The following is a 57,671-nucleotide window of genomic DNA, read 5'->3' as shown; positions in this document are numbered from 1 at the left end:
GGAGATCACCCGCTTCCCCTTCGACCGGCAGCGGCTGAAGATCATGATCGAGGATGGAAAATACGACGCCACCGCCATCCGTTTCCTCGCCGATACGAAGAACAGCCGCATCGACCCCGCCGTCTCCGTCCCCGGATGGACCATCGAGAACTTCGAGCTGGCGGCGCGGGATGCGGTCCATCCGACCAGCTTCGGCGATCCCACCCTGTCGGGAAAGGACAGCGTCTATTCCTGGGTTGTCGCGACGATCACGGTGAAGCGGCAGGGCCTGCGCCTGCTGTGCAGCCTGTTCGTCGGATTCGGCGTCGCCTTCCTGCTGGCGCTGCTGACCTTCTTCCTGGATTTCGAGGCGATGGCGGGTTCCCGAATCGGTCTGGTCGCGGCGGCGGTCTTCGCCGCCGTCGGCAACAAATACGCGCTCGACAACGCCTTGCCGCCGGCCCCCGGCTTCACCCTGTCCGACGTGATCGTCAGCACGACCTTCGCCGCCATCCTGCTGGCGGCGCTGACGGTGGTGCTGATGCAGGTGACGCACAAGCGCCAGCCCCGGCTCGCCCGCTGGATCGACGGGCTGCTTTGCCTGACCACATTCCTCGGCTATATCGGGGTCAATGGCTACGCCATCGCCTCGGCCGCCGCCTGATGGCCCGACGGAGGCGACCATGATCCCTGTGCCGATGACCGACGACTTCGCCGGCTGCCGCGCCATCCTTCATCCCGACCGCCTCGCCGCGAATCTCGCGGCGGCCAGGACCATGCTGGCCCCCACCACCCGCATCCTCGGCGTCGTCAAGGCCAATGCCTACGGCCATGGCGCCGTGGCGGTGTCGCGGGCGCTCGAACGCGCGGGAATCGACGGCTTCGCCGTCGACAGCCCGGACGAGGGGACGGCTCTGCGCGACGCCGGCATCGCCGCGCCGATCCTGGTGATGAACCCGCTCTGCCCCGGCGACGCGCCCGCCCTGGTCGCCGCCGGCCTGACCGCCGCCGTCAGCGACGGCGAGGCGGCCCAGGCGCTGGACGACGCCGCGCGCCGGGCCGGCGGCGTGGCCGGACTCCATGTCCGGGTCCGAGCCGATGCGGATGGAATGGGTGGCGACGGGCTGGGCACCGGGGGGGACGGGGTGGCCCCCCTGCTGCGCGCCCTGCACCGCTTCGCCAATCTGCGGGTGGAGGGGCTGTTCACCCACATGATCGGCCCCTATCGCGACGATCCGGTCCAGATCGGACGGGAGATCGCCGGATTCCGCGGCCTGCTCGGCCGGCTGCCGGCCGATGTGCCGAGACCGCCGCTGATCCATGCCGCGACCAGTCCCGGCCTGTTCAACGCCCCCGGCGCCCGCTTCGACATGGTCCGGCTGGGCGCCGTGCTCTACGGCATCCGCATGGTCGAGGCCGGCGGCGCCCCCTTCCCCTTCCGCCCGGTGATGGAGCTGGTGTCGCGCATCGCCCATCTCGGCCGGCTGGAACCGGGCGACGACATCGGCTATGGCCCGGCGGCCCGGCGGCGGACGGGCGGACGGGCGGCGATGATTCCGATGGGCTACGCCGATCTTCCCTTTCTGCTAAACTTCCGCGACACGGCCGTGCTGATCCGCGGCCGGCGGGCGCCGCTGATCGGCGAGGCCTTCATGGGAAAGGTCCTGGCCGACGTGACGGACATCCCCGAGGCCGAGCTCGGCGACGAGGTGGTCTTCGTCGGCGCCCAGGGCATGGAGTCGATCACGGTGGAGGACATCGGCAAGGCCAACGGCATCCGTCCGTCGGCCATCCTGATGCTGGGGCCGCGCGTCGCGCGCCGGTCCGTCGGAGAGGTGGAGGAGGTAGGATGAGCGGACCCGGCCCGATCGTGAACCGGCGCCAGTTGATCGCCGGCACCGCCGCGGCGGTGCTGGCCGGCGGTCTACCCGCGGCCGCGCGGGCCGCCCGCGCGACCGACAACGCCCTGCTGCCCAAGCTGACCGACGCGCGCCACTGGCGGATCGGCTATGCCGAGACGATGCCCTACGGCAATTACGCCGGCACGCTCGCCAGCATCGTGAAGGGCCTGGACGCCCTGTCCTGGCTGAGCGGAGCGGCGAGGATGCCCTACGACGCCGGCCAGTCCGACAGCGAGGGGCTGTGGCGCTGGCTGTCGTCGCGCGACCTCGGCCCGCGCATCCGCTTCGTCGCCGACGGCTGGTATGGCGGGCTGGACCAGGCGCCGGCCGAACCGATCCTGCGACGGCTGGAAAGCGGCGGCGACCTCGACCTGATGATCGTCATGGGCACCATCGCCGGGCGCAAGCTGGCGGTGGACCGCCACGCCGTCCCGACGCTGGTCTTCTCCACCACCAACGCGGTGGCCGCCGGCATCGTCACCGCCGCCGACCTGTCGGGCCGCGACCATGTCTGGGCCCATGTCGATCCCCAGCGCTATCACCGCCAGATCCGCATCTTCCACGAGACCTTCGGCTTCCGCCGGCTCGGCATCGCCTATGAGAACAGCACGGCCGGACGCGCCATCGCCTCCATCGCCGACATCGAGGCGGTGGCCGGGCAGTTGGGGTACGAGCTGGTCGCCCGCCATGTCCGGGCCCCCGCCGGCCCCGACGACCAGGAGCGCTACTACGCCGATCTCGCCGCCGCCTGGGGCGATCTGGCCCAGCGGGTGGATGCCATGTACATCACCTTCGGCCGCTGGACCCTGGAGCGCTTTCCGGCGCTGGTCCGCGTCTTCCAGGAGCGCGGCATCCCCACCTTCTCGCAACTCGGGCCGGAGGAGGTGGCGCAGGGCGCGCTGATGAGCGTCGCCCGTAGCGATTTCGACGGCATCGGCCAGTTCGGCGCCTCGGTGATCGCGCGGCTGGCGAATGGCGAGCGGCTGCGGGACCTGCGCCAGATCTATTTCGACACGCCGACCATCGCCTGGAACCTCGCGGTCGCCGACCGCATGGGCTACCGCCCGGCGATGTCGGCGCTGCTGGCCGCCGACAACATCTACACCAGCCTCGGCGCGACACCATGACCAGCCTGACATCAGCCGAGAGGATTCGTCCCGTGCAACGCAAGACCGGCCGTTTCCTGGCGACCTTCCTTCCATCCGTTCTGCTGATCGTGGCGGCGCTGGTCTTCAGCGCCGGGGTCAATCTCGGCACCTTCCGGCGGGATTGCAGCGACGCGCTGTTCTCCACCTTCGGGGTGGCCGGGCGCAAGGTGGTGTCCAGCATCGAATACGCGGTCAAATACGGCAAGACCATCGAGAATTTCTTTGGCATGGAGCGGGCGCTCAGCCAGCTGAAGACCTATCTGCCGCAGGCGGACGGGGTCGCGGTGGCGCTGCCCGACGGGCAGGTCGCCTATGCCATCGGCACCTACGGCTTCAAGGACCGCATCGGCGACCGGCTGACCGGCTATGAGCAGCGCCGGACAGCCGGCGAGTTCCAGCGCACCAGCTCCTTCAACTATCACGACACGGACAGCCGGTCGCACAAGCTGTTCCTGCCGATCCGCGATCCCGCCGACGGGCGCTGGATCGGCACGCTGGTGATCGCCGCCGGCGACGCGGTGATCGACGACTATGTCCGCGCCTTCGAACGCCAGACCTTGATCTTCGTCGGCGCGCTGGGCGCGGTCGCGATCCTCCTGCTCGGCGGTCTGGCCCTGCTGCCGGACCTGCTGTCCAGCCGCAAGGGCGACAAGCGGCGGGATTCCAAACAGCAGGGAGCCAAACAGCAGGGATCCGGGCGGGCCGCGCTGGCCGTCGCCGCCCTCGTGCAGATCGCCGTCGGCGTGACCGGCTACGGCGCCTTCAGCGACGCCTATCTGCGCACGGTGGAGAACACCACCGGCATCGTCGAGAACATCGTGGCGACGGACATCGCCTCGGTCATCGGGCGGGGAGCGACCTACCGGTCCTTCTCCGGCATCGACGATTATTTCCACGAGATCATCACCATCGTTCCCCACTTCAAGGGCATGTCCCTGGCCGTGCCGGAGGGAACCGACCTGCCGGGAACGCTGGGCTCCGGCGCCGCGCCGGCCAAGGGCGATCTGGTGACGGCACGGGCGCTGGCGACCGACGCCAACCTCGTCACGCCGTCGCTCCGCATCGTCATCGACAGCGACTATATCCGGCGCAACACGCTGGAGGTCGTCGCCAACAACGTGACGATCCTGATCATCTCGCTGATGTTCATCTACGAACTCCATGTCTTCGTCAGCCGGCGGATGCGCGGACCGGCGGAGGTGAAGGCCGGGACGGACGAAACGGCAGCGGCGGCAGCGGCAGCGGCGGCGACCGGCCGGTCCCTGGCCGGTCTGCGCTTCCTGACCTTCCTGCTCTATTTCGGCATGTTCCTGTCGGCGTCCTTCGTGCCCGTGATCATGCAGACCTTCGACCGCGGCCTGTTCGGGCTGGCCCCGCCCCAGGCCGCCGCCCTGCCGGTGTCGGCGGAGATGCTGTGCGGCGCCCTGGCGATCCTGCTGGCGGGACGGATCAGCGCCCGCCTGCCCTGGCGGACGATGACCGCCGCCGGTCTGGCGCTCGCCGCCCTGGGCGCCCTGACGTCCGGCGCCGCCACCGATCCGCTGCTGTTCATCGTGGCGCGCGGGCTGGTCGGGGCCGGAACGATGACGGCGCTGATGGGGCTTTACCGCCTGATCGACCGCATCCGCGGCGTCGACCCGGCCACCGGCGCCTATTCCGACCTGTTTTCCGGCATGTATGTCGGCGTCAATTGCGGCGCGGTGGTCGGCAGCCTGCTGGCCGACGAGATCGGCCCCCATGCCGTCTTCCTGATCGCCGCCGTCGTGCTGCTGCTGGGCATCGCCCAGCTGCTGCTGTGGACGCCCGAGCCGGCGGGAGAAGCCGTCACCGCCGCCAACGCCACTGCCACCGCCAAGGCCGCCACGGCCCCCGGCATCACGCCTCCCGGCCGGCGGCGGGTGTGGAGCGACGCCTCCTTCGTCGCCTTCCTGCTGCTGGTGTCGGTCCCGACCTCCGCCTGCAGCATGTTCCTGATCTATTATTTCCCGCTGTTCGCCAGCGGGCTGGGCCAGCCGGCCTCCACCGTCGGGCAGGCCTTCCTGCTCTATGGCCTGTGCATCGTCTATCTCGGCCCGCTGCTGTCGCGCCTGATGCGGTCGAGCCGTGTCGCGCCCGGCCTGCCGGTGCTGGTCTCCGGCCTGATCATGGCGGCGGGGCTGACCACCTTCGCCCTGACCGGCAGCCTGATGGGGGCCTTCCTGGCGATCCTGCTGCTCGGTCTCAGCGACAGTTTCGGCCTGACGGCGCAGCAGCGCTATCTGGAACGGCTGCCGGTGGTGGACGCCCATGGGCTGGCGGTGCCGCAATCCTATCACCTGAACGCGCGCAAGATCGGCCAGGTGCTCGGCCCGATGCTGTTCAGCGCCGCCGCGGTCGCCGGCGGGGTTGGCGCCACCCTGATCGGGCTGGGGCTGGCGGCGGCGCTGCTGCTGCATCTGGCCCTGTCCATCCTGGCCCTGCGCCGTCGTCCGACCATGGCCGAACCGGCATGAGCGGAGCGGTGAGGGAGCTCTCGGTCCAGCCGCTGGAGCCGGGGCCGCTGGAGCCCACAGTGGAGTTGTCAGGTCCGGAAATGCCGGTCCTGCGCTTCGCGGTTCTCGATGCCGGCTGGGCGCCGGCCATCGCGGCACTTCAGGACGCGGCGATCGGCGACCGCATGTATCCGGTCAGCGACGGGCAGATCGCCGAGATGCTCGGCCCGCGCGGCCTGACGGTGGGGGCGCTGGCCGGCGACCGGCTGGCCGGCTTTTTCTCCCTGCTGTTTCCCGGACGCGGGCCGGACTCGATGGGCATCGGCTTCGGCCTCGAGGGCGAGGAGCTGGATGCGGTGGCGCATTGGACGGCGGTGATCGTCGATCCCGCCTTCCGCGGGCACCGGCTGCAACGGCGGCTGGTCCAGGCGGTCAACTGGCGGCTGTTTCCCCAGGCGCCCCACGACTACGCCTTCGTCACCGTGCGGGCCGACAACCCGCCCAGCCTGCGCAGCATGCTGGCCTGCGGCTTCGCCATGGTCTGGGCCGCCCCCAAATTCGACGGCCACATCCGCCACACCCTGTTCCGCATCACCCCCGGCGACGGGGCGGTCCCCGACGGCGGGGAGATGGTGGAGCTGATGGATCTGCCACGTCAGATGGCGCTGATGGCGCGGGGCTGGATCGGCTGGCCGCAGGGCGCGGACCCCGGCCGCGTCCGCTTCGCCCCGCCGGTTCCCGGCGGTCTGGTGGCGCGCATCCGGGCCCGGCGCCGCTGACCGGAGAGAGCGCCCGTCCCCTCACGCATTGACGTCGTTGAAGCCGAAGGCGTCGCGCAGGCGGGCGAGCATGCCGCTGCCCTGGCCGCGCTGCCGGTCCTCCTCGTCCGGGCCCACGCCGTCCGGCATGTCCGGGGAACGGGCCGAGACCATGCGGCCGAGCAGCTCGCGCAGCGACGGCCGCCCCTCCAGCGCCTGGGCCAGCAGCGTCTCGTCGATCTCGTAGAGCAGCGCCGGCCCCAGGGTCCGCGCCGAACTGGTGCGCGCCGCCCCGTCCAGCAGGGCGCCCTCGCCGAACAGCGCGCCCGGCCCCAGCCGCGACAGCTCGATCTCGGTTCCGTCGCCGCCGGTGATGCCGAGCGCCACGATGCCCTCGGCGATCAGGAACAGCGAGCGGCCGGCGTCGCCCTGGCGGTACAGCGGCGTGGCGGCGGCGACCCGCTGCGGCCGGGCGCCGGCGGCCAGCCGCTCGCGCGCTGCCGCGTCCAGCGGCTGGAACAGCGCGGTCCCGGCGATCAGCGCGGCGGCGTCGGGCTGGGCGTCCACCGGGTCGGTCCCCCCCTCCACCAGCCGGATGTTGGCGTGGCGCTGCGCCAGCGTCACCCCGGCATGGCGGAGGACCGCATGGATGCTCATCAGCACGGCATGCTCCTGCGATTGCAGGAGCGAGCGGTCGGTCAGGTCGAAGGACACCAGGAACCGCATCCCGAACTCGTCGATGCCGTTGAACTTCACCCACACCAGCCCGAGCGTCTTGCGCCCGTCCACGCTCTTCACCAGCCGCAGCGCGTCGCTCAGCAGGTTGACGATCCGGTCCGGATCGTGGCCCAGCGTCACATGCAGCAGCATCTGGGCGATGAAGCGGTTGTTGGGGTGCGAGCAATTCTCGATCCGCGTGCCAGCCGCCACCGCGTTGGGGATGCTGACCACCGTGTTGTTGAAGGTCTGGATCTTGGTCGAGCGCCAGGAGATGTCGATCACCTGGCCGATCGGGGCGTCGCCCACCTTGATCCAGTCGCCCCGGCGGAACGGCCGCTCCAGGTTCAGCACCATGCCGGAGAAGATGTTGGACAGGTTGCTCTGCAACGACAGGCCGATGATCATCGCCAGCACGCCCGAGGTGGCCAGCAGGCTGGTCAGATCCTTCTGGAAGACCTGGGCGATGACGCCGAACACCGCCATGATCAGGATCAGCAGCGTGACCGTGCTCTTGACCACCTGGGGGATCGCCCGCTCGCTGGTCTCCTCCAGCGGATCCCAGACGAAGCGGTGCAGGGCGAGATTGATGAACAGGGCGGGAACCAGCCACCACGCCACGTCGAAGACGGTGACGACGGTGGCCATCGCCCGTTCTGCGTCGAACCGCGCGAAGCCGTCGATCAGCGCCATTTCGCCGGCGATCATGCCGACCCCGGTCGCCGCCGCCTCCACCAGCAGGAACAGGCGGGGGGACCGGCGGCCCGACTGCCACGCCTCCGCCCCTCGCAGGGCCAGCAGCAACAGGCAGGCGACCCACAGCCCGACCAGGGCCGGCATCCCGCCGATCTGACGGCGCAAGCCGCGGTCCTGCGGCTCGATCGACAGCTCGAAGCGGACGGACGGCGCGTCGCGCCCGGCCCGCCGCTCCTCCGGCCGGCTCTGCGCGCCGGGAACCACCGCGGGGATGTCTGCGGTCAGCACCGCATCCGTCACCGCCCAGTTCGACCCGGCGACCTTGCGCCCGCCGAGAACACGGGCGAGGTCGCGATGCGCGGCGCCATCCCCCTCGTCGGCGGCGAAGATCATCCGGTCCTGGCTCAGGTTGCGGCTGCGGAAGCGCAGGCCGACGCGATGCCCGCCCAGCGGCGGGCGGGCGTCCTGCCAGACATCCATCAGGAAGCGGCCGGTGACGTGGTAGAGCCGGTATTCCTCGTCGCCGCTGCGCGACTGCTCCAGCGGCGGCCCCAGCACCACCGGCTCGGTGGTGTCGAGGAACTGGATGTCGGTGACGGCGGCCGGGGGCGGACTGTCCGGGACGTTGCGATAGCGGAACCACAGGTCGAACTCGATCCGGGCCGAGCGGTTGACCGGATCGATGTCGGAGATGCGGCTGACCGACATGCCGACATGGACCACCGACAGCGGCCGCATCGACCCCTCCTTGCCGTCGGCGTCAACCGTGTAGCGCAGCTGGGTCAGGGCGGTGGTCGGGCCGTCGTCCGGCCCGGCGCTGTTGAACTGGCCGACGCCGAGCGCCCGTTCCGGCGTGCCGTCCTCGCCGAAATGCAGCGGCCCGGTGACGCCGGGCACCGCATGCAGGACCGACCGGATGGAGGCGAGCTGGTCGCGCACCATGCGCCGCGCCGACGCCCGCGTGCTCCAACTGGCCGCCAGCCCGGCCCGCTGCACGGCGGCGACCAGCAGCTGCCCGGCGTCGTAGGCGTAGAGCGCCGACCAGTTGCCGAGCGGCCCGAAGCGCGCCTCGTAGGCGGCGAGCAGGCGGTTCGCCTGCTGGTTGGCGATGTCCGGCAGGAAGGAGCTGATGACGTAGAGCTTCCCGGTATAGAGGCCGGGATGCGACGATTCGCGCGGCAGCCGCGACAGGCGCTTGCCGAAGGCCGGCGTCCCCAGCCAGCTCGGGCCGATGATGCGGTTGGTGATGCCGGCGTCGCGCAGCGCCTGGACCAGCATCACCGCCGGCTCCTCCGTCGCCAGCAGGGCGATGACCGTCTCGGGGGGCAGGCCGTTGAGGGCGATGACGAACTCCGCCATGTCGCGGGCGAAGCCGGTGCCGACCGGGTTGATCGCCGCCTCCAGCTTCAGCCCCAGTCCGCGCTGCGGCATGGCGTCGCGCAGGGGGGCCGCCAACCGCTCGACGACCGGCTGCGGGGTGCGCAGCAGCGCCACCGAATCGGACAGAAGTCCCAGCCGGATGTAATCCGCCATGAAGGCGGCCTCGCGCTCGTCCGAATGGGCGGTGCGGAAATACCAGGCGTTGTTGCGCGTCAGTCCGGTTTCGGTCGCCAGCGGCGACAGGGCGGGGATGCCGGCCGCCGCATAGATCGGTGCCGCCGCCAGCGAGGTGGCGGAGCTGTCATGGCCGATCACCGCCAGGATGCTGTCATCCTCCACGATCTCCGCCGCCGCCTTGCGGGCGCCGGGGGAAACGCCGTGATCGTCGAACGGCACGAACTGCAATTGCAGCCCGTCGATCCCGCCGGCGGCATTGACGCTGTCGGCCAGAAGCCCCAGCGCCCGCAGGATGTCCTGGCCGCCTTCCGACAGGTTCCCGGCATAGGCGACGCGGACGGTGCCGGCATTCTCCCGGATCGCCGACCGGGATGTCAGCGACGGCAGCGTCAATCCTCCGGCCAGCAATGCCGCCAACAGCAAAAGAACGGCGATCAGGCGCATCGGTAGGACAACCCCAGGACTCCAAATCGGCGGACGGACGGCGGGCATTCTCCATCCAGTAGGCCCGACGCCCCTGCGCCGATCAAGTCCCACGCGCGATCGGGAGCGGCAAATCCCCGCACGCCCGGTGATCGCTTACGCAAATGATGACGGCCTCACCGCCCGCCTACCCGAGTCGCGAAACAAAAGAGCGGGCGGCGAATCCGAAGATTCCAGCGCTTCGGCGATTCATTGTTTGTGGAGATAATGTCGGAAAAACCAACCACAACCAGAACGATGATGGTCTCGCTAGGGATGCCCCCGATGGATAGAGCGCGACTATTGTGGAAAGAATCCATCGGTTAGACTATGTTGACGGCTCTTTCCGGAGGAAGCGCGCAAAAATTGCCGACCGATGAACGGTCTGCTGAAGAGCGGCGGTGCGACGGGTCCGGAACGGGGGATGGCGGGATGACAGCGTGAGGACAGGCGGACGCCTTTTTCGTTCGTAAGCGTCGATATGCACTTGGCAACGCAATGGGTTGGGATTGAAATGACCGATACAGTCGAGGATTGCCGCCGGAAGTTCGCCGATCTGGTCAAGCTCAATGGTATTTCAAGCAAATATATCGAGCGCGATACCGAACGGAGAATCCTGGAGGATGGGGTCGTCCGTTGCGGCCTGACCCTGGAGGAGGCGCGCGGCGTCATGCGCTGCGTCGCCGACGATTACGATCTGGTCTTCGAAAGCGAAACCGACCGCCGGATCGAACAGGTGCTGGACAAATATGCCGGCAAGAAGGGCAAGGTCAGCAAGAAGCAGTTCAACCAGACCGCGTCGATCCTGCGCGACTTCTCCAACGACTCCATCAGCGAGGAAGAGGCGCGTCGCCACATCAAGCGCATCATGGTCGACAATGGCTGGCAACCGCGGCGGGCCGGTCTGATTCCGACCAAGCGCTGGTACCGCAAGATCGAAACCTGATCGCCACGCGGCTTTGAGCCTTCCGGCGGGGAGCGGCGCCCATGGACATCCTCGACCTGTTCGCGTCGGGAACCGTCATCCTCATCGGGACTCTTCTGATCGCGGCCCCGCTGATCATCTACCGGGGGCTGTTCGACACCGCCCGGCATTGGCACGCCTATGGCCCCGGCCGGGCCGGCGTCGCCGAGCTGTGCGGCTTCCTGATCGGCCTCTGCTTCATCCTGACCACGCCGCTGCCGGGGGGCGGGTTGAACGCCGATCTGCTGTTCGGTGTCGGCGGCCCCTGGGACCTCGACCCGCCGGCCTTCGAGGCGCTGGTCCTCGATATCCTCGACAAGGCGCCCGACCGGCTGGCCGCTTGGCTGGCCGAGCGGGACGACCGGCTCAACCTGACCCTGATCGTCGGCTTTGCCCTGGCCCTGCTGGGCGCGCGGGGGGCCTGGGGCTTCTACCGCGCCCATTGGCGCATGGCGATGCTGACGCTGGCGATGGATCTGACGCTGGCGGCGCTGGCGTCGGTGGCGACGCTCTACGCCATGCTTCTCGGCCTGTGGCTGCTCAACCGCCTGAATTTCTGGGCCCTGGCGGTGGCGGTGCTGGTCATGCAGGAATACCGCTACAATACGCTGGGCCTGTTCCAGAAGCAGCGTCACTTCCGCGCGCCGAAATCCATGCTGCCGCTGGGCGCCCCGGTGAGCGGCAACGGAAATGGCGGCAAGCGGATCAGGGCGGGGGGGTCAACACGTGCGACTGGCCGGAAATTCGGCGTTTGAAATGCGACCAGCATACACCGGCAGCCATCACCAGCCCCGCCAGAACCAGCGACAGGTAGCTGCTCCACAAGGGCGCGTCGCCGGGGAGCAGGCCCAGATGGCGCAGCGAGAGATAGCCGCTGTAGAGGATCGTCAAGGCGGTCAGCACCCCCGACAGGCGCAACGCCACCCAGGCGATGCGCAGATAGGCGGCGTAGAGGGCGAGCAGCAGCACGCCGACCGCGATCTTCACCGACAGCCGGCTGCCGTCCTCCATGCCGAGCCAGGCGACATAGGAATAGCCGGTGGGGTTCCAGGTGGCGAACAGCAGCAGGAAGCAGGTCAGGGTGCGGATCAGATAGCCGAAACTCTTCATGATGTCGTCCGGCCCGTCAGGCGATCAGGTTCTGCGAATCGACCTGACCGCTCAGGCGATAGCGGACAAGCGACCAGGATTGGCCGGCGCCCAGCACCATGGCGATGCTGCTCAGCAGGCCAAGGGAGCGGGTGGTGGGATCCGACAGGTCGATCACGCCGAAATCCCACAGGACCCAGCCGAAGGACGACACCACCGCGAGCACCAGAAGAATGCCGATCAGCTTCATCGACCGCCAGGTGGCCTGCGCATGGATGAAGAACAGGAAGGCCAGCACCGAGGCGCCGAACAGCTTGACCGTCCAGTGCCCCTGATCGCTGACGAGCCAGTCGTAATAGGAATAGCCGGACGGGTTGTAGATGCAGAAGACCAGCAGGACCGCGAAGATGATCCGGACGATGAAACCCGCTGTCGTCATCATGGCGGCGACTCTGCACAAATTTCCGGTTTTTCCCGTCGGCAGACCGTACGCCGCCCCCCTTCCCCGGTCAATGTCGGGAAAATCCCCGGTTCGCCGGCTCCGCCCGCGACAAGGCGGAACGCCGGCGAAAACCGCTTCGCGATGGATCGGCTGAGATGACCCCCGTGAACGTCCTGTTCGGCCGGCCCGCCGCCGTGGTCGCCAGCCTGGCGCTTGGCGCCCTCTTCCTGTCGGCGGGCTGGACGACGCTGCCGACCCGCCATGCCGCCGCCACCGTCAGCTACCAGCTGGCCGCCCCGACGGACGGGCCGCCGTCCGCCGATCCGGTGACCGTTCCGGTCTTCCTGATGCAGCAGGACCACGCGACCATGCGCAGCGGCACCGGCCTGCTGCGGCCGGACGGGCGGGTGGACATCACCCTGTTCGATCCGTCCGACCCGCGGCTGATCCATGGCAGCGAGGCGCTGATGTTCAACACCGAGTTCCGCGTCCTCTGGCTGCTCGCCACCGACGAGGAGCGGGCGCGGCTGTGGCGGGGGATCGAGACGGTGGGCCGCGGCCTGCGCGCCGCCATCGACGCCATCCTCGAATCGCCGGAATTCACCGGGGAGTACCGCGACGCCCTCCAGGAGATCGGCCGGCTGGCGATCGAGGAGGCGTGGCAGGCCCCCTCGACCCGCGCCACCTACGAGGAGTTCCTGCGCAGCGCCGAGCCGATGCTGCACGACATCGTCGGCCGCGAGCTGAAGGCCATCGCGATGAAGCAACTGGAACCGCTGGTGTGGAACCTGATCGGCGCCAATGTCGGGGCGGCGCTCGATCCCTTCCACAACCAATCCTGGGATCTCGCCCCCATCGATCAGGCGGTCGAGGCCATCCTGCGCGACACGCGCGAGGCGGGGCTGGTCAACCGGGCGGCCCGGCAGCTCGCCGACAGCTGGCAGGCGAAGGCCTTCCTGAAGACCTTCGCCGGCAATGTGGTCGACGCGCTGGCCCACCAGCAGCGCCTGCGCGACGTCGCCGGCCGCATGGTGAACGACCCGCGGCTGGGCGCCTATCTGAAGCCGGTCTCCGGCCCGGCCGGCGATCTGGCCCGTCTCGCCCCCGACCTGCTGTTCGGCGTCCAGGCCGGCGCCGATCTCAACGCGCTGGCCGCCCACACCTTCCAGGGTTTCCTGACCGGGCGCGGCGGCCCGCTGATCGTGCTGATGAGCGCCCGCCAGCGCGAGGACATCCTGACGCTGGACCGCTATTCGCCCCGCATCCTCCTGCATGCCGTGCCGCAATGACCCAGACCTCCCATGCCCTCGTCATCGAGGGGCTGACCATCGACCGGCCGAACGGCCAGCCGCTGCTGCGCGACGCCAGCTTCACCATCGATCCGGCGGAGGTGGTGCTGCTGGTCGGGCCCAGCGGCTCCGGCAAATCGACCGTCGTCAAGCTGCTCGGCGGCCTGCTGGAAAGCGGTTCCGGCGAATGGCGGGTGACGGGGCGGCTGCATTGCGGCGGACAGCCGATGGATCTGGCGACGGAACGCAGCCCGGTCGGCGGCATCGTCTTCCAGGACCACGCCCTGTTCAACGATCTGAGCGCCGTCGAGAATCTGCGGATCGCCGCCGACCATGCGGCGACGACGCCGGACGCCGCCCTCGTCGCCGGCGCCACGGCGTTGCTGGACGGCATCGACCCGGCCCAGACCGTCAGCTCCTGCAGCGGCGGCCAGCGCCAGCGTCTGGCCATCGCCCGGACCCTGCTGGCCGACCGCCCGGTCCTGCTGTTCGACGAGCCCAATTCGGGGCTGGACGTCGCGATGGCGCGGCGGCTGGGCGTGCTGATCCGCGACCTGTGCCGGTCGATGAACAAGCCGGCGCTGGTGGTCGCCCATCACGTCAAGGATCTGCTGCCGGTGGCCGACCGCGTGCTGCTGTTCGACACGCGCAACCATCGGCTGGTCGAGGTGCCGCGCGATGCCGAGGCGATCGAGGCGGCGCTGCTGCGGCTGGACGACAGCGTCGATGCCCCCGCCCGGCCGGGGAACCGGCGCCGGGACTGGCAGGCGGAGGTCGGCCACCGCTCCCGCTTCCATTGGTTCCTGCGCTACCTCGCCGAATATTTCTGGGAGCTCTGCATCTCGCCGCTGATGCTGATCTATATGGGATCGGGCGCCCTGATCATGGGCTTCGTCTCGATGTGGTTCGGCTTCCACTACAATTCCTTCGGCGGCTACCTGAAATCGCTGCTGCATGACGAGACGCTGGTCGGGCTGGGGCTGGTCCAGGCCACCGTCGCGGTGCCGTTGATCAGCAGCATCCTGTTCGTGGCGCGCAACAACGCCATCATCGCCGCCGACATGGGCAACCGCGTGCTGTCGTCGCAGTTCAGCGCCATGCAGAATCTGCGCATCACCGCGCGCGGCTACATCTTCTCCGCCATCCTGATCAACATGGTGGTGGGCTCGCTGATTCTGCTGGTCATCTCGCTCGGCATGGCGAGCTGGGCGTCGATGCAGACCTGGCACGTCCAGTTCCCGATGCAGAATTTCGAACTGTGGCGCGGCCATTTCTTCCGCAAGCTGCTGCCCGACGGCATCCATCCCTCGACCGGCATGTTGTGGGTTCTGCTGAAGGTGGCCCTCAGTTCGCTGCTCGCCGGCTGCGCGGCTATTGTTATCGGCTGCGGAAAGAAAGAATCGGTGCTCGAAATAAATGCCGCGATCGCCCGTTCGATCATTGTCGGCGTGACTCTGACCCTTCTGGTCCACGCGATCATTTCGATTCTGACACTTTGATGAGCCGGCTATTCGGATATTTCCCGATAGCGCGGGAACTCTTTTGAGGTAACATTGAGGGGAGTGGGTACCGTGCAACGGGGAAGCGGATCATGATCACGGATGCGGACGTCGAAAAGCGAGCCGCCGCACAGGACTCGAAGGCATCGGACTTGAAGACAGCGGACTTGAAGACAGCGGATTCCGGGACGCCGGAGGGCGAGCCGGACGGCTGGGTTCACTCCGCCCAGGCGATTCCCCCGTCGCAGATCCCGATCCTGCCGCCGCTGCCGGCCCCGTCTTCCGACCGGCGGGCCTCGTCGCTGCCACTGATCCTGTCCTCGGTGGCGCTTGCCGCCACGCTGACCGCGCCCTACTGGTCGCCGCCGCTCTACCGGCTTTTCCGGCTTCAGCCGGCCGGGTTGGAATGGCAGGCCCGCCAGGAGGTCGAGACCGGCCGTCTCGCCCGCTCCGTCGCCGAGCTGGACCGCAAGGTCAGCGAGCTGACGGCGACGCTGGCCAAATCGACCGAACAGGGCGCCTCCGCCAACGCGGTGATCGCCAACACCGACGCCCGGATCCGGGTGGTGGCGCTGCTCCAACTGCGCGCGACCCTGCGCCGGCCGGTTCCCTTCGACGCGGAGCTGAAGGCGGTCCGCGCGCTCGGCGGCAAGCTGGACGAGTTGGAGCCGCTGCTGACCGCGGTGGAGGCTTACGCCGCCAACGGCATCCCGGTGGAAAGCCAGCTCCGCCAGGATTTCGCGGCGGTCACCGACGCCGCCGGCCGTGCCGATCCCCGGCCGCTGCCGGTCAAATGGCTGTCGAACGTCACCGGCTGGAGCCCGGTCGCGGTCGAACCGGAGGCGGTCCGGCCGGCGATGATCGCCGAACAGGCGCAGGCGCTTCTGGCCGAGGGCAATCTGCCGGGCGCCATGGCGCAGTTGAACGCGCTCGACCTCGCCTCCACCGGCCCGGCCCGTGGCTGGATGGAGGATGCGCGGGCGCGGATCGCCGCCAACCAGGCGATCGACCGCATCGCCGAGATGGTGGTGACCAGTGTCGGCCGGATCGCCCCCAAATCCTGAGAGCGAATCCTGAGGCTGTCCTGCCGCCAGGATACGGCGCCGGCGCGGTGGCCGATGGGAAGAGAAAATTGGCAAGGTGTGGCTGGATGAGTTCCAACTCCCGAAGGGTCCGCCTGCTCGGCTCCGTGATCGCCGCATCGCTCTGGACGGTTTCGGCCGCCGCCGCCAATCCTCCGGCACTGGCGGTGGCCGCACCGCCGCCGCCGGCAGCGGCGGCTGCGCCCGCAACTGCGCCCCCAACTGCGCCCCCTGCCGCCGCCCCGGCCGCGGCAACGGAGGGCGGATGGCTCGACAGCTACAGCCGCGCCGTCTTCAGCTTCAACCGCCATCTCTATGACGGGCTCGACGCGGTTGGCGACTGGATGCGCGGCGGGGCGCCGGCGGCACCGCCGGATCCCAAGGCCGGCAGCGTCCAGAACGTGATCTCCAATCTGGTGAACGAGCCGCTGACCGTGGTCACCAGCACGGCGATCGGCGAATTCGGCAATGCCTGGCGCTCGGTCGAGCGCTTCGGCATCAACAGCACGGTCGGCGTTCTCGGCTATTACGACACCGCCAGCCAATGGGGCTTCACCCCGACCCACACCGACCTCGGCCTCAGCCTGTGCCGCTCCGGCGTGGGGGAGATGGGCTATGTCGTGCTGCCCTTCATCGGGCCGCGCACCGGCCGTGACGCCATCGCCGACATCGTCCTGATGAACGCCGTGCTGTGGACCTTCGCCGGGGTGGCGGCCGGCACCGGCGCCAGCCTCCAGACCATCGTCATCGCCGAGACGGTGGAGGTGGCCGCCGACATCACCGCGACCCGGCAGTTCGACATCGAAGCGAAGAACATCCGTCTGGCCGATTACGACGCCACCCGTGCCGCCTATCTGAAGCAGCGGCGGGAGCGCTGCGCCCAACCGATCCAAATCGCTCCCGCCAAGGGGCCGGTTCCGGTTCCCGCCCCGCCGCCACCGCCCCGGCGCGTCCGCTCGTCGCCCGAGATCGCCTTCCCCGAGGACAGCCGCCCGGGACCGCGCAAGGGTCAGTCCCTGTTCCAGGACTTCGCCGTCGCGACGCGATAGCCGGACGGTGGCGCATCCCGGCCGGCACGCGCGAGCTTTCCAGGATCCTGGACCTCCGTCGGCGTCATTCCCGCGAAGGCGGGAAACCAGCCATTTCAGCCGCTTTGCGCGAAAGTTTCCCGGATCCCCGCCTGCGCGGGGATGACGGTCGATCAGGGCCATGCTTGGCTTCGACAGCAAGCGAACCCGCCGACGAGCGCCCCCTCCCCGCACCCCGGACGCCTGCAATAATTGCAGCCCGCTCGCCGGAGAAATAACCGCAGATTGCGTGTGGCATAGGGGTTGTCCGAATTGACCCAACCTCTCCTTTATAAATAAAATTACGAACAATTGATCTTAACATTTGAGAAAGGAAGATCCATACCGGGTTTTCGGCCGGAACCCGCTCGCCTTGTCTCTGACACCTTCCATGATCTTCTGAAATATACGCGTCTTTTTCTCGTTTGAAAATTTCCCGTAGGCCGAACAATTCCCCCGGGGGAGGAAACACAGTGACACAATCAAGAATGACGGGGCCGGTGCTGACGGGCCGGCGGCTGGCCGGCACGCTGCTGGCCGGACTGCTGATCCTTATCCTCGCCCAGACCGCCACGCCGTCATGGGCGGCGGCCGACGCGCCTCCCGCCGCTCCCGCCCCCGCCGCCGCCACTCCAATGGCCGGGGAAGCCGCCGCACCGCCGGCGGCGGCGGAAAAGCCGGCCGGGCCGACCGAGGTCAAGGTCGGCATGTATGTGACCCAGCTTCTCGATTTCGACATGTCGAAGCGGTCCTTCTACGCCTCCTTCTGGATGTGGTATCTCCAGGACAATCCCGACTACGACCCGCATGCGACGGTCGAGGTGGTGAACGCCAAGTCGGACAGCGTGAAGTTCGCGGCGCTCGACACCAGCAAGGGCATCCGCTGGCAGCAGGAAAAGCACAACACGGTGCTGGCGGAGGATTGGGAGATCGCCCACTTCCCCTTCGACCGTCAAAAGCTGGTGATCGCCATCGAGGACGGCCAATCCGACACCGGCCGCATCCGCTTCGTCGCCGACAGCAAGAACAGCCGCATCGATCCCGCCGCCACCGTTCCCGGCTGGACCATCGAGGGCTTCGAGCTGACGGCCCAGGACGTGACCTACAACACCTCCTATGGCGATCCGACCCTGTCGGAGGACAGCGTCTATTCGCGGGTGGTCGCGACCATCACCGTCAAGCGCCAGGGCGTGCGCCTGCTGTGCAGCCTGTTCGTCGGCTTCGGCGTCGCCTTCCTGTTGGCGCTGCTCACCTTCTTCCTCGATTTCGAGTCGATGGCGGGATCGCGGATCGGCCTGTGCGCGGCGGCGGTGTTCGCGGCGGTCGGCAACAAATACGCGCTCGACGGCTATCTGCCGCCCGCCTCCACCTTCACGCTGGCCGATGTGATCGTCAGCACGACCTTCGTCGCCATCCTGCTCGCGGCGCTGGCCGTGGTGCTGATGCAGCTCACCCACAAGCGCTGCCCGCGCTTCGCCCGCGCCGCCAACCTGCTGCTCGGTCTGGCGGCCCTCGCCGGCTATATCGGGACCAATGGCTATGCCATCGCCTCGGCCGTCTGACGGCATGGCGGAGGCGAGCGTGACGGTTCTCGTCGCCGGGCGCCGCTGCCTGCTGCCGGCCGACCGCCTGGTCTCCGTCGATCTGGCGGTTCCCGCCGCACCGATGGCCTTCGCCCCGCCCGGCTATGAAGGGGTGGTCTTCAGCCAGGGCGTGGCCGCCGCCCAGATCGACCTGTGCGCGCTGAATGGCGGGGAGCCGGGCTCCGGCCGCTGGAGCCTGCGCTTCGACGGCGCGGCCGGGCCGCTGTCGCTGCGGGTGAAACGGATCAGACCGGACGAGAGCGGGACCGATGAGGGTGAACCCGACCAGGGCGGGACCGGCGCCGGCCCCCTGGACATCGACCCCGACACGCTGACCGGCGGGCTGGCCCCGGCGGCGGCCCCGGCTCAGCCGCTCCCCGCCCTCACCGATGGCGCGGCCGACACGCTCGACGTCCTGATGGTCGGCAGCGGCGGACGGCGCCTCGCCATTCCGGCGACGCTGGTCGACAGCGTCGGTCGTCCGGGGTCACTCCTGACCGCCCATGGCGCCTCCCCCCGGCACCGGCGGGTGGTGGCGCTGGACGACGATCTGTTGCCCGCCCACTCGCTGGCCGGTTGGACCGGTGGCGAAGCGGGACCGGAGGAGGAAGGCTGGGCCGTGCGCCTGCGCACCCCCGAGGGTGACATCGCCCTGACAGTCGCCGAGCTGTTCGGCCTGCGCAGCCTGCCCCGGCCGGAGCTGACCGCCGTCGCCACCGATGGCGGCGCCTCCCTGTGGTGGCGGGCCGGAGATGACGGCTACGGCCATCCGATCCAGATCATCCGCCCCTCGGCCGGCGGCATTCTGCCGATGGACTGGCCGATGGACTGGCCGGCGGAGGCGGCGGGGCATCCCGCCCGCCCGTCCGTCCGCCCGCCCGTTCGCCCTCTGGCGCTGCCCTCGGCGGGCCATAGCCATGTCGCGATCGCCGCCGGGCCGCTGACCCTGGTCGCCCCCGCCACCCTGGTGCTGGAGGTGAGGGAGAGGCCGGAGCCGCGGGATCTGAACCCGACCCGCCTCCCCGGATCGGTCGCCGCCTTCGACATCGACGCCGCCCTCGGCGGACCGTCCGCCCCTTCCGGCTGCGTGGTGCTGAAACGCGATGGCCGCCGCCCCGTCGCCCTGCTGTCGCGGCGGATCGGCGCCAGCGGCGCCAGCGGCTGGTGCCCGGTACCGCCGCTGCCCCGACCGCTGGCGCCGCTAATCGGGGCGGTGCGTCCGTCGCATCCGTCAACAGCGGAAAGCCCGGCCCTGGACTGCCTGCTGCGGCCGGACGCCTTCAACCGCCCCTGGCGGCTGGAAGCAAGGGACCGTCCCTGGCGGCCGGATTCCCAGAATTCCCGAGATTCCCAACACACCATCCGTGAAGCCATGCGGGCGTCCTTCGCCGGCTGGCTGTCGATCCGTTGAGCGGACCCCGCAGGAGTACCCCGGCGCAATGTTCAAGAACCTGAAAATCGGCAAGAAGCTGGCGGTCCTGGTGGTCGTCCTCAATGCCTTCACCGCCATCATCGGCCTGATCGGCCTGCATGGCATGAAGATGGGCAACGACGCGCTCGACACGGTGTACAATGACCGCGTCGTCCCGCTGCGCGACCTGAAGGTCATCGCCGACCTCTACGCCGTCAACATCGTCGACATGGCGCACAAGGCGCGCAACGGCAACGTGCCGGCCGAAACCGCGCTGGCCGCCATCGACGCCGCCCGCACCGGCATCCGCGACAAGTGGCGCGCCTATCTGGCGACATATCTGGTCGACGAGGAAAAGGCGCTGGTGGCGAAGGCCGAACCGCTGATGGCGAGCGCCGACCGCGCCGCCGACCGGCTGCGCAGCATTCTCGCCTCGGGCCGCTCCGACCAGCTCGACCGCTTCGTGATCAACGATCTCTATCCGGCGATCGAGCCGGTGTCCGACGCGATGTCGGCGCTGATCGAGCTTCAGCTGACGGTCGCCAAGTCGGTCTACCAGGAGAACGACGCGCTCTACGACCTCAGCGTCCGGCGGACCATCGGGCTGCTGGTCGGCGCCGTGCTGGTCGGTCTGGCGCTGGGGGTGATGATCATCCGCTCCATCACCGTGCCGCTCGGCCAGGCCCGCGACGTGATCGACCGCATGGCCAGGGGCGACCTGTCCGTCACCCTGTCCGACGGCGGCCGGCGCGACGAGATCGGCCACATGCTGCGCGCCACCGCCGGCATCGCCGCGACGCTGAAGGCGGTGGCCGGCGACCTGCGCGAGCTGATCGAGGCGGCGCGCGGCGGCGCCCTGTCGGTCCGGGCCGAGCCGGAACGCCATGCCGGCGAGTTCGCCGTGCTGGTGCGCGGCGCCAACGAACTGGTGGAGGTGCTGACCACCCCGCTGTTCGAGGTGGCGGCGGTGATGGCCAAACTGTCGTCGGGCGACATCCGCGGCCGCATGGCCGGGGCCTATGAGGGCGACCTGCGCGCCCTGAAGGGCAACGTCAACCGCAGCATCGACGCGCTGGCCCTGCTGCTCGACGAGATCTCCGGCTTCGCCGGGGCGCTGGCCCAGGGCGACGTCACCCGGACCATCGACGGCGCCCACCAGGGCGACTTCGCCGCGATCAAGAACAACCTGAACAGCGCGGTCGCCCAGCTCGCCGCCGTGCTGCGCGCGGTCAACGGCTCCACCGAGCAGGTCGCGACCTCGGCGTCGGAAACGGCCGCGGCGGCCATCGACGTGTCGCGCCAGGCCGCCGGCCAGATGGTGACGCTGACCGACGTGTCGGGCGCCATCGAACAGACCGCCGCCGCCATCGGCGAGATCGCCCGCAACGCCGAGCGCGGCAGCGCACTGGCGCGCGGCACGGCGGAGCTCGCCGAGGACGGCCAGCGCACGCTGGTCTCGCTCAGCCGGGCGGTGGACGGCATCGCCGAGCGGACGGCGGGGATCGAGCGGATCAGCACGCTGATCGCCGGCATCGCCGACAAGACCTATGTGCTGGCGCTGAACGCCGGGCTCGAAGCGGTGCGGGCGGGGGAGAGCGGCCGCGGCTTCGGCCTGATCGCCGCCAAGATCTCCTCGCTGGCCGAGGATGTCACCGCCGCCACCCGCGACATCGGCACCTTGGTGCGCGAGGCGGCGGCCGGGGTCGAGACCGGCGTGCACGCCGCCGGCGAGGCGGCGGAGGCGATCGGCCGCATCGTCCAGGCATCGCGCGACAGCGGCAGCACCGCCCAGTCCATCGCCGCCGCCATCGACGAGCAGAACGCGATGGCCAGCCTGCTGAAGGACCGGGTCGAGCAGCTCTCCATGACCGGGCAGGCGACCGCCGGGGCGGCGGAGGAGATCTCCGCCACCATGGCGGCGCTGACCGACATGGCCCAGCGCCTGCAAACCGAAACCGCCCGCATCCGCACCGCGTGAGAAGGCGACGCCCGAGCCATGGGGAAAGCGTCATGAAAGAGGGATTGCGCCTCGCGGCCGGCAAGCTGACCGCGCCGTTCCTGATCACGATGGTGGTGCTGTTCGGCTTCTATCTCGGGGGCGACAGCTTCCAGGGCTTCGGGCTGGCGGCGATGGACAGCACCCGGCGCGTGCTGAAATACGTGCTGGGCGTCGCCGCCTTCCTGTCGCTGGCGGTGCTGGTCCAGCGCATCGTCCAATATGTGATCTTCGACGGCCTCGTCGCGTCGGCCACCGGATCGCCGGTGCCGAAGCTGCTCAGCCAGATCTCCGGCCTGGTGATCTTCGGCATCGCCGTCTCCGCCTGCGCCGGCATCGTCTTCGAACAGGATCTGACGGTGCTGTGGGCGGCGTCCGGCGTCGCCGGCCTCGTGCTCGGCATGGCGCTGCGCGAGCTGTTGCAGGACGTCTTCGCCGGCATCGCGCTCAACATCGACCGCGCCATCCGCATCGGCGAATATATCCAGATCCACCGCTCGGGCGACGCCAAGATCAGCGGCCAGGTGCTGGAGATCAGCTGGCGCACCACCCGCGTGCGCGACTTCATGGGCGATCTGGTGATCTTCCCCAACAGCAAGTTCAGCGCCTTCACCATCACCAATTTCAGCCAGCCGGAGGCCAACAGCTTCCGCTTCGTCACCCTGACGCTGGATGCCCGCGTGCCGCTGGCCCGCGCCACCCGCATCCTCCAGGCGGCGGCGCTGGAGGCGATGACCGGCCTCGCCGGCCCCGACACCCCGGTGCCCTGGGTCGAGGTGAAGGCGATCCGGCTGGAGGGAATCGAATACGCCATCTTCTACAAGGCGGAATGGCGCCACCTCGCCAACGCCGCGCCGATGATCCTGCAAACGGTGCTGACCCATCTGGCCTTCGCCGGGCTGGAGACGGCGACCGTGCTGACGGAGGGCGCATCCGCCAGTGACGGCACCGCCGCCCGGACCAGGGCCGCCGGCCCCGACGGCGCCGGTCTGGTCGCCCTGCTCGGCGCCACCGCCCTGTTCCGCGGGGTGGGCGAGGCGCCGCTGCGCCTGCTGGCCCGCCATGCGGCGCTGCGCGAGAGACCGGCCGGACAGGTGGCGATCCAGGCGGGAGAGGCCGGAACCTCGCTGCATCTCGTGCTGGAGGGGCTGCTGTCGGCCGATGCCGGGCGGCGGTCGGTGCGCGATCCGCTGCCGGCCACGCTCCGCCCCGGCGACCTGTTCGACCCCGCCATCCTGCGCGGCGAGGCCCATGGCAGCACGGTGCGCTGCCGCACGCCGGTCCTGCTCTGCGAATTCGGCTCCGAAGCCCTTCAGGCGCTGTTCGGCGGCAACCCCGACGCCATGGAACGGGTGGCGCGCAACCTCGTCGCCGCCTCCCCCAACCGCGCCGGCGAGGAGGAGGAGCGGGTGGCCGACACCCTGCGCCAGATGCGCCAGCTGTTTCCCGCCACCACCGCCCGCCCCAACCCCAACCCCAACCCCGTCTCCAGCCCCGTCTCAACCATGGGCCCGGCGGCGAACGCCGGGTGACCACGACCACACCAGCCCACTCCAACCAGAACGCTCCAACCAACCAGAACGTCAGGAAGAGGTGACACCATGGATCCCATTTCTCTCGCGGTCGCCTTCATGGCCGCCTTCGGCATCATCTCGACCGATGCCGTCCTGCATGCCGACAGCGTCAGCGTCAGCCTTTACATGCCCGACGAGCTGTCGAAGGGCACGGCCAAGGGCGACGTCATCGAGGACATGTTCATCGCCAAGATGCAGGAGATCGGCGACACCAAGTCCTATTACGGCAGCCCCAGCGTGCGCTCGACCAAGGCCAAGACCATGGGGGCGGTGCTGGCCAAGACGCTGAAGCTGGAGGACATGACCGCCGCCGTGCAGCACACCTTCGGCATGAAGACGGCCACCGTGAACGGCAGCTTCGCCAAGGACGAGAAGGAGGGCAAGCTCCAGCTCGTCGCCATGGTGCGCGACCCGGACGAGCCGCCCTTCCCCGTCATCGTCAAGCGCAAGGACAATGAATCGCTGCCCGACATGATGGGCCGCGCCGCCTCGCAGGTGATGGAGCATCTGGCCCCCTACGTCACCCTGGTCTACACCCTCCAGGACGCCGACCGTCAGCACGACTACACGCCGGTGGACGAGTTGATCGGGCGCGAGCTGAAGGCCTACGCCTCCAAGAGCTATTACCGGGAGCGGGCCAGCATCCTCAACATGGCCGGCATCGTCGCCCTGCACAAGGACAAGCCGGAGGAGGCCGCCCGCCTGTTCGAGGAGGCCGACCAGACCGACCCGACCCTGCTGTTCCCCCGCCTCAACCGCGCCTTCGTCATGCTGGTGAAGGATGACGAGAAGGCGGTGGAGACCTATCTGAAGCCGGCGATGGAGGCCGCCCGCTATCAGCGCGCCTACACGATCCTGGCCGCGGGCGACCTGATCCGCGCCGGCGCCTTCATGGGGATGGGCCGCTACGACCAAGCCATCGCCGCCCTCGACGACGCCGAATATTGGGATCCGACCAGCGCCCTGGTGCCGTCGCTGCGCGCCGAACTCTGCACGGAGCGCGGCGACGTGGTGTGCGCCCAGCGGAACCAGGCCAAGGCCCGCGCCAACCTGGACAATTTCGAAACCTATCCCGAGGTGGCCAGCCTCTATTACCGCATCTCCTGGCGCAAGGGCGAGCCGTTGAAGCCGAGCGATCTGCGCCAGGATCTCGCCAAGCCGGCGGCGGCGGCACCGGCGGCGGCGGTGAAGGTGTCGGACAGCACCGTCGCCAAATAGGCGGCCGGACGGCGGAGGGGCGCGCGGATCATCCGCACCCCCTCCCCCTCCATCACGCCGGCAATGATCGCCCTCTCCCGTTCCGGAAAAGGGAGGGAAATGCGATGACCCTGCCGTAGTCGCGCGCCCAGATACCCTCGCGGCTCCCCTCACCCGCCCTGCCCTTCCGCTGCGACGGCCAGCGCCTCGCGATGGAAGGTCCGGTTCAATGCCGGCGTCAGGTCGCTCCAGGCCAGCCCCACCCGCGACAGCGTGCCGGGAAGCCGCAGCGGCCGGACGGCGACGCCGGGCGGACAGGAGGGCATGGCCAGCTTCGGCAGGATGCCGATGCCCATCCCGGCGCCGACCAGCGCCAGCATGGTGGTGAACTCCCCCAGCTCGCGCTCGATATTGGGGATCAGGCCCTGCCTGGTCAGGGCCAGCATCAGCTCGTCGCAGAAGCCTGGGGCGAAACGCCGCGCCAAAAGGAAACAGGGCTGGCCGCTCAGGTCGGCCGGCGCGATTTCCGCCAGCCGGGTGAGCGGATGTTCCTGCGGAAAGGCGACGATGAAGGATTCCGACAGGACCTCCCGGCATTCCACCGCCTTCTCGTCGATGGGCAGCCGCAGGAACCCGAAATCGATGCGTTTTTCCCTCAACCCGCGGATCTGGTCCGGGGTCGGCATGTCCTTCAAATCCAGCTCGATCCTGGGATAGAGCGCGTGCAGGCGGCGGAGCAGCGCCGGCATGTACCAGGGCAGGACCGAGGAGATGAAGCCGATGCGCAACCGGCCGATCTCGCCGCGCTCGCTCGCCTGGACCTGCTGGACGGCGCGCTGCGCCTGATCCAGCGTGGCGCGGGCGCCGGAGAGAAAGAGCTGGCCGGACGGGCTCAGCTCCACCCGGTGCCGGTCCCGGATGAAGAGCTGGACGCCGAGTTCCTGTTCCAGCGCCTTGATCTGCATGCTCAACGCCGGCTGCACGATGCCGAGACGTTCGGATGCCCGGCCGAAATGCAGTTCTTCCGCCAGAGTGACGAATGACCGAAGAACACGCAGCTCCATTTTACTACTCCCCCTCCCGATTATTACTTTATTATCAAAATTTTTGATAACCGTAATCATGGAATAATATTTGCTCAAGGTCAAGAGAGAAGTTTATGTCCTATCCATGACGAAAGACGGCGACAACCATGGATGGAAGACATCGCATGGCGCCCGACGTCCAGAGGAGAGGATACGCAATGGCGACTGACTTCAGCCTTTTCGATCTGTCCGGCAAGCGAGCCCTGGTCACCGGGTCGGGGCGCGGCATCGGCTTCGCGCTGGCGCGCGGTCTGGCCGCCGCGGGCGCCGAGATCATTCTGAACGACATCGAGGAATCGCGCGTCGCCACCGCCGCCGAGGAGCTTCGCGGCGCCGGCCACCGCACCGGCTATTCGGTGTTCGACGTCACCGCGCACCAGGACGCCGCCGATGCGGTGGCCCGGGTCGAGGAGACGGTCGGCCCGATCGACATCCTGGTCAACAATGCCGGGATCCAGCGCCGCGCCCCGCTGGAGGAGTTCAAGCCGGAAGACTGGGACGCCATCCTCAAGGTCAACCTGTCGAGCGTCTTCCATGTCTCGCAGGCCGTCGCCCGCCATATGATCCCGCGCGGACGCGGCAAGATCATCAACATCTGCTCGGTCCAGAGCATGCTGGCGCGGCCGACCATCGCCCCCTACGCCGCCACCAAGGGCGCGGTCGCGATGTTCACCAAGGCGCAGTGCACCGACTGGGCCAAGCATGGCTTGCAGGTCAACGGCATCGCTCCCGGCTATTTCGCCACCGAGATGAACAAGGCGCTGGTCGAGAACGACGAGTTCTCCAGCTGGCTGTGCCGCCGCACGCCGGCCGGGCGCTGGGGCAAGGTCGAGGAGCTGGTGGGGGCGGCGGTGTTCCTGTCGTCGGCCGCCGCCGATTTCGTCAACGGCCAGGTCCTCTATGTCGACGGCGGGCTGACCTCCTGCGTGTAAACTCTTAGGAAATCTTATCGAAGCGCGCGGCAAGCGCCGGAAGGAAAAGGGGAATCGTCATGGAAACCAGGGCTTGCGTCATCCACGCCGAAAAGGATCTGCGCGTCGAGGCCGTGCCGCTCGGCGCGCCGGGCGAGGGGGAGGTTCTGGTGCGGGTCGGCGCCGGCGGCATCTGCGGCTCCGACCTCCACTATTACCAGCATGGCGGCTTCGGCACCGTGCGGGTGCGCCAGCCGATGGTGCTCGGCCACGAGGTCGCCGGCACCATCGAGGCGGTGGGGGCCGGCGTGACCGCCCTGCGTCCCGGCGACCGCGTCGCCCTCAACCCCAGCAGCCCCTGCGGCCACTGCCGCTTCTGCCTTGCCGGTGAACAGCAGCATTGCACCGACATGTGGTTCTGGGGCAGCGCCATGCGCTTCCCCCACAGCCAGGGCGCCTTCCGCGAGCGGATCGTCATCAAGGCCAACCGCTGCGAGCCGATCGGTGAGGTCGTGAGCCTGGGCGAGGCCGCCTGCTGCGAACCCCTGTCGGTGGCGCTCCATGCCGTGCGGCAGGCGGGATCCATCGCCGGCAAACGGGTTCTCGTCACCGGCGCCGGCCCCATCGGCGCCCTGGTGGTCGCCGCCGCCCGTCAGGCCGGAGCGGTCGACGTGGTGTCGACCGATCTCCAGGCCAACGCGCTGGAGAAGGCTGCCGCCATGGGGGCGACCGCCACCATCAGCGCCGCCGATGGAGAGGGCCTCGCCCGTGCCGAGTTCCTGGCCGACAAGGGCTGGTTCGACGTCGCCATCGAATGCACCGGCGCCGGTCCGGTGCTGGAGAGCATCCTGCCGGTGGTCCGCCCGCGCGGTACCATCGTCCAGGTCGGCATGGGCGGCAACACCCAGCTGCCGCTCGGCACGCTGGTCGGCAAGGAGTTGTCCCTGCGCGGCGCCTTCCGCTTCCATGAGGAGTTCGCCACGGCGGCCCGCCTGATCAAGGAACGGCGGATCGACGTCACCCCGATCATCACCGGCAGCCTGCCGCTCGGCGAGGCGGTGCGCGCCTTCGAAATGGCCTCCGACCGCAGCCGCCACTCGAAGGTGCAGATTCTCTTCGAATAAGGCCGCCCCGCTTCCAGGCGACGGCCGGACACACCATCGCGACCCGGCTCCCGGCAGCGGAGCGCCTTCGGCGCGCCCCGCGCCGGAGCCGTGCGCGCACACAGAGGAAAGCCCGAGATGAGTGCTCCCGAAGTTCTTCAGGTCGGCCCCTATCCCGCATGGGATCAGGAGCGTCTCGACGCCCATTTCGTCATGCGTAAATATTTCGAGGCCGACGACAAGGACGCCTTCCTGGCCGCCCATGGCGCCAACATCCGCGCCATCGCCACCCGCGGCGAACTGGGCGCCAGCCGCGCCATGATCGACGCGCTTCCGAAGCTGGAGATCATCAGCGTCTATGGCGTCGGCTATGACGCGGTCGATCTGGCGGCGGCGCGCGAGCGCGGCATCCGCGTCACCAACACCCCCGACGTGCTGACCAAGGATGTCGCCGATCTCGGCGTCGCCATGATGCTGTGCCTGTCGCGCGGCATGATCGGCGCCGAATCCTGGGTCCGCGATGGCAACTGGCAGTCCAAGGGCCTCTATGCCCTCCAGAACCGTGTCTGGGGCAAGCGCGCCGGCATCCTCGGCCTCGGCCGCATCGGCTTCGAGGTCGCCCGCCGGCTTACCGGCTTCGACCTCCAGATCGCCTATTCCGACACCGCGCCCAAGGACTACGCCACGGACCTGCGCTACGTCGCCGATCCGGTGGCGTTGGCGGCGGAGAGCGATTTCCTGTTCGTGACGCTGGCGGCCTCGGCGGCGACCCGCCACATCGTCGGCCCCGCCGTGATCGACGCGCTCGGCCCGCAGGGCATGCTGATCAACATCTCGCGCGCCTCCAACATCGACGAGAACGCCCTGATCGACGCGTTGTCGGCCGGTCGGCTCGGCTCGGCCGCGCTCGACGTGTTCGACGGCGAACCGAAGATCGACCCGCGCTTCCTGACGCTCGACAATGTCCTGCTCCAGCCGCACCACGCCTCCGGCACCTTCGAGACGCGCAAGGAGATGGGGCGCCTGGTGTTCGACAATCTCAGCGCCCAGTTCGACGGCCGCCCGCTGCCGACTCCGGTCCTGTGAGCCCGGCGATCGACATCGGCAATCGACACTGGCAATCGACACCGGCCAATGGCGGAGAACCCAAAATGACTGACGAGAAGCCCGCCGCCGTCGCCGTGATCGGCGCCGGGATCATGGGAACGGCGATCGCCCGGCGGCTGCTGGCGACCGGCCATGCCGTGCATGTCTTCGACATCGACCGCGCCCGCGTGGCGGCACTGGCGGCGGAGGGTGCCGCCGGACAGGACAGCGCCGCCGCCGCCACCGCCGCCGCCACCTACATCATCCTCAGCCTCAACCATGCCGACATCGTCGAACGCGCGGTCTTCGGCGCCCAGGGCGTGGCGTCGGCCGCGTCGCCCGAACGGCTGCTGATCGACATGTCGTCGATCGATCCCGCCGCCACCCGGCGGATGGCCGAGCGCCTGAAAGGCGAGACCGGCATGGCCTGGGTCGATTGCCCGCTGTCCGGCGGCGTGCCGGGCGCCCTGTCCGGGCGGCTGACGGTGATGGCCGGCGGCGACGCGGCCGATGTCGAACGGGCCCGCGCGGTGATGCGCGACCTGACCGCGAACTACACCCGCATGGGCGGGCCGGGGGCCGGACAGACGACCAAGCTGGTCAACCAGCTGTTCTGCGCCGTGCTGTTCCAGGCGGTGGCCGAGGCGGTGAAGCTGGCCGAGGCCGGCGGCGTCGATCCCGCCGTCATCCCGGCGGCGCTGAGCGGCGGACGGGCGGATTCGCGCATCCTCGCCGAATTCATGGGCAAGTTCGCCGCGCGCGACTACAGCCCGACCGGCCGCATCGAGAACATGCTGAAGGATCTGGAAGCGGTCCAGGCCTTCGCCATGGCCACCCGGACGCCGCTGCCGATGACCGGACTGGTCACCGAGCTGCACCGGCTGTTCCAGGCCGCCGGCCTCGGCGGCCACGACACGGCGGAGATGATGCGCCTGCTGGACGGCACCAGCGGCCGGCCCGGCGCCTGACAAACTCAAGATGTGCATTCAAGAACAAGGGGAAACGAAGAAATGATCAGCGGGAACATCCACAATCTGGGCAACATCCGGCAGTGGCTGCCGGCTCCGCTTCAGGAGGCCCTGGACTGTCTTTTGACCGTCGATTTCGCAGCGCTGCGAACGGGCCGCCACGAGCTGCGCGGCGACGACATCTTCTTCCAGGTGATCGACCTGACCACCAAGCCGGCGGACGAGAACCGTCCCGAGGTCCATCGCAATTACATCGATGTCCAGTTCCTGGTGCATGGTTCCGAAAGGATCGGCTTCGCCACCGACGACGGCACCAACATCGTCGCCCAGGATCTGCTGAAGGAGCGCGACCTGCTCTTCTACCAGGATGTCCGCAACGAATCCTGGATCGAGATGATCCCCGGCAGCTTCGCCGTCTTCTTCCCCACCGATGTCCATCGTCCGGCCTGCATGCTCGACGCGCCGACGCCCATCCGCAAGGTGGTGGTGAAGGTCAAGCTGGCCCAGCTCTGACCGGGCTGCCGCCCTCCACCTCCCGGCAAGGATAATCCACAAAAAAGGGGAGACGCTCCCATGTCCGTCCCGTCCACCTCGAACCCGGCCGCCAGCGATTATGAATCGGCGGTCGCGTCGGTTCCGAAATCGCGCTGGTACCGCATCCTGATCCCGGTGATGACGCTCTGCATCATCTCCTACATCGACCGCACCAACATCGGCTTCGCCATGGCCGGCGGCATGGCCACCGAGCTGGCGATGACGGCGTCCTTCGCCGGCTTCGCCGCCGGCATCTTCTTCATCGGCTATATCTTCCTCCAGGTTCCCGCCGGCCATCTCGCCTCGCGCGGGGCGGCCAAGCATTTCCTGACCGGGTCGATGATCGCCTGGGGCGTCATCTCGATCCTGACCGCCTTCATCCAGAACGAGACGCAGCTGGTGATCCTGCGCTTCATCCTGGGGCTGGCCGAAGGCGGCATGCTGCCGGTGGCGCTGACCATGATCGCCCAATGGTTCCCCAACGAGGAACGCGGGCGGGCGACGGCGATCATGATCATGTTCGTGCCGATCGCCAACATCATCTCCGGCCCGCTGGCCGGCGTCATCATCGAGAATTTCGGCTGGCGCAACCTGTTCCTGATCGAAGGCGTCGGCACCTTCTTCCTGATCCTGCCCTGGATGCTGATGGTGACCGAGGATCCGCGCAAGGCGAAGTGGATCTCCGAGGCGGAGCGCGCCTTCATCGTCTCCCGCCTGGACGCCGAACAGGCGGCCATCGCCAGCCGGCCGGAGACCGCCAAGGCCTCGCTGAAGCAGGCGATGGCGACGTCGGAGATGTGGAAGCTCATCATCATGAACTTCTTCTATCAGACGGCGATCTACGCCTTCGTCATCTGGCTGCCGACCGTCATCAAGACGCTGACGCAGACCAGCATGGCGAGCACCGGCTATCTCTCCATGCTGCCCTACATCGGCACCATGATCGGCATGTATACCTTCGGCCGGCTGTCCGACCGCAGCGGCGACCGCAAGACCTATGTCGCCCTGCCGCTGCTCGGCCTGGCCGGCAGCCTGCTGTTCTCGGTGCTGCTCCAGAATCACATCTGGCTGTCCTTCGCCTGCCTGGTGCTGGCCGGCGGCTTCCTGCAATCCGCCGCCTCGGTGTTCTGGACCATCCCGCCCCTGCTGTTCCCGGCCTCGGTCGCCGGCGGCGTGCGCGGCGCCATCAACGCGCTCGGCAATCTCGGCGGCTTCCTCGGTCCCTATATGCTGGGCTTCTTCAAGGATCTGTCGGGCAGCACCGACAGCGGCGTGCTGATGCTGGTCGGCTTCCTCGTGGTGTCGGCGGCGATCACCTACACCCTGCCGATCAAGCGCGACGGCACCCGCGCCTGACGATGGACGCCCGAGACTGGATGCCTGAGCATGGATAAGGAAAAAGCGATGATCGTCGTCGTCATGGGCGTGGCGGGATGCGGCAAGACCACGGTCGGCCAGATGCTCGCCGCCCGGCTGGGCTGCGGCTTCTCCGATGCCGACAGCTTCCACCCGCCGGCCAATGTCGAGAAGATGCGCGCCGGCATCGCGCTCGGCGACGACGACCGTTGGCCCTGGCTCGCCGCCCTGCGCCGCGCCATGGACGGCTGGCTCGCCGAAGGCGCCAGCCATGTCGTCGCCTGCTCGGCGCTGCGCCAGGTCTACCGGGAGATCCTGTCGCCGGCGGGAGAGCCCAAGGGAACGGTCGTCTTCGTCCATCTCACCGGCTCGCCCGAGCTGATAGGCCGGCGCCTGCGCGCCCGCCAGGGGCACTACATGAACCCGGCCCTGCTGGAGAGCCAGTTCGCCACACTGGAGGCGCCGGAGGACGCCATTGTCGCCGATGTCGGCCGCAGCCCGGCCGAGATCGTCGAGGATGTCCTCCACCGCCTGCCCTGATCCACCGGGACCAGGCCGGCGAACAGCATCCGTTCGAAAACCGAAATCCGCCGGAGGCCCGCCACAGCCTCCGGCGGATTTCGCACGTTCGGGCAGCGCCTTCCCCAGACGCTTTCCCTGGGGAATTCGCCGGCATCCGGTCAGCCGCCTTGACCGGCGTTGCATCTACCCCTACCCTCCCGCCCTGTTGATGCCGGGGAGGGAACGGTGAAGGGCGAGGAGTTGCGGACCCATCGGGAAGCGAAAGGACTGTCGCAGTCCGAATTCGCCGTCTGGCTGAACGAGCGGCTGCAACGCCGTTACGACAAGCAGAAGGTCAGCCGCTGGGAAAACGACGCGGAGCGCATCCCGACCGCCGTCGATGCGCTGATGACGCGCGAGATCGCCGGGCCGGAACCGGAAAAGCTGGGCGGACCGGCGCTGGTGGTGGTGGTGGCGAACCAGAAGGGCGGCTGCGCCAAGACGGTGTCGGCGGTCAACATCGCGTCGGCCCTGGCGCTCGCCGGCTATGCCACCATGCTGATCGACTGCGATCCCCAGGCCAACGCCACCCAGCATCTCGGCATCGACTCCTACACCATGGAGACGGAGGGCAAGACCCTCTATTACGTCATGCATGGCGACCTGGAGCTGGACGACATCCTGGTCACCGTGCCGGAAAGCGGCCTGCGCGTCGCCCCCTCCTCCATCCGCCTCGCCGAGACCGAGGTGGAGCTGGGCAAGGAGGCCGGCGGCGACTTCATCATGAAGGAGAAGATCGCGGCGGCGAAGCGCAGCTTCGACTTCATCATCATCGACACCCCCCCCAACATCGGCGAGCTGACCAAGAACGCCATGGTCGCCGCCCACACCGCGGTCATCCCCTGCCAGACCGAGAAGTTCAGCCTGCTCGGCATGGCCTTCCTCTTGGAGAATGTCGCGAAGATCCGCCGCCGGATGAACACCGGGCTCTCGGTGACCGGCATCGTGCCGACGATCTTCAAGCAGCGGGAACGCAACGACCGCGAGGTTCTCGTGCAGATCCACGAGGAATACGCCCCACACCTGCGGGTGTTCGATCCGGTGCCCAAGGCGTCGGTCTATGCCCAGGCGACCTCGGTCGGCCGCGCCGCGGTGGAGGCGATGCCGGATGTCGCCGGCGCCGCCGTCTATCGCGATGTGGCCGCCACCCTCGTCGAAGAACGCACCGCCCGCCTGAAGGAGATCGACCGTGTCGCGTAGTCTGCTCGGCAAGGCATCATCGAAGCCGGCGCAAAGCGCCACCGCCGCCGCCCGGATGAAGGACGCGCTGTTCGGCCTCAGCCGCCATGCCCCGCATCTGGTCGAGGTGCCGCTCGACCGCATCGCCCCCAACCCGAACCAGCCGCGCCGCGAGTTCGACGAGGAGGAGCTGCGCGGGCTGGCCGCCTCGATCGAGCGGCACGGGCTGCAACAGCCGATCGGCGTGCGCCAGACCGCCGACGACCAGTGGCAGCTGGTCTATGGCGAGCGCCGGCTGCGGGCGATGCGGCTGCTGGGGCGGGAGACCATCTTCGGCATCCTGTTCACCGGCGACGATGACGAGGAGATCGCCATCGTCGAGAATCTCCAGCGCAGCGACCTCAACCCGCTGGAGGAATCCGACGCGCTGGCCCGGCTGGCCGAACGGCACGGTTATTCCCACCGCCAGCTCGCCGAGGCGCTCGGCCGCAAGAAGACCTATGTCACCATGATGCTGTCCTTCCAGCGTCTGGCCCCGGCGATCCGGGAGGACTACCCCGCCCTGCGCCCGACCAAGGCGAAGCTGGAGGCGCTGGCCGCCATCGACGATCCGGGCGAGCAGCTGCGCGCCTGGGAGAAGCTGAAGCGCGCCGAGGCCGGCCCCCCGCCCGCCCCCGCCGGCAAGCGCGCCGCCACCAAACCTGATGCCGCCGAGGCCGCTTCCGTCAGCGCCCCGGCCGGCGTGGCGTCGAGCGCCCTGCCCCGGCGCGCGGCCAAGCCGGTCTTCCAGGCCCGCGACGTGCTGCGGGAACTCCAGGCCAAGCCGCAGCCGCTGTCCGACACCGACCGCCAGGCGCTGCTCGACATGCGGTCGGCGATCGACGCCATCCTCACGACGACCGAACGATAGCGCTGGTCGGAATCCGACCACTCCGTCGCGGTGGTCGGATTCCGACCGGAGGCGGCCGCCCCAGGGGCGCGAACCGAGGGGATTCGACTGATTTCCCAACAGCCGGGCATTTTCCAGGCGCCAGCCCCACCTCCACACCGTGACCGCCGACGAAAGGCGGCCGCCCCCGCTCTCCGTCCCGCTCAGATCACAACCAGTTTCCACCCGAGCGCTGTGGCCAGCTCGGTCTCGGAGAATGCCCGAATCTTGATTCTATCCTCCCCTGTGCCCTCCTCATAATCTTCCATTCTGTTTTTCCCAGCCTTCGGCTTTGACCACTCCGATTTGGGAAATGGCAGCAGTTTGGTGTTGCTTTGAAAAAGGTTGGCGACGGGAAACACAAAGAATTCCTTCCAATGTGTGACCGCGAGTTCATGGGTGGCCTCCCAATAGCCGAAAATCAGACACCAGTGGGGGTTCAAGCCGGTTAAATCCGGCTCTCCCTTGCTGCCCACGGAAAACGCCATCATGACGAATTGGCCGTTATCTACCGCGCTTTTCACCAGAGTGAACAACTCACCGGCATCTTTAAAGCCAATCACCTTTCCGCCTTCGTAGCCGACACTTTTGGCCAAGAGCCCCACGTGTTCCGCAGCGAATACTTCGCCGATCTTCGTCAGGCCTGCCAACTTGGCGATGGATCGCAGCGACGTTTTATTGTCCGGAAAAGAGGCTTTATGCTTCGTCGGCGGTGGCAATACCTTACCGCCGGAGAGCTCCTTGTGGCTCAGCGCCTTCCACAACGCGTAGATCCCGCATGTTGGTCCGCGCTGACTGTACAACAGACCATCCAACGCGACGCCGGCTATCACCTTGCAGCTTTTCGAGTCGGGAACATCCTCCCACCTTACCATTCCACACTCCTCAACCAATCAGTTTCCAGGAGGATGTTGACGCAATCATGGGGGATCAAGGTGAATCGAAACTCTCTCTTTGATCGCGGCGATCCACTGCGGGAGGAGGCTCCCAGGCGGGCCAGGAGGGACGACGCCAAGCTCATCCGTGACGGTCACAGGGTTCGCATCCGCATGTGGCGGCGCCCCCCAGACCTTCGGGCTGGAGGAATTCACGGTCGAACAGGATGACGAGGTGAGCGTCCCTGTCACCAACATGGACGACATCGACGAGCTGACCGCCTCCCCCCCTTGGGGGGAGCCACGGCATGCGCACAATTCCGGATAACGCCAAGCGTTTGGAACAAAAAAACTTCTCGTCATCCCCGCGAAGGCGGGGATCCAGGAGGCTCCGCGACCGATCGCTGGAACGGCTGGATTCCCGTCTTCGCGGGAACGACGCGCCGGCCGGGAGGGAGGGGGAGGGCGCATCCGCCGCGGCTCCCCATTTGCCCCCCCGGCTCCCCCCTCACGCCACCCGCAACGCCCCGGCGGTGTCGTGGTAGAAGCCGTTGACCAGCGGCGCGTCGATCAGCCCGCCCAGCTCCGCCGCCACCTCCGTCCCGTCACGCCGGCCGTCCAGCACCGCGCGGAAGGCCTCGGCAACCCGCACCATGTCGATCGCCTGCGGCGACAGGCGGAAACGCTCCACCCCCATCGCCACCAGCTCCGGCATCTCCGCCGCCAGACACAGGCAGCCGTGCGACATCGTCTGGGTGCCGTTGACGGTCAGGAAGGGCTGCCCGTCCATCGTCGTCACCGGCATGCCGTCCGGATCCTTGCCGCAGACGAACTGGCAGCCGTCCTTGTGCAGCCCATGGGCGCGGGCGTGGTAGCAGCGGGCGGAGATGGCGAGCGGCGCCCGTCCCCACACCTGCACCTCGGTCTCCACCCCCAGCTCCCGCCCGGCCTTGGCCAGCACCGCGACGGTGGCGGAGGGCAGCTCGGCCGGCAGCGAGACCGCCACCGCGCCGCGCCCGGCCATCCAGCCGAGCGTCGCCTCGTTGTAGACGTTGATCGTCGGCCCGACCGCATGGGGCCGCCCGGCCAGCAGGGCCAGCGCCCCCATGTCGTTGGCCTCGACAAGCGCGGCATCCGACTCCACCAGATCACGCATCGCCGCGCGTTCGCGCTCGCTGCCGACCAGGATCGGGCTGGCGAGCCACACCGTCTTGCCGGCGGCGCTCAGCCGCTCGATCACGTCGCCCATCGCCTCGGCGAAGAAGGGCGCCCGCTTGAAGCAGACGATCTCGCCGACGACCACCCTGTCCACCGGCGCCTCGTCGGCGATGCGGGCGTAGAAGTCGCGCCAGCGGTCGACCGGCCAGTTGAACAGCACCGGCCCCAAAGTGAGTGACGCAGTCATTCCGTGAAACTCCTCAGCGCCATCCGCGCGTATAGGCTCCGGTGGTCTGGGTCCCGCCCTCGACCATCGCCTGCAAATCGATGCGCGGCACCACGCGGCCGGCGGCGAAGCTGTCCAGCGCCTCGCGATAGGCGCGGACCACCGCGGCGATATAGGCCTTGCCGCGCTGGCGCCCCTCGATCTTCAGCGCCCGCACGCCGGCCGCCTTCAGCTCCGGCAGCAGATCCATCGCGTTCAGGCTGGTCGGCTCCTCGAACAGATAGGCCGGGCCGTTCCCGTCTCCGGCCGCTTCACCGGCACCGGCGCCGGCGACGAAGCGGCCCTTGCACAGCGTCGGATAGCCGGCCTGCTCGCCCTCGCCGAAGACGTTGATGGTGAAGCCGCCCAGCGTCGAGGCGAGCGCGCCGCCCCGCTGCTCGTAGCGGACATGGTTGGCCGGCGAGCAGACGCCCTGCTTGTTGGGCGACAGGCCGGTCGCGTAGGAGGACAGCGAACAGCGGCCCTCGGCCATCGGGCAGAGGCCGCCGAAGACGAACACCTCGGTCTCGATGTCGATCTCGGCGTTCAGCCGGGCGATCTCCGGCACGGTCAGCACGCGCGGCAGCACCACCCGGCGCACGCCGAAGGCGTCGCGGTAGAGCCGGATCGCCTCGACATTGGCGGCCGAGGCCTGGACCGACAGATGCAGGCGCAGGTCGGGATGGCGCTTCGCGGCATAATCCAGCAGCCCCGGATCGGCCAGGATGACGGCGTCGACCTTCAGCCGCGCCGCGTCGTCCACCGCCTTTCGCCAGGGGCCGAGATTGCCGGCCTGGGGGTAGGTGTTGACGGCGACATAGACCTCGACCCGGCGCGCGTGGGCGTAATCCACCGCGTCGGCGACATCCTGGCGGGTGAAGTTCAGGCCCGGAAAGTTGCGGGCGTTGGTCTCGTCGCGGAAGCCGAGATAGACGGCGTCGGCCCCGGCATCGACGGCGGCGCGCAGCGCGGCCGGCGTCCCCGCCGGGCAGATCAGCTCGAAATTGTCCATGATCCTATGCCCTGGTCCTATGCTCTCGTTTCCGGCGGTGTTCCGGCCAGCGCCCCCGCCAGGCGCGCCTCCATCCGTTCGATCCCCCGGCGCAGCGGCGGCGGCAGCAGGCGGCGCGCCGCCTCGATCCGGTCCAGCACCGGCCCGGCATTGCGGCGCAGCACCGGCAGGGCGCGGGCCAGCGGTGCGGCGACGGAGGCGGCGTCGGCCACCAGATCCATCTCCTCCTCGCCGTCCAGCGTGTTGCGCAATGCCAGGATCAGGGCGGTGTCGCCGGAGATGCTCAACTCGCGCCGGAAGAACAGCGCGTCGCCGTCGATCCGCCCCTCCAGCAGGTCGAGCAGCCGGGCATAGGGCCCGCGCACCACCGCGTCGGCGGCCCCCTCCGCCCCGACGCCCCCGGCACCGCGCGGCAGGGCATGAAGCGCCAGCTCCGGTCCGACACGCATCAGCAGGGCGACCGGCGCGTCCACCGGCTCGATCAGCACGCGGGCGTCCGGCATCTCGCGCAGCGCCTCGAAGGCGCGCGGGTGGCGGGCGGCCAGCAGCGTCAGCAGCCGCGCCAGCAGCGCGTCGCTGGCCCGCCGCCCCAGCTTCGGCACCAGCCCCAGCCCGGCCCGGCTCAACCCGGTCTCGAAACGGCGGGCGCGCTCGTCCGAGCCTGGAGAGCCGGGCCCATCGGCGGTGAAAGCGGTCGGTGCGAAAACAGTCGGTGCGCCATCGGGATCGCGCATAGGCGGCTTCCCTCCTCATCGGTCAGTCCACCGCCCATGAAAACCGGCACCCGTCCGCCGTCATTGACCTCCGTCAAGTCGACGCTTGCGCGAAGGTCGGGCGGCGCTCGCCAGCCCCGAGCGGTCGATCAGGTCATACAGCGCGCGGTCCTCGCGGCCGATGCGGTGTTTCAGCGCGGCGGCCTCCTCCCGCGTCCCGCGGACCAAGGCGGCCGGGTCCCTGGCGACCGCCACCGGGCCGGTCTGGATGGAACCATGAAGGGAACCGCGGTTTGAGCCTCCTCCGGATTGGTGGAGAGCTCTGTTAAGCTCCCTGTGGAAGCGGAGAGGTGGAGATGACGGCGAAACGGCGCTTTTTCACGGACGAGTTCAAGCGTGAGGCCGTGGCGCTGTTGGAAAGCAGTGGCCGGCCCCTGGAGCACGTCGCCAAGGACTTGGGCATCCAGCCGTCGATGCTGCGCACGTGGCGGCGGCGCGTTTCCGGGCCAGGGGGGCCGGCGATCAATCGGCGGAAATCACGCGCCTGAAGCGCGAACTGGACCGCGTCCGCATGGAACGCGACATATTAAAAAACTGTAGCCATTTTCTCGGAGCCTCTGAAATGAGGTTTCCGGATCATTGAGGATTGCCGGGACGAATACCCGGTTCGGGTGCTTTGCAACGCGCTCGGCGTGTCGCCGTCCGGCTACTATGCTTGGCGCACGCGACCGGAGAGCCCGCGCAAGGCGGCGAACCGGCAGTTGCTCGATGATATCCGGCGGCTTCACGCCGATCACCGCGAGCGCTACGGAGCCAAGTCTGGCTCACCGACATCACCTACGTGCCGGCCGACGAGGGCTGGCTGTACCTGGCGGTGGTCCTCGATCTGTTCAGCCGCAAGGCGGTTGGGTGGGCGATGCGCGATCACCTGCGCACCGAATTGCCGCTGGCGGCGCTCACCATGGCCATCCAGCGCCAGCGGCCCGCCCCCGGCCTTCCGCACCATTGCGACCGCGGGTTCCAATACGCCTCGGCGGACTACCGCAAGGCCTTGAAAAGCCACGGCATCACCCCGTCGATGAGCCGCAAGGGGAACTGCTGGGATAGCGCGCCGATGGAAAGCTTCTTCGGAAGCCTGAAATCGGAACTCGTCCACCATCAGCGGTACGCGACCCGTGAGAACGCCAAGCGGGACCTGTTCGCCTACATCGAAGGCTACTACAATCGCCAACGCCTGCACTCGGCGATCGGCTACATCACCCCTGAGCAGGCCGAGCGACAGCCCGCATAACCCGGTGTCCACCGCTTCAGGGGAAGCTCAGTTTTTCGGCGGATCGCCGCCGCGTCCATCGGCGCCGTCTGCGCGTGGTCTTTTCCGTGAAAGCGGCGTCAGGATCGGAATCCCGATGAATGGATGGGGATCGCCATCGAGATCCTGGTGCGGTTCACGCCGCCGCGAACCGCCTTCCGTCGCGCGCCGGTCAGTAGTTCGCCCAAAGCCCCGGCGTGACGAGCTCGACCATATTGCCGTCGGGATCGCGGAAATAGAGGCTGCGCGCGCCCCTCGGCCACGAAACGGTGCTCTCGATGGCGACGCCATGGCCGGCGAGCCTGTCGAGCCAGCCGTCCATCTGTTCGGCCGGAATGGCGAAGGCGTAATGGAGCCGTCCGCTGCCGCCATGGGGCGGGATCGTCCCGCCCGGCGTGTCGAGGGGCTGGTCGGTCAAACCCTTCTGGAACAGCAGCAGCACGCTTTTCGGTCCGACGGGATAGGCGGCGAGCCGCTCGCTCAACGACATCGCCCGCAGGCCCATGATGTCCTCGTAGAAGGCCCGCGCCCTGGCAAGGTCGTCGACATAAAGAGCGGTCTCGAGCACGCCGTTCAGTGTCAAGGCGGTGTCCGTCATGCGATCCCCCTATGAAGCGTGGCGCCAAGCGAATGGCGCGCGGCGGATCACGATAGCCCGTCCACCCTTCTCAAAAAACGCGAATTTGAACGGGCCATGCGCTATTCTCCGCATCGGAACGGCATCGACGGAGGAGGATGATGGATCGCGGAGCTTTTCCCCGGCTTCGGCCTCTCCGGCTTCTGGCGCTGTCGCTGCTCCTGTTCGCCGCCGCTCCGCGCCCATCCGCCGCCGCCCCCGATGAGGACATCCTGGGCAAGGCGGCGGGCTACCCGGCCGCGCCGACGATCGGCGAAAGCCGCAGGGAGCGTTACCGCGTCGGCTCCTTCAGCGCGCTCGACACGCTGGCCCCCTACTGCGCGCTCGATCCGGCCCCGGTCCCGCTGGCCCTGCCGGTCGAAACACCGGTCGATTTCGCCTACCGCTTCTCCGGCGGGACATACACGCTCGACGACTATATGCGGCGCCAGCGGGCCACCGCCGTCCTCGTCCTGCATGAGGGCGCGATCGTCGCCGAACGCTACAATTACGGGCGTACGCCCGGCATGCGGATGCTGTCGAACTCGATGGCGAAGACGATCACCGCGCTCGGCCTCGTCAAGGCGCTGGAGGACGGCGCGATCCGCTCCTTCGACGACACCGCCGCGACCTATGTGCCAGAGCTTCGGGGCACGCTCTATGGCGAAACGAAGATCGTCAACCTGCTGCGCATGGCGTCCGGCGCGAAATTCGTCGAGACCTACAGGCCGGATGACGACCGCGCGGCCTACAACCGGATCACGCGCCGGGACGGCAACATCGCCGCCGCCCGCAGCATCACCGAACGCGCCGACCCGGAAGGCGAACGGTTCAATTATGCCGGCGCCCAGACGCAGATCCTCGGCCTCGTGCTGCGCACCGCCACCGGCCGGACCCTGTGCGACTATATCGGCGAAAAGATTTGGCGGCCCATCGGGGCGGAGGCCAAGGCGACCTGGATGCTGAATCCGGCCGATAAGGCGGAGGTGGCGCAAGGCGACTTCAACGCCACCGTCCGCGATTACGGCCGCCTTGGGGTGATGCTGGCCAACGATGGCTTGGTGTCCGGCCGTCCCGTCCTCTCGGCCGACCATCTTCTCGACATGACGGAGGCGTCGCGCCAGCCGCCGGCCTTCCGTCCCGGACGGATGCGGTGGGCCGACAGCACCTATTACGGCTATGGCTTCCAGGTCTGGCTGCTGCCCGGCAGCCATCGCCGCTTCGTTCTGCTGGGCATCTATGGGCAGGCGATCTATGTCGACCCGATGCTGAAACTGGTGATGGTGCACACGGCCGTCGGCAAGGACGCGACCGGGGACGCCGGCCAGACGCATCTCGGCGCCGAACGCGACGCGCTCTTTCGCGGCATCGTCGCACGCTACGGCGATTGGTGATCCCGCCCCCTCGCGGCTGGCCGCCGCTGGAGGGTTCCCAGGGCAATCGCATTTGAAACTGTGGGACGGGCGCGAGGCCAAGTCCAAGGAGGTGGTGACCAAGGCCGGCGCGCAGTTCGTCGAAGTCGCGAACCGAAGCTCCAGGGTCTCGTCAAACGCGTGCAGGAGACGAAATAGAGTGCGATCGCTTCAGACGGAATCGTCCGAAGCGTGAATCGCACGAAAGCGCTCCAGGAAGCTCAGGCCGAGCCGCGCCCCGGCGGCGGTGATGGTGTGGGGGACGCCGCGCAGCAGATGCTCCTCCACCGGAAAGCCGGCGGAGCGGAGATGGGAGGCGGCGGCCCGCACCACGGCGGGCGGCATGATGCCGTCCGCCAGGCCGCCGACCATCAGGATCGGCGGACGCGCGCCCAACCTGTCCGCCGGCCCATCCACCGGCCCGGCCGGCGTCGGAACCGGGGCGGCGATGCGGCCGGCGAAGGCGATGACCGCGCCGCAGCGCTCCGGAGCGGTCATGGCGAGATGCAGCGCCATGATGCTGCCCTGGCTGAAGCCGACCAGCGCCACGTCGGCCGGCGCGACGCCCACCCGCCCGCGTTCGGCCTCGATGAGTTCGACGAGAGCCGGCAGGGCGGCGGCGACGCGGGCGGGCCGATTCTCCTCCGTCACTCCGGCGATGCTGAACCATTGATGCCCGTCGCCCATGCCGAAGGGCTGCGGCGCGTCGGGGGCGGCGAAGGCGGTGTCGGGAAGCGCGTGGCGCCAGGCCTGGGCCAGCGGCATCAGGTCGGCGCCGGACGACCCGACGCCGTGCAACAGGATGACCAGCCGCCGTGCCGCCGAACCGCAGGCCGGAGCCAGGCGCAGGACAGTCTCGAAGCCGTTCGCCGTGTCGTTGGTCATGGAACCCGTCCTTTCCGCCGTCCCTCTTGCCGCCGCCGCGTCACGCCCGTTGCCAGATGCCCTTGCCCGGCAGCCGGTCGCGGTCATGGGCGCGCTCGAAATCCAGCGCCGGCCCCTTCGGCACGATCAGCGTCGGGTTGATCGCCGGGTTGGTGTAGTAACCGGCCTTGATGGCGTCGATCCGCACCGTGTCGCGGATGCCCGGCCACTGGTACAGCTCGCGCAGATAGGCCGACAGGTTCGGATACTCCTCGATCCGCCGCAGGTTGCACTTGAAGGCGCCGTGATAGGCGGCGTCGAAGCGGACCAGCGTCACGAACAGGCGCCAGTCGGCCTCGGTCAGATGCACCCCGGCCAGATAGCGGCTGGCCGACAGATGCGCCTCCAGCCGGTCGAGCGTGGCGAACAGCCCGTCGAACGCCTCGTCGTAGCTCGCCTGCGACTTGGCGAAGCCGCAACGGTAGACGCCGTTGTTGACGCTGTCATAGACGATCCCGTTCCAGCGGTCGATCTCCGGCCGCAGCGGCTCGGGATAGAGGTCCAGCCGGTTTCCGGTCAGGCCGTCGAAGGCGCCGTTGAGGATGCGGATGATGTCGGCCGACTCGTTGTTGACGATGCGGCCCTCCTGCCGGTCCCACAGCACCGGCACCGACACCTTGCCGGTATAGGTCGGGGCGCTCGCGGTGTAGAGGCGGTGATGATGGCGGAAACGGCCGACGCGCGGGCCGCCGTCCTGCTCCTCGTCATAGACCCAGCCATCCTCGCCCAGGATCGGCCCGGCCACCGACAGGCCGACCACCCCCTCCAGCCCCTTCAGCACGCGGAAGATCAGCGTGCGCGAGGCCCAGGGGCAGAGATAGGAGACATAGAGGTGATAGCGCCCGGCCGCCGCCGGCAGGGTGAGGGTGCCTTCGGCGTCCCTGGCGGCATCGGGCGCGCCGTCCGGCGTGATCCAGCCGCGGAAGCGGGTCGGTTCGCGGTGGAAGGCGCCGCCCTTGATCTCGCCGGCCGCTATGTCGCCCTTCACCCAGACACCATTCACAAGCTGCGGCATCGCGGTCTCTCCTCTGTCCATGGGGGCGGATAGGCGAAGGGGCCGGCGAACCGGCCCCTCCAATCCACAACAGCGGAACGCCGTCGGCGATCAGGACTTGACCGCTTCGATCTCGATCAGCAGTTGGATGTCGTCGCCGATGGCCGGGGCGCCGTACTTCATGCCGAAGTCGGTGCGCTTGACCGTGCCGCGGGCGGAGAAGCCGGCGGTCTCCAGCTTGCTGGCCGGGCTGACGCCGTCCTTGTTGAAGGTGATGTCGAGCACGACCGGCTTGGTGACGCCCAGCATGGTCAGGTCGCCATGCAGCTTGCCGGTCTTCTCGCCGGTCTTCTCGATCTTGGTGCTCTTGAAGGTCAGCTTCGGGAACTCCTTCGCGTTGAAGAAGTCCGGCGAGCGCAGATGCTCGTCACGCTTGGCGTGGTTGGTGTCGACGCTGGTGGTGTCGATGGTGACGGTGACCACGCTCTTCTCGACGGCGTCCTTGTCGAAGGTGATGTCGCCGCCGACCGTGTTGAAGCGGCCGATCACGTTGGAGAAGCCGACATGGTTGACGATGAAGGCCACCGCCGTGTGCGCCGGGTCGATCTTGTAATTGACCGGGGCGGCGAAGGCCGGGGCGACGGTGCCGACGGCGGTCGCGGCGAACAGGACGGCGGCGAACAGGGTCTTCTTCATGAACTCAACTCCGGAAACAGGATTGAATGATTAGGATGAGGGGGATCAGTAGGGCGACGCTTCGCCGCCGCTCAGCGCGTAGGCGGCGCCGATGGCGACCAGCGCCGGAAGGACCGCGACCACCGTGACGGCGGCCGCCGAGGCGGCGCGGCCGATCAGGCCGTCGCCCAGGGGGATGAGGCGGGGGATGAAGCGGCCGGCACGGCCGGCGAGCAGGGCGGGCAGGGCCAGCAGCAGCACCGCCGCCTGGGTCTGGGTGAACAGGGCCAGCACGGCGGCCAGCAGCAGGGCGATGCCGGTGGCGACCTGACCCGACAGGCCCCAGCCATGGCGTTCCACCGGCCAGTTCCACAGCAGGAAGGCGCCGGCCGAGGCCGTCAGCGCCAGCGCCATCTGGGCGATGGAGGCCGACGAGCCGATCAGCGCGGTGCCGCCGACCGCCAGCGCCAGCGCCAGCAGCGTGGCGGCCGGCGCGGTCGGGCGCCCGCCCGTCTCGGAGGAATTGCCGAAAGCGACCCACAGCGCCGCCCCCAGCAGGACCAGCAGGCTGATCACCGCCACGGCGGAGTCGAGGGCGGGCAGGGCGATCCACAGCAGCGAACCGGCCAGCCAGACCGCCAGCGCCAACGCGGCGGCCCGGCTGCGGACACCCGCCAGATCGGCGAGCACGCCGAGCAGCAGCCCGATGGCCGAGGACCAGAACAGCTTGCCCATGCTCGACGGCGGCGGCAGAGCCGGCAGGCCGATCACCATCGCGAAGACGACCAGGAACCCAGCGGCGATCCCGGCCGAGGCCAGCGACCGCCGCAGCAGATGCAGCAGGCCGACGAGGATCAGGCCGACCACAAGGGGCAGCACGCTGGATTGGACGAAGGGATCTTGGAGCAGCTCGGACATGCGGACGGCCGGTCTTCAATGGGATGGCGCGGGTGGCGCCTGGGGATGGCGCAGGTTGCGCTTGGGCCAGGACCCTAGCCTGTGCTCTGATGAGCGCAAATTCGGGAGATTTGCAAAAAGCGTCTGCACGGATGAGCGGGAATAAATGATAAGTGGCAGCAACTGGGATGATCTTCGCTACCTGCTGGCGGTGGCGCGGCATGGCTCGCTGTCGGCGGCGGCCCGCGCGCTGGGGGTGAACCACAGCACGGTGCTGCGGCGGGTGACGGCGCTGGAACAGGCGATGGGCGCCCGGCTGTTCGACAAGCTGCCGGGCGGCTATGTGCTGACCACGGCCGGCGACGAGATGCAGCGGGTGGCGCAGAAGATGGAGGAGGATCTGGCCGCCGCGAACCGGCTGCTGTCGGGCAGCGACACCCGGATCAGCGGCAGCCTGCGCGTCACCACCCTCGACATCCTGACCCTCTATATCCTGCCGCGCCACATCGCCGCCTTCCGCCGGCGCCATCCCGATCTGAGGATCGATCTGGTGGCGGCGGAGGCGTCGCTCAGCCTGACCCGGCGGGAGGCCGACGTGGCGATCCGCGCCACCACCAGCCCGCCGGAGAATCTGGTGGGCCGCGCCGTGTCCGGGCTCGCCTTCGCCGCCTACGGCGCCGTCGCCTATCTGGAGCGGACGGGTGATATCGGCGGGCTGGAGCGCCATCCCTGGGTCGGGCTGGACGAGTCTTTCGCCCACACCAACCTCGCCCATTGGACGGAGCGGACGGTGCCGGCGGCCTCGGTGCGCTACCGGGTCAACTCGGTGGCGGGCGCGGTGGAGGCGGTGCGGGCCGGCATCGGCCTTGGCCTGCTGCCCTGCGGGGTGGTGGACGGCGACCCCGCCTTCCGCCGCATCGGCGATCCCATACCGGAGGCCGACACCAAGCTGTGGCTGCTGACCCACGAGGATTTGCGCCATATGGGCCGTGTCCGCGCCTTCCTCGACTTCATGGCCGAGGCGCTGACCCGCGACCGCGACCTGCTGGAGGGACGCCGCCCCGGCCTGATCCCCCTCTCCCTCCCAATCCCCCTCTCCCCCCCGCCGTAAGCCCGGCTTACGGCGGGGGGGAGAGGGGATACCATCGCCACTCACAACAGCGGTGTGTCCCAAAAGCCCGCGCCAGCGCCGCCACATACTGACGTACGCACCTGAAAGTCTGCGTCCGATGATAAGCCCAACGGCCAGACGGATCGGCCAAAAGACAGGGCATAGGCCGCCATCCAAGTTTTGAGTTGCGCACCTCAAAATGCCGGAATATGTTCGTGGCATGAATAATCAACTCAGCGACGCACCTCTGACCCTGCGCGACGTGGCGGCCGCCGCCGGCGTCAGCCTCGCGACGGCCGACCGGGTCGTCAACGGGCGGCCCGGCGTCAGCGCCAAGACCGCGCTGAAGGTGCATGAGGCCGTGCAGCGGCTGGGTTTCCGCCCGCTGGCGGCGGCGGCGGAGCTGGCGCGGTCGCGCTCCTGGCGCTTCGCCGTGCTGCTGCCCAGCGGCGGCAACCGCTTCATGATGGACATCGCCGACACCATCCGCGCCCAGGCCGACTGGTTCCGCGCCCGGCGGATCGCGGTGGAGATCGTCGAGACCGACGTGTTCGACGCCGACCGGCTGGCGGCGGAGCTGGCCGGGCTGCCGGGGCGCTTCGACGCGGTGGCGCTGGTGGCGCTCGACCATCCGCGCATCCGGGCGGCCATCGACGATCTGGTCGAAGGCGGCATGGCGGTGGTGACGCTGGTGTCGGATGCCCCGTCGTCGCGGCGCCAGCATTATGTCGGCATCGACAACATCGCCGCCGGCCGCACCGCCGGATCGCTGGTCGGCCGCTTCCTCGGTCCGCCGCGCGCCGGGGAAGCCGGCATGGTGGCACAAGGGGGGGCCGTCGGCATCGTCACCGGGTCGGGCAGCCTGCGCGACCATGCCGAACGCCGCTTCGGCTTCGGACAGGTGCTGGCGGAGGAATATCCCCATCTGACCCGGCTGACCCCGGTGGAGGGGCGCGACGACCCCGACCGCAACCGCGATCTGGTCCGCCGCATGCTGGCCGACACCCCCGATCTGGTGGCGATCTACAACACCGGCGAGGGTTCGGTCGGCATCGGCGAGGCGCTGGCCGAGGCCGGGCTCGCCCGCAGGATCCTCTGCGTCGGGCACGAACTGACGCCCGCCACCCGCCGCATGCTGCTCGACGGCACCTTCGCCGCCCTGGTCGCCCAGGATCCGGGGCACGAGGTGCGCTCGATGGCGCGGGTGCTCCATGCCCTGGTCGCGGGCCAGGAGATCGTCGCGGCGCAGGAGCATATCCGGGTCCAGGTCATCCTGCGCGACAACCTGCCCTGACGGGCGGGGGAGCGGCGGGCACGGCCACTCACTCCAACCCGCCCCGGCCTGCGGTTCGGGGCATGACACGAAAGTCGACCGTCATGTTTCTCGGGATCGACATCGGCACATCGAGCGTCAAGGCGGTGCTGACCGACGCCGACGGGGCCGTCGCCGCCGTCGCGTCGCGCCCCTGCACCGTCTTCCGTCCCCACCCGCTATGGTCGGAGCAGGAGCCGGAGGAGTGGGTTTCCGCCGCCATCGCCGCGGTGGACGAGCTGGCCGAACGCCAGCCCATGGCTCTCGCCGCCGTGCTCGGCGTCGGCTTTTCCGGCCAGATGCATGGCGCGGTGCTGCTGGGCCGCGACAACCGGGTGTTGCGCCCCGCCATCCTGTGGAACGACGGCCGCTCCCACCGCCAGTGCGCGACGCTGGAGGAGACGCTGCCGACGCTGCGCGCCATCAGCGGCAACATCGCCATGCCCGGCTTCACCGCGCCCAAGCTGCTGTGGGTGGCGGAGGAGGAGCCGGAGATCTTCGCGGCGCTGGCCAAGGTGCTGCTGCCCAAGGCCTATGTCCGCTGGCGCCTCACCGGCGCCATGGTGGAGGAGATGTCGGACGCGTCGGGCACGCTGTGGCTCGACGTCGGCCGGCGCCGCTGGTCCGACGATCTGCTCGCCGCCACCCGGATGACCGGCGCCCACATGCCCGATCTGGCCGAGGGCTCCGACGCCGTCGCCCAGCTTTCGCCCGATCTGGCCCGCCGCTGGGGCATGCGGACCCAGCCGCTGGTGGCGGGCGGGGCGGGGGATTGCGCCGCCAGCGCCGTCGGGCTCGGCGCCATCACGCCGGGCGATGGCTTCCTCAGCCTCGGCACCTCCGGCGTGCTGTGGCGCACCACCGACCGCTTCCTGCCCAACCCGGCGATGGCGGTCCATGCCTTCTGCCATGCGCTGCCCGGTGTCTGGCACCAGATGGGCGTCATGCTGTCCTCGGCCGCCTCGCTCGCCTGGGCCGCCCACACCCTCGGCGCGGCGGAGGCGGAGCTGCTGGCCCCGCTCGGCGATGCCGTCGCCGGACCGTCGCCGGTCGCCTTCCTGCCCTACCTGTCGGGCGAGCGCACCCCCCACAATGACGCCACCGTGCGCGGCCTGTTCGCCGGCCTGTCGGCGGAGACCACGCGCGACGCGATGGTCCAGGCGGTGCTGGAGGGCGTCGCCTTCGCCGCCCGCGACAATCTCGTCGCGCTGGGGGAGGGCGCCCCGACGGCGTTCGACCTTGCCGGCGGCGGCTCCCGCTCGCGGCTGTGGGCGCGGATCTGCGCCGACGTGCTGGGCGTCACCATCCACCGCATCGAGGATGGCGAGGTCGGGGCGGCTCTCGGCGCCGCCCATCTCGGCCGCATGGCGGCGACCGGGGAACCGCCGGCCACCGTCTGCCGCAAGCCCCGCCGTCTGGAAAGCTTCACCCCCGATCCGGCCCGCGCCGACGCGTACAGCCAGGCCTGGCTGCGCTGGCGCCGGCTCTACCCCCTTGCCAAGGAGTTCGCGTCGTGAGCACCGCCTCTTTCTTCGGCGACCTGTCCCCGGTCACCTATCGCGGGCCGGACAGCCGCGACCCGCTGTCCTACCGCTGGTACGACAAGGACCGCCTGGTGCTGGGCAAGCGGATGGAGGACCATCTGCGGCTTGCCGCCTGCTACTGGCACAGCTTCTGCTGGCCGGGCGGCGACCCCTTCGGCGGCGAGACCTTCCTGCGCCCGTGGATGCGGCCGGGACTCGACCCGATGGCGGCGGCCGGCGCCAAGGCCGATGTCGCCTTCGAGATGTTCCGCCTGCTCGACATCCCCTTCTTCTGCTTCCACGACCTCGACGCAGCACCGGAAGGCCCGACGCTGGCCGAGAGCGTCGACAATCTGAAGGCGGTCACCGAGCTGTTCGCCGCCAAGATGGAGACCGCCAAGGTCCGGCTGCTGTGGGGCACCGCCAACCTGTTCTCCAACCGCCGCTACATGGCCGGGGCGGCGACCAACCCGGACCCGGACGTCTTCCTCTACGCCTGCGGGCAGGTGCGCGCGGCGCTGGAGGCGACCCATGCGCTGGGCGGCGCCAACTATGTCATGTGGGGCGGACGCGAGGGCTATGAGACGCTGCTGAACACCGACCTGAAGCGGGAGCTCGACCAGATGGGCCGCTTCCTGGCGATGGTGGTGGAGCACAAGCACAGGATCGGCTTCAAGGGCCCGATCCTGATCGAGCCGAAGCCGCGCGAACCGACCAAGCACCAGTATGATTTCGACGTCGCCACCGTCTACGGCTTCCTGGAGCGCTACGACCTGCTGGCCGACGTGCGGGTGAACATCGAGCAGAACCACGCCATCCTCGCCGGCCACAGCTTCCAGCACGAGGTGGCGCTGGCGCTGGCGCTCGGCATCTTCGGCTCGCTCGACATGAACCGCGGCGACGCGCTGCTGGGCTGGGACACCGACCAGTTCGCCAACGACATCGGCGAGCTGACGGTGGTGATGCACGACATCCTGAAGGGCGGCGGCTTCACCACCGGCGGCCTGAATTTCGACGCCAAGATCCGCCGCCAGTCGCTCGACCCCGCCGACCTGCTGCACGGCCACATCGGCGGCATCGACAGCTGCGCCCGCGCCCTGCTGCAAGCCGCCCAGATGCTGGAGGACGGCGCCCTGGCCAAGCCGCTGGCCGAGCGCTACGCCGGCTGGGACGGCGCCGAGGGCCAGGCGATCCTGTCCGGCAAGCGCGATCTCGCCACGCTGGCCGAACGGGCGCTGACCTCGGGCCTCAACCCCCAGCCGCGCTCCGGCCGGCAGGAATATCTGGAGAACGTCGTCAACCGCTATGTCTGAACGGGATCGCATCAAGTGCCCCCTCCCGAGACGGGAGAGGGAAGTGATGCCGCCCGCCTCTGCTTTCGTCGCTCAACAAGGCCGCCATACCCGGACGGCCACATAAGGAGGAAACTCGATGAAGCACCGCCTCGTCGCCACCATCAAGGGCACCGCCGCCGGCCTGTTCCTGACGCTGACCGCCACCACCGCCATGACCTCGACGGCGGCACTGGCCGCCGGCGCCACCGTCGGCGTGTCCTGGTCCAACTTCCAGGAGGAGCGCTGGAAGACCGACGAGGCGGCGATCAAGGCCGTCATCGAGAAGGCCGGCGGCAAATACCTGTCGGCCGACGCCCAATCCTCCCCGGCCAAGCAGCTGTCGGACATCGAATCGCTGATCTCGCGCGGCGCCCAGGCGCTGATCATCCTGGCCCAGGACAGCGACGCCATCCGCCCGGCAGTGGAGAAGGCGGCGGCCGAGGGCATTCCCGTCGTCGGCTATGACCGGCTGATCGAGATCCCGTCGGCCTTCTACATCACCTTCGACAACAAGGAGGTCGGCCGCCTCCAGGCGCGCAGCGTCTTCGCGCTGAAGCCGAAGGGCAACTACGCCTTCATCAAGGGCAGCTCCACCGATCCCAACGCCGACTTCCTGTTCGCCGGCCAGATGGAGGTGCTGAAGGCCGCCATCGACCGCGGCGACGTCAAGAATGTCGGCGAGGCCTATACCGACAAGTGGCTGCCGGCCATCGCCCAGCAGAACATGGAACAGATCCTGACCAAGAACGCCAACAAGGTCGATGCCGTGGTCGCGTCGAACGACGGCACCGCCGGCGGCGCGGTGGCGGCGCTGGCGGCGCAGGGTCTGGCCGGGACGGTTCCGGTGTCGGGCCAGGACGGCGACAAGGCGGCGCTCAACCGCATAGCGCTCGGCACCCAGACGGTGTCGGTGTGGAAGGACGCGCGTGAACTCGGCCGCCGCGCCGCCGAGATCGCCATGGATCTCGCCGGCGGCAAGAAGATGACCGACATCGCCGGCGCCACCAGCTTCGACGGCGGGCCGAAGAAGCAGAAGATGACCTCGCTGTTCCTCACCCCGATCGCCATCACCAAGGACAATCTGAACCTCGTCGTCGACGCCGGCTGGGTCACCAAGGACGTGGTGTGCCAGGGCGTGAAGCCCGGCAGCGTCAAGGCCTGCGACTGATGGCGGAACCGTCCACCACCCTGTCCCCGGCGTCCCCCTCCCCGGAGGCGCCGGCCGGACGGCGGGCCGGCATCGGCGACGCCCTGCGCGCGCTGGAGCTGGACACCCGCATGGTCGGGATGATCGGGGCGCTGGCCGTCGTCTGGATCGGCTTCGACATCCTGACCGGCGGCGCCTTCCTGACCCCGCGCAACCTGTGGAACCTGTCGGTGCAGACCGCGTCCGTCGCCGTGATGGCGACGGGCATGGTGCTGGTCATCGTCACCCGCAACATCGACCTGTCGGTCGGCTCGATCCTGGGCTTCACCGGCATGGTGGTGGGCGTGCTCCAGGCCCGCATCCTGCCGGAGATCTGGGGGTTCGACCATCCGCTGACCTGGGTGGTGGCGGTCATGGCGGCGGTCGCCGTCGGCGGGGCGGTGGGGGCGCTGCAAGGCGCCATCATCGCCTATCTCGGCGTGTCGTCCTTCATCGTCACGCTGGGCGGGCTGCTGGTCTGGCGCGGTGCCGCCTGGTGGGTGACGACCGGCCAGACGGTGGCGCCGATGGACGGGCTGTTCAAGCGGCTGGGCGGCGGCTTCGACGGCGCCATCGGCGCCGGGCCGAGCTGGCTGGTCGGCATCGCCGCCGTCCTGCTGTCGGTCGCCGCCATCCTGGCGACGCGGCGGCGCAGGGCCGGCTTCGGCTTTCCCGTCCGGCCGCTGTGGGCGGAGGGGGTGGTGATCCTGCTGGTCGCCGCCGCCATCGTCGGCTCCGTGCTGGTGGTGAACGCCTATCCGCTCCCCGTCCCGGTGGTCCGCCGGATGATGGAGGCCCAGGGGCTGGCCACCGACGGCGCGCCGCCCTTCGTCGCCCACGGCTTCGCCATCCCGGTGCTGATCGCGCTGGCGGTCGGGGTCGGGGTGACCTTCCTGTCGCGGCGCACCCGCTTCGGCCGCTATGTCTTCGCCATCGGCGGCAATCCCGAGGCGGCCGAGCTGTCGGGCATCAACACGCGCCGCGTGATGGTGATGGTGTTCGGGCTGATGGGGGCGCTGTGCGGCCTGTCCGCCTGCATCGCCACCGCCCGGCTGAACGCCGCCACCAACGCCAACGGCACGCTGGACGAGCTGTATGTCATCGCCGCGGCAATCATCGGCGGCACCTCGATGGCCGGCGGCGTCGGCACCATCCTCGGCGCGATGCTGGGCGCCATGGTGATGCAGTCGCTGCAATCCGGCATGGTGCTGCTGGGGGTGGACGCGCCGATGCAGAACATCGTCGTCGGCATCGTGCTGGTCGCCGCGGTCTATGTCGACACGCTTTACCGCAGGGGGTTGAAATGACCGCTCTTGCAACGGCAGTCCCGCAATCGGCGACCGCCCCCCTGGTGGAGATGCGCGACGTCTCCATCGCCTTCGGCGGCATCAAGGCGGTGGACGGCGTCAGCATCGACCTCCATCCCGGCGAGGTGGTCGGGCTGCTCGGCCACAATGGCGCGGGCAAATCGACGCTGATCAAGATCCTGTCCGGCGCCTATGCCGCCGACCATGGCGAGATCCGGGTGAATGGCGAGCCGGTGCAGATCTCCAGCCCGCGCGACGCCAAGCGCTGCGGCATCGAGACGATCTACCAGACGCTGGCGCTGGCCGACAATGTCGACGCCGCCGCCAACATCTTCCTGGGCCGCGAGAAGCTGACCCCCTGGGGCACGCTGGACGACCACGCGATGGAGGCGGAGGCGCGCAAGGTGATGGGCCGGCTGAACCCGCATTTCCGCCGCTTCAAGGAACCGGTCAAGGCGCTGTCCGGCGGCCAGCGCCAGTCGGTCGCCATCGCCCGCGCCATCCATTTCGACGCCCGCGTCCTGATCATGGACGAGCCGACCGCGGCGCTGGGCCCGGCCGAGACGCGGCAGGTGGGCGAGCTGGTGAAGCAGCTCAAGCAGGAGGGGATCGGCATCTTCCTGATCTCCCACGACATCCACGACGTGTTCGATCTGGCCGACCGCCTCCATGTGATGAAGAACGGCAAGCTGGTCGGCACCGCCCGCGTCACCGACGTGACCAAGGACGAGGTGCTGGGGATGATCATCCTCGGCAAATGCCCGCCGGGCGCCATTCCCGGACCGGGCGCCGCCGTCTGAGGCGGCTGACGGGCGGCGGGCCTCACCCCTCGCCCTGGCCGCCGCGCGTGCCCAACAGGGTGCCGCGGCGGCGGCGCACGTCCACGCTCTGGCCGGGGGTGATGGGCAGGAACTCGCGCGGGCGATCCTCGCCGCCGGCGATGGCGCGGTAGGTCGCGGCGTTCGCCTCCTGCACGTCGTTGCCGCGCCGTACCTGATCGAGGAATTTCCGGCTCGGCATCATGATGTATTCGATGTCGTTGATGCGCCGGCCATCCTTCGACACCGTCTTCTCGACATGGTCGAGGATGCCCTCCTCGACCAGGGAATCGACGGCCAAGGTCACGGTGCGCAGCGTGTCGCGCCGCCGGCTCCACTCGTTCATGCCGCTGTTGTTGATGATGTCGTCGGCCGACAGCGTCATCGGCGGCACGCTGTCGGCGCCCTCGGGCGGGCGGCCGAGGTCGAGGTCGCCATAGTCGATCGACAGCCGGTTGTAGAGCCAGCGCGCCACCGGGCTCTTCAGCCGCATGATCCATTGGTAGGAGATCGGCTTGAATTCCAGATTGCGGATGGCCGAGGCGACCAGCGCGTTGAATTCCAGATAGGTGTCGTTCTCGTCCTCCTCGCCGCCCTCGCCGGTGCGCGGACGGATGTAGAGGGTGGGGAAGACCGAGGATTCCAGCACCGGCCGCGCCGATTTGCGGCCGTTCTCCGGCACCTTGCTGATGATCATGCGGGTTCGCGCCAGGATCTCCAGCGCTTCCCTGATCTCCGCCGTGTCCATGGTGCGGTTGACCGCGCGCAGCTCCCGCCGGATCTCGTACAGCGAGAAATGGACGCGGACCCGGTCCTGCTTGTCGCCCATCAGCGACAGGCGCGAGCGGTCCATGGCGAGGCGGCGCACCACCTGCTCGACGATCTGCTCGCGCTCCGACGGGAACACCTCATACTCGACCATGCGCTTGTCGGCCGGATCCTCGCCGGGGCCGGGCTTGGCCGGGCGGTAGATGCGGGCGGGCTGCAAGGTCAGGGTGAACAGGGCGTCCTTGAAAGGGAACTCCTTGTGGACCGACTGGACGAACGCGTTGGCGGCCGGCAGCTCCGGCTCGGTCCCGCGGCCCTTCGACACGAACACGAATCGCGGCGCGGTGTCGTAAAGCGCGATCATATGGGACTGACTGCGATCCTCCATCTCGAACAGAGTCAGCTGGACCGCGTTCGCCTTGCTCATGGCACATCCCTCCTCACCCAAAGGGCACGATAGGGCTTGGCGTCGGGGAGAGGCAACGGGCGGCGACGACTCCCGGCCCAGCCCTGTGTCCCGTTTGGCCGCGCTTGTGTCGGAAATGCCCGCGCCTGTGTCCCGAATGCCCGCGCTTCGCCCGCCCGCCCCCGGACAGGCGCGGTCCAAGGCCGTCCGCCGGGGCGGATCGCCGCGAATCGCGGAACGATCCGGTGAAACGCGAGCATTCGGGACAGGGACTCGGGCACCGCCAGCCCCCGCCACCATCCCGCCAAGCGCGGGCAAAGGGGACAGATCCGACGGCGGCGCGCTTTCAAACGCGGGCATTCGGGACACAGGGAAGCCCGGCCAAGCGGCCAAACGCGGGCAAAGGGGACAGGGTCGGCGGGGAAGGCTTGGCCTCGGCCGTCTTCCGCGCCACGCTTCGCCGTCCGGATGGCGGTCCCCTCGGGCGGTACACGCGCAACCGCGGGCAAGCGGGACAGCCTGATCCGCCGCGGGCGGCGCGGCAGTCCCGAAAAGCGCGGGCAAACGGGATCGAATCCGATTCGCGGGCCTGACGCGGGCAAAGGGGACACAAGCGCGACCAGGAGCGACACAGGCGCGGGCCGACGGGACACAACCGCGCGTCAATGGGACACACCCGACTCGGTCGCTTTTGCCCGCGATTCGACGGCCGCCGCAACCGGCGGAATCCTTCGCGCAAGCGTGCCGGCCCGATCCAGGCCGGCTTCACAGCCTCGCGGAGTTCTCCCATGACCATGGCGCCAGCGGCAAATCCGCCAGATCCCCATCCCCCCAGCGCCCATCCCCCCAGCGCCCATCCCCTTGATGCCAGACGCTGGGGGCGGATTCCCGCCTGGTGGCTGGACCATCCCGGCCTGGAGGCCGACGGTTTCGCCGTCCTGGCGGCGCTCGCCACCTTCGCCGACGAGGACGGGCTGTGCTGGCCGTCGCAATCGACGCTGGCCGCCAAGCTGAAACGGTCGCGCCCCACCATCAACCGCATCATCCAGGGTTTGAGCGACATCGGTCTGGTCGGCGTCGAACACCGTCGCGGCCGCGACGGCGCCCGCCTGTCCTGCCTCTACCGCCTGCGCTTCACCCCGCTGGACGGCGTCGCGGAACCGGCCGGGGAAACCCGCGGGAATTCCATCACCACCGGCCCTGTTCCGGCGGCCGACAGGGATGACTCGCCGACACACATCCCCTGTCCGCAGGCGAGTCAGGAACAGGTCCAATTCAAACAGATTCCTGACTCGCTCGCACCGGGCGAGCGGGCATGCGGGCAGCCGCATGAACCGGCCCGGACGGTACCGGAGGACTGGATGCCGACCACGGCGGATCTGGCCTGGGCCAAGGCGCGCCATGCCGACATCGACCTCGGCCGCCATGTCGAGGGCTTCATCCTGCGCTGCCAGGCCCATGGCTACCGCTATCGCGACATCTCCTCGGCATGGCGGGCCTGGCTGACGCAGGACGCCGCCGCCGGCAAGGCCCCGATGGTCCGCGATCATGCCGCGACCACCGCTTTCCACCCGGATGCCCGCCCGGCCTCCCGGCCCTCCGGCGGGGCCGAGCAGCGTCTTGGCGCCTGGAGCGCGGCGGCGGCCGAACTGCGCCGGCGTGCCAGCCCCGCGCCGGCTTGGTCGTGAAGAGGAAACAGATGACCGCGAGAACCAGGGGCGCCACCATCACCCCCCTCCAGCGTTCGCTTGCCACCGCCTCCCTGGCGACGGCCTTCGATCCGAACCAGCCCGCTCCCCAGCGCCGGATCCGTCTGGCCGCCGCCCTGCCGCCGGTGCTTCAGCAGCTTCTGGCGCAGGGCCGGATCGACCGCCGTCCGCGCTTCGGCGATAACGGTTTCGATGGCATGATCGAGCAGTGGACGCCACCGGACGGCATCACCCAGGCCCAGGCGGCGCTCGCCCGGCAGAGTCTGGAGGATCTGCATGCCAGCGTGCTGCTTCCGGCCGACAGCGACCATCTGCTGGGGCGCGTCCTCACCCTGCTCAGCCATTTCCCGGCCAAGGGCCTGTCGCCGGAGATCGAGCGGATGATGGCGCTCGACTGGGCCGAGGATCTGGGCGAATACCCCGCCTGGGTGATCGACGCCGCCGCCCGTCACTGGCGCCGCAGCCGCAAATGGCGCCCCTCCATCGCCGAGATGCGGGCGCTGTGCGAGGAGCTGTGCGCGCCGGAACGCGGCTTGGCGGACCGGCTGGGCGCGCTCGCGGCGGCGGCTCCGCCCGAATTCCACGCCACGGAATCCCACGCCACGGATCCGCGGTCGCTGACGGCCGGAGCGTTGCGCCGCATGGGGTGAGGCCCGCCATGGCCGCCGCCAATGGAGTGCCACCGCCGGAGGGCTCGGCCGATCGCCAGCCTTGACCAACGGTTGTACTCAACTACTCTGTAGCCAGAGGAGTG

Annotated in this window: 50 protein-coding genes and 1 pseudogene (1 of these 51 running past the window's edge); 36 read left to right on the top strand and 15 right to left on the bottom strand. The window is 69.1% G+C overall.

Annotated features, from left to right (window positions below; translation table 11 throughout):
* The 5 genes in view from AZL_RS21605 to AZL_RS21585 are tightly spaced (at most 32 nt apart) and all read left to right on the top strand, a layout consistent with a single transcriptional unit that may run on beyond the window.
* Window positions 1–643 carry the 3' portion of a hypothetical protein gene (locus tag AZL_RS21605; RefSeq protein ID WP_042444967.1) on the top strand. The gene continues 398 nt to the left of window position 1, outside the view, so 643 of the gene's 1,041 nt are visible here — the last part of the coding sequence; its start codon lies off the left edge, out of view; its stop codon occupies window positions 641–643.
* Between the two features lie 19 nt (window positions 644–662).
* Window positions 663–1,832: an alanine racemase gene (gene alr / locus AZL_RS21600; protein WP_012976586.1), complete on the top strand. Its 1,170-nt coding sequence runs from the start codon at window positions 663–665 to the stop codon at window positions 1,830–1,832.
* On the top strand, window positions 1,829–3,007 hold the full coding sequence (locus AZL_RS21595; protein WP_012976585.1) for an ABC transporter substrate binding protein: 1,179 nt from the start codon (window positions 1,829–1,831) through the stop codon (window positions 3,005–3,007). Before alr ends, AZL_RS21595 begins: the two co-directional genes overlap by 4 nt.
* A gap of 32 nt (window positions 3,008–3,039) precedes the next feature.
* Window positions 3,040–5,520 carry an MFS transporter gene (locus AZL_RS21590; protein WP_042444965.1) on the top strand — a complete coding sequence of 827 codons (2,481 nt, stop codon included), beginning with the start codon at window positions 3,040–3,042 and terminating at the stop codon, window positions 5,518–5,520.
* An 8-nt stretch (window positions 5,521–5,528) separates the two neighbouring features.
* Window positions 5,529–6,278: a GNAT family N-acetyltransferase gene (locus AZL_RS21585; RefSeq protein ID WP_148219576.1), complete on the top strand. Its 750-nt coding sequence runs from the start codon at window positions 5,529–5,531 to the stop codon at window positions 6,276–6,278.
* Between the two features lie 21 nt (window positions 6,279–6,299).
* On the opposite strand, the gene AZL_RS21580 is transcribed toward AZL_RS21585, so the two are convergent.
* Window positions 6,300–9,671, bottom strand: a complete 3,372-nt coding sequence (locus tag AZL_RS21580) for an ABC transporter substrate-binding protein (protein ID WP_042444963.1) — start codon at window positions 9,669–9,671, stop codon at window positions 6,300–6,302.
* A 532-nt stretch (window positions 9,672–10,203) separates the two neighbouring features.
* Between AZL_RS21580 and AZL_RS21575 the strand changes: the two genes are divergently transcribed.
* Window positions 10,204–10,635: a hypothetical protein gene (locus AZL_RS21575; RefSeq protein WP_042444961.1), complete on the top strand. Its 432-nt coding sequence runs from the start codon at window positions 10,204–10,206 to the stop codon at window positions 10,633–10,635.
* A gap of 41 nt (window positions 10,636–10,676) precedes the next feature.
* The gene (locus AZL_RS21570) at window positions 10,677–11,408 is read left to right on the top strand and encodes a hypothetical protein (RefSeq protein WP_012976580.1); all 732 of its coding nucleotides are present in this window, start codon (window positions 10,677–10,679) and stop codon (window positions 11,406–11,408) included.
* Here AZL_RS21570 and AZL_RS21565 read toward each other — a convergent pair.
* Entirely contained in the window at window positions 11,359–11,763 is a 405-nt protein-coding gene (locus AZL_RS21565) for a DUF6524 family protein (RefSeq protein ID WP_012976579.1), read from the bottom strand. The genes AZL_RS21570 and AZL_RS21565 overlap by 50 nt on opposite strands.
* 16 nt (window positions 11,764–11,779) lie before the next feature.
* A complete protein-coding gene (locus AZL_RS21560; protein WP_012976578.1) occupies window positions 11,780–12,184 on the bottom strand; it encodes a DUF6524 family protein in 405 nt (134 codons plus the stop codon).
* A gap of 155 nt (window positions 12,185–12,339) precedes the next feature.
* Here AZL_RS21560 and AZL_RS21555 point away from each other — a divergent pair, with 155 nt between their 5' ends.
* The 9 genes from AZL_RS21555 to AZL_RS21515 all read left to right on the top strand — a co-directional run bounded on the left by AZL_RS21555 (window position 12,340) and on the right by AZL_RS21515 (window position 24,903).
* Window positions 12,340–13,473 carry a hypothetical protein gene (locus tag AZL_RS21555; protein ID WP_012976577.1) on the top strand — a complete coding sequence of 378 codons (1,134 nt, stop codon included), beginning with the start codon at window positions 12,340–12,342 and terminating at the stop codon, window positions 13,471–13,473.
* Entirely contained in the window at window positions 13,470–14,972 is a 1,503-nt protein-coding gene (locus AZL_RS33575) for an ATP-binding cassette domain-containing protein (protein WP_012976576.1), read from the top strand. The genes AZL_RS21555 and AZL_RS33575 overlap by 4 nt, the downstream gene beginning before the upstream one ends.
* A gap of 167 nt (window positions 14,973–15,139) precedes the next feature.
* Window positions 15,140–16,036, top strand: coding sequence for a COG4223 family protein (locus tag AZL_RS21545; RefSeq protein ID WP_148219574.1), 897 nt, complete (start codon window positions 15,140–15,142; stop codon window positions 16,034–16,036).
* Window positions 16,037–16,122: 86 nt separating this feature from the next.
* A complete protein-coding gene (locus tag AZL_RS33570; protein WP_052293736.1) occupies window positions 16,123–17,103 on the top strand; it encodes an MlaA family lipoprotein in 981 nt (326 codons plus the stop codon).
* Window positions 17,104–17,594: 491 nt separating this feature from the next.
* Entirely contained in the window at window positions 17,595–18,683 is a 1,089-nt protein-coding gene (locus tag AZL_RS21535; protein WP_012976573.1) for a hypothetical protein, read from the top strand.
* A gap of 19 nt (window positions 18,684–18,702) precedes the next feature.
* Window positions 18,703–20,115 (top strand): chemotaxis protein CheW, encoded by a 1,413-nt coding sequence (locus AZL_RS21530; protein ID WP_158306005.1) that lies wholly within the window; start codon window positions 18,703–18,705, stop codon window positions 20,113–20,115.
* Window positions 20,116–20,143: 28 nt separating this feature from the next.
* Entirely contained in the window at window positions 20,144–22,093 is a 1,950-nt protein-coding gene (locus AZL_RS21525) for a HAMP domain-containing methyl-accepting chemotaxis protein (RefSeq protein WP_012976571.1), read from the top strand.
* Window positions 22,094–22,125: 32 nt separating this feature from the next.
* Window positions 22,126–23,643: a mechanosensitive ion channel family protein gene (locus AZL_RS21520; RefSeq protein WP_042444953.1), complete on the top strand. Its 1,518-nt coding sequence runs from the start codon at window positions 22,126–22,128 to the stop codon at window positions 23,641–23,643.
* 69 nt (window positions 23,644–23,712) lie between these two features.
* Window positions 23,713–24,903: a tetratricopeptide repeat protein gene (locus AZL_RS21515; protein WP_012976569.1), complete on the top strand. Its 1,191-nt coding sequence runs from the start codon at window positions 23,713–23,715 to the stop codon at window positions 24,901–24,903.
* A 149-nt stretch (window positions 24,904–25,052) separates the two neighbouring features.
* Here the strand turns inward: AZL_RS21515 and AZL_RS21510 are convergent, their stop codons facing one another.
* A complete protein-coding gene (locus AZL_RS21510) occupies window positions 25,053–25,946 on the bottom strand; it encodes a LysR family transcriptional regulator (protein WP_012976568.1) in 894 nt (297 codons plus the stop codon).
* A gap of 179 nt (window positions 25,947–26,125) precedes the next feature.
* Between AZL_RS21510 and AZL_RS21505 the strand changes: the two genes are divergently transcribed.
* The 9 genes from AZL_RS21505 to AZL_RS21465 all read left to right on the top strand — a co-directional run bounded on the left by AZL_RS21505 (window position 26,126) and on the right by AZL_RS21465 (window position 34,575).
* Window positions 26,126–26,899: a glucose 1-dehydrogenase gene (locus AZL_RS21505; RefSeq protein WP_012976567.1), complete on the top strand. Its 774-nt coding sequence runs from the start codon at window positions 26,126–26,128 to the stop codon at window positions 26,897–26,899.
* A gap of 59 nt (window positions 26,900–26,958) precedes the next feature.
* Window positions 26,959–28,002 (top strand): L-idonate 5-dehydrogenase, encoded by a 1,044-nt coding sequence (locus tag AZL_RS21500; RefSeq protein WP_012976566.1) that lies wholly within the window; start codon window positions 26,959–26,961, stop codon window positions 28,000–28,002.
* Between the two features lie 117 nt (window positions 28,003–28,119).
* Complete coding sequence (locus tag AZL_RS21495) at window positions 28,120–29,067, top strand: 2-hydroxyacid dehydrogenase (protein WP_012976565.1); 948 nt, start codon at window positions 28,120–28,122, stop codon at window positions 29,065–29,067.
* 65 nt (window positions 29,068–29,132) lie between these two features.
* Window positions 29,133–30,035, top strand: a complete 903-nt coding sequence (locus AZL_RS21490; protein ID WP_012976564.1) for an NAD(P)-dependent oxidoreductase — start codon at window positions 29,133–29,135, stop codon at window positions 30,033–30,035.
* Window positions 30,036–30,077: 42 nt separating this feature from the next.
* Window positions 30,078–30,548: a YhcH/YjgK/YiaL family protein gene (locus AZL_RS21485; RefSeq protein ID WP_012976563.1), complete on the top strand. Its 471-nt coding sequence runs from the start codon at window positions 30,078–30,080 to the stop codon at window positions 30,546–30,548.
* Between the two features lie 60 nt (window positions 30,549–30,608).
* Window positions 30,609–31,925 carry an MFS transporter gene (locus tag AZL_RS21480; protein WP_012976562.1) on the top strand — a complete coding sequence of 439 codons (1,317 nt, stop codon included), beginning with the start codon at window positions 30,609–30,611 and terminating at the stop codon, window positions 31,923–31,925.
* A gap of 48 nt (window positions 31,926–31,973) precedes the next feature.
* Entirely contained in the window at window positions 31,974–32,465 is a 492-nt protein-coding gene (locus tag AZL_RS21475; RefSeq protein ID WP_012976561.1) for a gluconokinase, read from the top strand.
* Window positions 32,466–32,672: 207 nt separating this feature from the next.
* Window positions 32,673–33,686: an AAA family ATPase gene (locus tag AZL_RS21470; RefSeq protein WP_012976560.1), complete on the top strand. Its 1,014-nt coding sequence runs from the start codon at window positions 32,673–32,675 to the stop codon at window positions 33,684–33,686.
* Window positions 33,676–34,575: a ParB/RepB/Spo0J family partition protein gene (locus tag AZL_RS21465; protein WP_049962005.1), complete on the top strand. Its 900-nt coding sequence runs from the start codon at window positions 33,676–33,678 to the stop codon at window positions 34,573–34,575. Before AZL_RS21470 ends, AZL_RS21465 begins: the two co-directional genes overlap by 11 nt.
* Window positions 34,576–34,757: 182 nt before the next feature.
* Here AZL_RS21465 and AZL_RS21460 read toward each other — a convergent pair whose 3' ends face one another.
* From AZL_RS21460 to AZL_RS36385, 5 genes are all read right to left on the bottom strand, one after another.
* Entirely contained in the window at window positions 34,758–35,468 is a 711-nt protein-coding gene (locus AZL_RS21460; protein ID WP_042444951.1) for a hypothetical protein, read from the bottom strand.
* A 508-nt stretch (window positions 35,469–35,976) separates the two neighbouring features.
* Complete coding sequence (locus AZL_RS21450; protein WP_012976557.1) at window positions 35,977–36,873, bottom strand: ubiquinone anaerobic biosynthesis protein UbiV; 897 nt, start codon at window positions 36,871–36,873, stop codon at window positions 35,977–35,979.
* A gap of 13 nt (window positions 36,874–36,886) precedes the next feature.
* Window positions 36,887–37,903 carry a ubiquinone anaerobic biosynthesis protein UbiU gene (locus tag AZL_RS21445; protein WP_012976556.1) on the bottom strand — a complete coding sequence of 339 codons (1,017 nt, stop codon included), beginning with the start codon at window positions 37,901–37,903 and terminating at the stop codon, window positions 36,887–36,889.
* A gap of 17 nt (window positions 37,904–37,920) precedes the next feature.
* Window positions 37,921–38,637 (bottom strand): ubiquinone anaerobic biosynthesis accessory factor UbiT, encoded by a 717-nt coding sequence (locus AZL_RS21440; protein WP_012976555.1) that lies wholly within the window; start codon window positions 38,635–38,637, stop codon window positions 37,921–37,923.
* A gap of 60 nt (window positions 38,638–38,697) precedes the next feature.
* On the bottom strand, window positions 38,698–38,871 hold the full coding sequence (locus tag AZL_RS36385; RefSeq protein WP_012976554.1) for a hypothetical protein: 174 nt from the start codon (window positions 38,869–38,871) through the stop codon (window positions 38,698–38,700).
* 101 nt (window positions 38,872–38,972) lie between these two features.
* Here AZL_RS36385 and AZL_RS21430 point away from each other — a divergent pair.
* Window positions 38,973–39,907: pseudogene (locus tag AZL_RS21430) on the top strand (IS3 family transposase).
* A gap of 190 nt (window positions 39,908–40,097) precedes the next feature.
* On the opposite strand, the gene AZL_RS21425 reads toward AZL_RS21430, so the two are convergent.
* Window positions 40,098–40,523 carry a VOC family protein gene (locus AZL_RS21425; protein ID WP_012976552.1) on the bottom strand — a complete coding sequence of 142 codons (426 nt, stop codon included), beginning with the start codon at window positions 40,521–40,523 and terminating at the stop codon, window positions 40,098–40,100.
* A 137-nt stretch (window positions 40,524–40,660) separates the two neighbouring features.
* Here AZL_RS21425 and AZL_RS21420 point away from each other — a divergent pair, with 137 nt between their 5' ends.
* Entirely contained in the window at window positions 40,661–41,935 is a 1,275-nt protein-coding gene (locus AZL_RS21420; RefSeq protein WP_012976551.1) for a serine hydrolase domain-containing protein, read from the top strand.
* A gap of 189 nt (window positions 41,936–42,124) precedes the next feature.
* Here AZL_RS21420 and AZL_RS21415 read toward each other — a convergent pair whose 3' ends face one another.
* The 4 genes from AZL_RS21415 to AZL_RS21400 all read right to left on the bottom strand — a co-directional run bounded on the left by AZL_RS21415 (window position 42,125) and on the right by AZL_RS21400 (window position 45,464).
* Window positions 42,125–42,838, bottom strand: coding sequence for an alpha/beta hydrolase (locus AZL_RS21415; protein ID WP_012976550.1), 714 nt, complete (start codon window positions 42,836–42,838; stop codon window positions 42,125–42,127).
* Between the two features lie 40 nt (window positions 42,839–42,878).
* Window positions 42,879–43,892: a glutathione S-transferase family protein gene (locus tag AZL_RS21410; RefSeq protein ID WP_012976549.1), complete on the bottom strand. Its 1,014-nt coding sequence runs from the start codon at window positions 43,890–43,892 to the stop codon at window positions 42,879–42,881.
* A gap of 90 nt (window positions 43,893–43,982) precedes the next feature.
* Window positions 43,983–44,567, bottom strand: coding sequence for a YceI family protein (locus tag AZL_RS21405; protein ID WP_012976548.1), 585 nt, complete (start codon window positions 44,565–44,567; stop codon window positions 43,983–43,985).
* Between the two features lie 45 nt (window positions 44,568–44,612).
* On the bottom strand, window positions 44,613–45,464 hold the full coding sequence (locus AZL_RS21400; RefSeq protein ID WP_012976547.1) for a hypothetical protein: 852 nt from the start codon (window positions 45,462–45,464) through the stop codon (window positions 44,613–44,615).
* A 145-nt stretch (window positions 45,465–45,609) separates the two neighbouring features.
* Here AZL_RS21400 and AZL_RS21395 point away from each other — a divergent pair, with 145 nt between their 5' ends.
* The 7 genes from AZL_RS21395 (at window position 45,610) to AZL_RS21365 (ending at window position 54,016) form a co-directional block, all read left to right on the top strand.
* Complete coding sequence (locus tag AZL_RS21395) at window positions 45,610–46,554, top strand: LysR family transcriptional regulator (RefSeq protein WP_012976546.1); 945 nt, start codon at window positions 45,610–45,612, stop codon at window positions 46,552–46,554.
* Window positions 46,555–46,774: 220 nt separating this feature from the next.
* A complete protein-coding gene (locus tag AZL_RS21390) occupies window positions 46,775–47,848 on the top strand; it encodes a LacI family DNA-binding transcriptional regulator (protein ID WP_012976545.1) in 1,074 nt (357 codons plus the stop codon).
* An 83-nt stretch (window positions 47,849–47,931) separates the two neighbouring features.
* Window positions 47,932–49,383 (top strand): xylulokinase, encoded by a 1,452-nt coding sequence (xylB, locus tag AZL_RS21385; RefSeq protein WP_012976544.1) that lies wholly within the window; start codon window positions 47,932–47,934, stop codon window positions 49,381–49,383.
* Entirely contained in the window at window positions 49,380–50,702 is a 1,323-nt protein-coding gene (gene xylA / locus AZL_RS21380) for a xylose isomerase (protein WP_012976543.1), read from the top strand. Before xylB ends, xylA begins: the two co-directional genes overlap by 4 nt.
* Window positions 50,703–50,895: 193 nt before the next feature.
* Entirely contained in the window at window positions 50,896–51,891 is a 996-nt protein-coding gene (gene xylF / locus AZL_RS21375) for a D-xylose ABC transporter substrate-binding protein (protein WP_042445238.1), read from the top strand.
* A complete protein-coding gene (locus AZL_RS21370; RefSeq protein ID WP_012976541.1) occupies window positions 51,891–53,216 on the top strand; it encodes a sugar ABC transporter permease in 1,326 nt (441 codons plus the stop codon). Before xylF ends, AZL_RS21370 begins: the two co-directional genes overlap by 1 nt.
* A complete protein-coding gene (locus AZL_RS21365) occupies window positions 53,213–54,016 on the top strand; it encodes an ATP-binding cassette domain-containing protein (RefSeq protein WP_012976540.1) in 804 nt (267 codons plus the stop codon). Before AZL_RS21370 ends, AZL_RS21365 begins: the two co-directional genes overlap by 4 nt.
* Before the next feature lie 22 nt (window positions 54,017–54,038).
* On the opposite strand, the gene AZL_RS21360 is transcribed toward AZL_RS21365, so the two are convergent.
* Window positions 54,039–55,229, bottom strand: coding sequence for a hypothetical protein (locus AZL_RS21360; protein ID WP_042444946.1), 1,191 nt, complete (start codon window positions 55,227–55,229; stop codon window positions 54,039–54,041).
* Window positions 55,230–55,996: 767 nt separating this feature from the next.
* Between AZL_RS21360 and AZL_RS21355 the strand changes: the two genes are divergently transcribed.
* The gene (locus tag AZL_RS21355) at window positions 55,997–56,896 is read left to right on the top strand and encodes a helix-turn-helix domain-containing protein (protein WP_247894446.1); all 900 of its coding nucleotides are present in this window, start codon (window positions 55,997–55,999) and stop codon (window positions 56,894–56,896) included.
* An 11-nt stretch (window positions 56,897–56,907) separates the two neighbouring features.
* The gene (locus AZL_RS21350; protein WP_012976537.1) at window positions 56,908–57,567 is read left to right on the top strand and encodes a hypothetical protein; all 660 of its coding nucleotides are present in this window, start codon (window positions 56,908–56,910) and stop codon (window positions 57,565–57,567) included.
* Window positions 57,568–57,671 lie beyond the last annotated feature (104 nt).

Origin of the sequence: Azospirillum sp. B510 (assembly GCF_000010725.1) — a bacterium.
GTDB lineage: Bacteria > Pseudomonadota > Alphaproteobacteria > Azospirillales > Azospirillaceae > Azospirillum > Azospirillum lipoferum_B.
The sequence above is the reverse complement of the archived record's forward strand: the minus strand, read 5'-3'. Positions and strand labels throughout refer to the sequence as shown.

Coding starts and splice junctions, on each gene's coding strand:
- AZL_RS21505 (WP_012976567.1), top strand. CDS start 26,126: ATGGCGACTGACTTCAGCCTTTTCGATCTGTCCGGCAAGCGAGCCCTG.
- AZL_RS21500 (WP_012976566.1), top strand. CDS start 26,959: ATGGAAACCAGGGCTTGCGTCATCCACGCCGAAAAGGATCTGCGCGTC.
- AZL_RS21515 (WP_012976569.1), top strand. CDS start 23,713: ATGGATCCCATTTCTCTCGCGGTCGCCTTCATGGCCGCCTTCGGCATC.
- AZL_RS21525 (WP_012976571.1), top strand. CDS start 20,144: ATGTTCAAGAACCTGAAAATCGGCAAGAAGCTGGCGGTCCTGGTGGTC.
- AZL_RS21555 (WP_012976577.1), top strand. CDS start 12,340: ATGACCCCCGTGAACGTCCTGTTCGGCCGGCCCGCCGCCGTGGTCGCC.
- AZL_RS21480 (WP_012976562.1), top strand. CDS start 30,609: ATGTCCGTCCCGTCCACCTCGAACCCGGCCGCCAGCGATTATGAATCG.
- AZL_RS21370 (WP_012976541.1), top strand. CDS start 51,891: ATGGCGGAACCGTCCACCACCCTGTCCCCGGCGTCCCCCTCCCCGGAG.
- AZL_RS21495 (WP_012976565.1), top strand. CDS start 28,120: ATGAGTGCTCCCGAAGTTCTTCAGGTCGGCCCCTATCCCGCATGGGAT.
- AZL_RS21520 (WP_042444953.1), top strand. CDS start 22,126: ATGAAAGAGGGATTGCGCCTCGCGGCCGGCAAGCTGACCGCGCCGTTC.
- AZL_RS21405 (WP_012976548.1), bottom strand. CDS start 44,567: ATGAAGAAGACCCTGTTCGCCGCCGTCCTGTTCGCCGCGACCGCCGTC.
- xylB (WP_012976544.1), top strand. CDS start 47,932: ATGTTTCTCGGGATCGACATCGGCACATCGAGCGTCAAGGCGGTGCTG.
- AZL_RS21450 (WP_012976557.1), bottom strand. CDS start 36,873: ATGACTGCGTCACTCACTTTGGGGCCGGTGCTGTTCAACTGGCCGGTC.
- AZL_RS21510 (WP_012976568.1), bottom strand. CDS start 25,946: ATGGAGCTGCGTGTTCTTCGGTCATTCGTCACTCTGGCGGAAGAACTG.
- AZL_RS21565 (WP_012976579.1), bottom strand. CDS start 11,763: ATGAAGAGTTTCGGCTATCTGATCCGCACCCTGACCTGCTTCCTGCTG.
- AZL_RS21410 (WP_012976549.1), bottom strand. CDS start 43,892: ATGCCGCAGCTTGTGAATGGTGTCTGGGTGAAGGGCGACATAGCGGCC.
- AZL_RS21390 (WP_012976545.1), top strand. CDS start 46,775: ATGAATAATCAACTCAGCGACGCACCTCTGACCCTGCGCGACGTGGCG.
- AZL_RS21460 (WP_042444951.1), bottom strand. CDS start 35,468: ATGGTAAGGTGGGAGGATGTTCCCGACTCGAAAAGCTGCAAGGTGATA.
- AZL_RS21420 (WP_012976551.1), top strand. CDS start 40,661: ATGATGGATCGCGGAGCTTTTCCCCGGCTTCGGCCTCTCCGGCTTCTG.
- AZL_RS33570 (WP_052293736.1), top strand. CDS start 16,123: ATGAGTTCCAACTCCCGAAGGGTCCGCCTGCTCGGCTCCGTGATCGCC.
- AZL_RS21445 (WP_012976556.1), bottom strand. CDS start 37,903: ATGGACAATTTCGAGCTGATCTGCCCGGCGGGGACGCCGGCCGCGCTG.
- AZL_RS21415 (WP_012976550.1), bottom strand. CDS start 42,838: ATGACCAACGACACGGCGAACGGCTTCGAGACTGTCCTGCGCCTGGCT.
- AZL_RS21580 (WP_042444963.1), bottom strand. CDS start 9,671: ATGCGCCTGATCGCCGTTCTTTTGCTGTTGGCGGCATTGCTGGCCGGA.
- AZL_RS21475 (WP_012976561.1), top strand. CDS start 31,974: ATGATCGTCGTCGTCATGGGCGTGGCGGGATGCGGCAAGACCACGGTC.
- AZL_RS21570 (WP_012976580.1), top strand. CDS start 10,677: ATGGACATCCTCGACCTGTTCGCGTCGGGAACCGTCATCCTCATCGGG.
- AZL_RS21360 (WP_042444946.1), bottom strand. CDS start 55,229: ATGAGCAAGGCGAACGCGGTCCAGCTGACTCTGTTCGAGATGGAGGAT.
- AZL_RS21485 (WP_012976563.1), top strand. CDS start 30,078: ATGATCAGCGGGAACATCCACAATCTGGGCAACATCCGGCAGTGGCTG.
- AZL_RS21595 (WP_012976585.1), top strand. CDS start 1,829: ATGAGCGGACCCGGCCCGATCGTGAACCGGCGCCAGTTGATCGCCGGC.
- AZL_RS21400 (WP_012976547.1), bottom strand. CDS start 45,464: ATGTCCGAGCTGCTCCAAGATCCCTTCGTCCAATCCAGCGTGCTGCCC.
- AZL_RS21350 (WP_012976537.1), top strand. CDS start 56,908: ATGACCGCGAGAACCAGGGGCGCCACCATCACCCCCCTCCAGCGTTCG.
- AZL_RS21440 (WP_012976555.1), bottom strand. CDS start 38,637: ATGCGCGATCCCGATGGCGCACCGACTGTTTTCGCACCGACCGCTTTC.
- AZL_RS21575 (WP_042444961.1), top strand. CDS start 10,204: ATGACCGATACAGTCGAGGATTGCCGCCGGAAGTTCGCCGATCTGGTC.
- AZL_RS21490 (WP_012976564.1), top strand. CDS start 29,133: ATGACTGACGAGAAGCCCGCCGCCGTCGCCGTGATCGGCGCCGGGATC.
- AZL_RS21425 (WP_012976552.1), bottom strand. CDS start 40,523: ATGACGGACACCGCCTTGACACTGAACGGCGTGCTCGAGACCGCTCTT.
- xylF (WP_042445238.1), top strand. CDS start 50,896: ATGACCTCGACGGCGGCACTGGCCGCCGGCGCCACCGTCGGCGTGTCC.
- AZL_RS21365 (WP_012976540.1), top strand. CDS start 53,213: ATGACCGCTCTTGCAACGGCAGTCCCGCAATCGGCGACCGCCCCCCTG.
- AZL_RS21355 (WP_247894446.1), top strand. CDS start 55,997: ATGACCATGGCGCCAGCGGCAAATCCGCCAGATCCCCATCCCCCCAGC.
- AZL_RS21395 (WP_012976546.1), top strand. CDS start 45,610: ATGATAAGTGGCAGCAACTGGGATGATCTTCGCTACCTGCTGGCGGTG.
- AZL_RS33575 (WP_012976576.1), top strand. CDS start 13,470: ATGACCCAGACCTCCCATGCCCTCGTCATCGAGGGGCTGACCATCGAC.
- AZL_RS21560 (WP_012976578.1), bottom strand. CDS start 12,184: ATGATGACGACAGCGGGTTTCATCGTCCGGATCATCTTCGCGGTCCTG.
- alr (WP_012976586.1), top strand. CDS start 663: ATGATCCCTGTGCCGATGACCGACGACTTCGCCGGCTGCCGCGCCATC.